Origin of the sequence: Nocardia sp. NPDC051321 (assembly GCF_044455225.1) — a bacterium.
Taxonomy (GTDB): domain Bacteria; phylum Actinomycetota; class Actinomycetes; order Mycobacteriales; family Mycobacteriaceae; genus Nocardia.
The window spans coordinates 567,153-623,250 of the sequence record NZ_JBITEM010000001.1 but is presented as its reverse complement, the minus strand read 5'-3'; the positions used below and the strand labels follow the sequence as shown (position 1 = coordinate 623,250).

Below are 56,098 nucleotides of genomic sequence, written 5' to 3'. Positions count from 1 at the left end.
AAATATTTATCGCTGCCGTATTCGATCTGTTGTCAGCGGAGCGCCGCTAATCAGCTCCACCACTGGGTCCAGAGCAATAATCCGGCGGCAACAAAAACAACCGCAGATCCGGATAAAGCGGCAAAACCCCGACGTTTGTCCGAATAAATCTGTGCCGCAACGGCAATCACCGCCGACGCCACGTGCCAGGCCACCGATTCGCTACCCGGGCCGGGGAAGTCCCGCCGCGCCGCGATCACGGCGGTGCCGATGACGACGAGCAGCAGCGCGACGGTGCCCGCGGCGACCGCCCCGCTGACTCCGCGCACCACTTTCACGAGGAGATCACCGGCACGCCGGTCGCCTTGCCCGCCAGCACCTCGAATTGCGCCGGGTCGGTGGTGAACTGGCCGAGGTGGATGGTCTTGTTCGCACCGTGATAGTCCGAGGAGCCGGTGGTGAGCAGGCCGAGTTCAGCGGCCAGGTCGGCAAGCACGGCGCGATCCTCGGCCGAGTGGTCCGGATGGTCGAGCTCGAGTCCGCCGAGGCCGAGGGTGGCCAGCTCACGGATGTCGTCCAGGGCGAGCAGCCTGCCCCGCTTGCGAGCCCGCGCGTGCGCGACCACGCTCACCCCGCCCGCGGTGGCGATCATCTCGACCGCGCGGCGCAACGGCGTGTCGGCCTTTTCGGCGTAGTACGGGCCGTGCGGCGCGAGTAATTCCTCGAACGCGGCGTCGACACTCGGCACCACGCCCGCAGCGACCAGGGCCCTGGCCAAATGCGGACGACCCGCGGACGGCCCGGCCGAGGCGAGCACGGCATCGGGATCGATCGGCAAGCCGTCGGCCACCATGCGGTCGGCCATGGCACGCACCCGCTGGATCCGTTCGGCGCGCAGCCGCTCGCGTTCGTCGGCGAAACTGCGATCGGTCGGGTCGAACAGATAGGCCAGCAGATGCACCGGCACCGGCCAGCCGTCCTCGCCGAGGCCGATGCACGACATCTCCATGCCACGGACCAGCGTCAACCCCTTCGGCAGCGCGTCGACCGCCGCGGACCAGCCGGACGTGGTGTCGTGGTCGGTGATCGCGACGACGTCCAAGCCTGCGGCGGCCGCGTTCCGGACCAGTTCGGCCGGGCTGTCGGTTCCGTCGGACGCGGTGGAATGGGTATGCAAGTCGATGCGCACGCCCTCAGTCTTACAGTGCGCGACCGGCCAGTGCGATCGGCGGCGTTCGCGAGTTCATGCCCGGTGACACTTCGCTAGAGCTTCCCGGCCTCGCAGCGAGCGCAAGCCGGGGACCGCACGCGCAGGGGACGTAGCATCGCGATGTGCCATCGATTCCGCCGCTACCGTCGTTCCGCGGCGCGGGCCGGCCGGCCCGCGCCCTGCCGCGGATCCCGATCCCGACCGCGCGGGCGATTGTCGACTGCGGCGTCTATGTCGAGGGACGGCGGCTGCCGGGCCGATTCACCCACCAGGACGCGTTGGCCGAGGTGCACAACCGCGGCGCCGGGTTCGTCTGGGTCGGCCTGCACGATCCCGACGAGGCCCAAATGGCCGATATCGCGCAGACATTCGGGCTGCACGCGCTCGCGGCCGAAGACGCCGTCACCGCGCATCAACGCCCCAAGCTGGAACGCTACGACGACACCCTGGTGCTGGTGATGCGCACGGTCGCCTACGTCGAGCACGAACTGCACAGCATCAGCGAGATCGTGGAGACCGGCGAGATCATGGTTTTCACGGCGCCCGACTTCGTGGTGTCGGTCCGCCACGGCGAGCACTCCGAGCTCGCCTCGCTTCGCAAGGAGCTGGAGGCCGACCCGGCGCAGCTGATGTTCGGCACCGGTGCGGTGCTGCACGCGATCGCCGACCATGTGGTGGATTCGTATATCGAAGTGGCACAGTCGGTCGAGCTCGATATCGATGCGATGGAGGAAGAGGTCTTCACCCCGCGCAGCCAAGTCGCGATCGAGTCGATCTATCAGCTCAAACGCGAAGTCGTCGAACTCCGCCGGGCGGTGAACCCACTCGCGATTCCGCTCCAGCTGCTCGGCCACAAGCCGGATATCCCGCTGCCCAAGGAGATTCGGCGTTACATGCGGGATGTGGCCGACCATCACGCCGGGGTCGCCGAGCGCATCAGCGACTTCGACGAGGCGCTGAGCGCGCTGATCAGCGCCGCGCTCGCCAAGGTCGGCGTGCAGCAGAACACCGACATGCGCAAGATCTCGGCGTGGGTCGCCATCGCCGCGGTGCCGACGATGATCGCGGGCATCTACGGGATGAACTTCACGCACATGCCCGGATTGGCAGCGCCGTCGGGGTTTTGGCTGGTGATCGTGGTCACGCTGGCCATCTGCGTCGGGCTGTACGCCAACTTCCACCGCAACAACTGGCTCTAGCCCGAATTACAAACTGGCGGCGCCTCGTTCGGGGTCGCGCACGTCGATGCCCGCCTCGGCCCACGCGTCCCGCAACGCCTGCGCCCCGCGCACCCGCACCCATGCCGCCTCGGTGGCGGTCACCGGCGTCACCGCGAAGTAGTGCACCGGCTCGGCGGGCGCGGGCAGCACCACCTCGGGAATCCCGCTGTCCCCCAACAAAACCGCGGAGAATGGCGCGCCCTGCCACATCGGCTCACCCAGGTCCATCAGCGCATCCGCTTGCAGCACAACGCCTTCCACCGCGGGCGCGGCGGCGAGCACGCCGAGCGTCTTGGCCAGCCCCGAGCTCGCGCCCGCCGTGCCACGCAGCGTGAGCACCAGCTCGGCCCGCGGCCCCTGCACCGGATCGGCAAGCAGCGCAGTGGGATCGCCCATCGGATGCCGGGAACCGCCCACCGTCGCGTAGTGCACCAGCTCGCCGTCCACGATCCGCAGGATCTCGATCGGCTCCAACCCGAGGAACGTCACCGACGCCGAATCGACGCCGGTCGCCTGCACACCGAAATGGTCGAGCACACCGGCGCGGACCGTCGACACCACCTCCATGCGTCAGATGGCCAGCCGCGCAAGCATGTCCCGCGCCTGTTCCGCGGACTTCGGGTCGCACAGCACGTCGTAACGCCCGGCCACCAGCTGCATGGTGGACGCGAAGTCGCGCTGCCCCTTGGTCGCCGCGTACGGGATCGAGGTGGAGATGACGCCGAAGATGACGCCGCCGACCAGGCCCACCAGCAGCGGACCGAGCGCACCGCTGGTGGTGAACAGGCTCAGCAGCAAGCCGAGGAACAGGCCGAGCCAGGCGCCGCTCACCACACCGCCGCCGATGACCTTGCCCCACGTCAGCCGGTAGAGGACCCGCTCGACCTGCATGAGGTCGACGCCGACGATGGTCACGTCCTGCACCGGGAACTGCCCGTCGGCCAGGTAGTCGACGGCCTTCTGCGCCTCGGCGTAGGTGGGATAGGAACCGACCGGCCAGCCGGACGGCGGCGTCGGCAGGGCCTGCCGAGCGCGATTCGAGTTCCCCAAGGGATTCGTCATGTCTCTATTCTGCTATTTCGGCCGGTTTTCCGGGGGCGTGAAACGCGTGGTTCGCGTCATTGCCGCGGCCCGGCCCTTTTCCGCGATCACCTGAGCCATTTTCGCACTGGCCTCATCGATCATTTCGTCGCCGAGCATGACCGCACCGCGGGCGCCGCCCTCGGCCGAGGTGTGGAAGGCGTACGCGTCCAGGATCAGCTCGGCCCGATCGTAGTCGGACTGACGCGGGCTGAATATCTCGTTGGCGGCCTCGATCTGGCCGGGATGCAGCACCCACTTGCCGTCGAAACCGAGCGCGGCGGTGCGCCCGGCGGCCCGCCGGAAACCGTCCACGTCGCGAATCTGCAGGTACGGTCCGTCGATCGCCTGCAGGCCGTGCGCGCGAGCGGTGAGCAGGATGGTCATCAGGATGTGGTGATAAGCATCACCGGTGTCGTAGCCCTCCGGCTGTTCGCCGACCACCAGGGTGCGCATGTTGATGCTGGCCATGAAGTCCGCGGGGCCGAACACCAGCGCCTGCACGCGCGGGCTCGCGGTGGCGATCTCGTCGATGTTGCGCAGTCCCAACGCGTTTTCCAGCTGCGGCTCGATGCCGATCCGGCCGACCTCGAGTCCGGTCGCCTTCTCCAACTGGGTGAGCAGCAGATCCAGCGCGCGCACCTGACCCGCGTCGGTCACCTTCGGCAGCAGGATGGCGTCCAGCGCGTTGCCCGCGCCCTCGACGATGGTGATCACGTCCGTGTAGGTCCACTGGGTGGTCCAGTCGTTGACGCGGACCACCCGCAATTGTGATCCCCAGTCGGAATCGTTGAGCGCCGCCACGATATTCGCTCGCGCCTCGGCCTTGGCGGGCGGTGCGACAGCGTCCTCCAGGTCGAGAAACACCTCGTCGACGGGCAGGCCCTTGGCCTTTTCGATCATTTTGATATTGCTGCCGGGACAGGCGAGCACCGAGCGGCGCGGCTTCAAGATCACTCCCATCGATCGTGGCGTGGTACTGACACCCGCCCGCGAACCTCTAGCCTGGCAAGCATGGCAGCTACCAGGGTGTACGTCGCCAGGCTGGCCGGCCTGGTGGTGTTGGGACCGGACGGCGAGTCTATCGGCCGGGTCCGTGATGTCGTCGTGGCCATCCGGTACGACCGACAACAGCCCCGCATTCACGGCCTCGTCGTCGAATTACCCACGCGGCGGCGCATTTTCGTGCCCATCCTGCGGGTCACCGCGATCGAGCCCGGCGTGGTGACGCTGAACACCGGGACGGTGAGCCTGCGCCGATTCACCCAGCGACCCGGCGAGATGCTCGCACTGGCGCAGATCGTGGATTCCTCGGTGCGCGTGGAGGATCCGGACCTGCCCGACCTCGTCGGCGTGGATGTCGTCGTGGTCGATCTCGGCATGGAACAGGCCCGCACCAGGGATTGGCGGGTGACCAGGGTCGCGGTGCGCGGACACCGCCGGATCGGGCGCCGCCGCACCGTGCACGTGGTGGATTGGATCCATGTCACCGGGCTGACCCCGACCGACATCGACCGGCCTGGCCAGGAGGTCACCCAGCTGCTCGAGCAGTACGAGGGATTGCGCGCCGCCGACGTCGCGCACCTGCTGCGCGAGCTGCCGGAGAAACGCCGCCTGGAGGTGGCGGTCGCGCTCGACGACGAGCGGCTCGCCGATGTGGTGCAGGAGCTGCCCGACGACGAGCAGGTCGATCTGCTCGGTCATCTGGAGGTGCGGCGCGCCGCCGACGTGCTGGAGGCGATGGATCCCGACGACGCCGCCGACCTGCTCGGCGAGCTGCCGGTGGGCGAGGCCGAATCGCTGCTCGCGCTGATGGATCCGGAGGAGTCCGAACCGGTCCGCAGGCTGCTCGAGCATTCCCCGTACAGCGCGGGCGGCCTGATGACGCCGAAGCCGGTGATCCTCACGCCGTCCACCACGGTCGCCGAGGCGCTGGCCCGGGTGCGCAACCCCGATCTGACGCCTGCGCTGGCCTCCATGGTGTTCGTGGTCCGGCCGCCGACCTCGACCCCCACCGGCCGGTATCTCGGCTCGGTGCACATTCAGCGGCTGCTGCGGGAACCGCCGGCCAATCTGGTCGGCGGCATCCTCGACGCGGGTCTGGCCCCGCTGCGTGCCGACGTCCCGCTGGCCGCCGTGACCCGCTATTTCGCGACGTACAACCTGGTCTGCGGCCCGGTGGTCGATGAGGAGAACCATCTGCTCGGCGCGGTCAGCGTCGACGACGTGCTCGACCATTTGCTACCCGATGACTGGCGCGATCAGGAAGAGCTACACGAAGGGATAGCTGGGCATGATTGACAAAGTCGGCGGCGCGCGGCAGCGGCTGGAGACGCCGGTCGAGTCCCGGTTCCGCATCGATTGGGACGCGGACGCGCTCGCGCGCAGCAGCGAACGCGTCGCCCGATTCCTCGGCACCGGCCGCTACCTGGCCATACAGACGATCATCGTCATCGTTTGGATCGCGTTGAATGTCGGCGTCATCGCGTTGCGCTGGGATCCATATCCGTTCATTCTGTTGAATCTGGCGTTCTCTACCCAGGCCGCCTACGCCGCGCCATTGATCCTGCTCGCGCAGAACCGGCAGGACAACCGCGACCGGGTCGCGCTGGAGGAGGACCGGATGCGGGCCGCCCAGACCAAGGCGGACACCGAGTTTCTCGCCCGCGAACTCGCAGCACTGCGGATCGCGGTCGGCGAAGTCGCGACTCGCGACTATTTGCGCAGGGAATTGGAGGAGATGAAGGAGATACTCGATCGGATCGAGGGCGCGGGCACCAGCACGCCGCAACGCAAGAAGAGTTCCGGCCGAAAGCAGGCGCCAGCCCCGGTTTCACCGGCTGTAGCTGACGATTGACCGGAAATACCGAACAACTACCTGACTGGTGGGTAACCTGGACAGCGTTGTCCCGAGCGGCGCCGGGAAGGGGATGTCCCAGATAGCCGCTCACACGACGTAGAGGATTGGTGTGGCTGAATGCGTATATCTGCTCCGATAACCGTCTCGGCCCTGGTCGTAGCCGGTCTGGTCGCCTCCGGCTCAGCCTCTGATCCCTCCTCCCCGGCCGGCGCGCCCACCGCACCGGAAGCTTTGCTGGCCGCCTCGACGAATGCCGCCGGGTCCGCGGCCGGCTCGGGTAAGTCGAGCGAGACCGGACTGTCTAAGACAGTTGGTCTCCTTCCGGTCACCCAGGAATCTCCCCGCAAACTCCGGGCAATGACACCGTCCGACGGCTCGGCGCCGTTCGCCGGACGGGTGCCGCTGCAGGAGATCTCGCTCCCCCTGATCGGCGGCGCGCTCGGTATCCCGGAGGTCGTGCTCGCGGCGTATCGCAACGCCGAACTCGCGCTGGAATCCTCCACGCCCGACTGCGGGTTGTCCTGGAGTCTGCTGGCCGGCATCGGCCGGATCGAATCGGGCCACGCGGGCGGCGGCCGCACCGACGCCGCGGGCACCACGGTCTCGCCGATCTACGGCCCCGCGCTCGACGGCACGCTGCCCGGTAACGAAATCATCAAGGAGGCCAGCGGCGGTTACGTCCGCGCGGTCGGCCCGATGCAATTCCTGCCCGGCACCTGGGCCCATTACGCCGCGGACGGTAACGGCGATGGTGTCGCCGACCCGAACAATGTCTTCGATGCCGCGCTCGCCGCGGGCAAGTACCTGTGCTCGGGCGGGCTGAACCTGCGCGATCAAGGCCAGGAACTCCAGGCGGTGCTGCGCTACAACAACTCGGCCGCCTACGCGGCCAACGTGCTCAGCTGGGCGGCGGCCTACCGCACCGGCGGCGCGCCGACCCAGGTGACCATCTCGCCCGACCTGATCCCGCCGGGCAGCGCGCCCGCCCAGGTGCCCGACATGACGGCGGTGACCTACACCAGCAACACGCCGACCACGACGGCCCCGACGACGCCGCAGACCAGCACGACCACACCGACGCCGACCGAGGTGATGATCACCATCCCCGGTCTGCCGCCGATCCCGTGCGGCATCTTCTGCCCGCCACCGCCCAAGCCGCTCAATCCCTGTGAGCCCGCGGTGATTCCGGCCCCGATGCCGCAGCCCGGCGAGCCGGTCGCGCCCGCGATCGTGCCGGGGGCACCAGCACAGACCTTCGGCGCCGGAGCGGCCGCGCCGAAGGATCCCGCGCACCCCGAGCAGGATGCCGCGCCGGTCGCACCCGTCGCGCCGGTCTGTACGCCGCCGGATGCCGCCCAGCAGCAGGCGCAGCCACAACAAGCGCCCGCACCCGGGCAGCAGGCCGTACAGACGCCGGAAGCGGCACCGGAAGCCCCGCCGACGGTTTCCGTCGAGCCTGCCGCCCCGACCGTGGACGCGGCGCCGACCCAGCAGCCGGGCATCACGTTGCCGTTCGGCATCGTGATTCCGCTGCCGCCCGCCCCCCAGGGCTGACGCCACACTCGAAGCAGGTCACGAAGTAGTAACAAAAAGGTCTCGGATGCGGTAGTCTCCTCTTCGTCAGATCACGAAGGGCTCACATCGAGCCGTTGGAGGGTCACCGCACAGTGGGGCGTCACCGAAAACAACCAGCTGTCACCGTTAAACGCAGCTCGGTTATCGCATTGACCGGTTTGGTTCCCGCTGGACTGATGGCGTGCACCGCCGCGTCCAATGTGGGAAATGGGAGTGCCGCGGCAGCGGTGGAACAGCACCTTCCGGGGGACGATCAGGACGCACAGGGTGCCAAGCCCGCGACACTGATGACAGATCCTGGCGCAACAACCGAATTCGTAGCCAACAAGATGGCCAAGCCGAGCGGTCCGCCGGTGGTGAAAAGCGTTGCGCTGGCCGATGGCAGGCAGCTCGCGGCACTGCCCGCCGGACCGATGGGTGTTCCCGGCATCGCGGTCGCGGCCTATGAGAACGCCGAACGCATCCTCGCCGAGGAGAACCCGGGCTGTGCCATGCCGTGGTCGATGCTCGCCGGGATCGGCCGCGTCGAGTCCACGCACGCGTACGGCAAGGCCGACGCCGACGGCAACCCGCTCACCGCGGTCTACGGCCCGGTGCTCGACGGAAGCCTGTACGGCAACAACGTCGTTCGGGACACCGACGGCGGCGAGCTGGACGGCCTGGCCGGTTACGACCGCGCCATCGGCCCGATGCAGTTCCTGCCGCAGACCTGGAAGCGGTATGCCGCCGACGGCAACGGTGACGGCATCGCCGATCCACAGAACCTCTTCGACGCGGCACTGACCGCCGGAAAGTACCTGTGCGACGGCGGTTTGAACATGCGCGACCTGGCCCAGCAGTCCAAGGCGATCCTGCGCTACAACAACTCGATGGCCTACGTCGCCAATGTCATGGCCTGGGAAACCTCCTACGCCAATGGCGTGGCACCACGGGCCGGGGACCTGCCCAGAATTTGACACGCCTAAAATTCCTGCCATGCCAGTAGTTACGGAATCGGATGTGCGGGGCGCGCTCGCGAAGGTCGACGATCCGGAGATCCGCAAGCCGATCACCGAACTCGGCATGGTGAAGAGCATCGCGATCAACCCGGACAGCAATGTCCACATCGAGATCTACCTGACCACGGCGGGCTGCCCGCTGCGCACCGAGATCATCCAGCGGGTCACCAAGGCCGTCGCCGACGTGTCCGGCGTCGGCGCGGTCACCGTCGACCTCGACGTGATGAACGACGAGCAGCGCACCAACCTGCGCAAGCAGCTGCGCGGCGACTCCGCCGACCCGGTCATCCCGTTCGCCCAGCCCGGCTCGATGACCCGCGTGTACGCGGTCGCGTCCGGTAAGGGCGGCGTCGGAAAGTCCAGCGTCACAGTCAACCTCGCCGCCGCCATGGCCGCGCGCGGGCTCTCGGTCGGCATCCTGGACGCCGACATCTACGGTCACTCGATTCCGCGCATGCTCGGCACCGACGCCCGGCCGACCCAGGTCGAGAAGATGATCATGCCGCCGCAGGCGCACGGCGTGAAGATGATCTCCATCGCGCAGTTCACCAAGGGCAATACGCCGGTGGTGTGGCGCGGCCCGATGCTGCACCGGGCGCTGCAGCAGTTCCTCGCCGACGTGTTCTGGGGCGACTTGGACGTGCTGCTGCTCGACCTGCCGCCGGGCACCGGCGACATCGCCATCTCGATCGCCCAGCTGATCCCCGGCGCCGAGATCCTCGTCGTCACCACTCCGCAGATCGCCGCCGCCGAGGTGGCCGAGCGCGCGGGCGCGATCGCGCTGCAGACCAGACAGCGGATCGCGGGCGTGGTGGAGAACATGTCCTGGCTCGACCTGCCCGACGGCAGCCGGATGGAGCTCTACGGTTCCGGCGGCGGTCAGGTGGTCGCCGATCGCCTGACCCGTGCCGTCGGCGCCGACGTACCGCTGCTCGGACAGGTGCCGATCGAACAGGCCGTGCGGGAAGCGGGCGACGAAGGCACGCCGATCGTGCTGAGCGCCCCCGACTCCGCCGCGGGCAAGGCGCTGCTCGACATCGCCGACAAGCTGGCCGTCCGGCGCCGCGGGCTGGCGGGCATGTCGTTGAACATCGACACCACGCGGCGCTAGTCCGCAGCTGCGCGTATTCCCGGTGAACGCCGAGTCCGATTTCCGCGCGGACTGTGCGGGCCGGCTGTCGGTGGGTGGCAATATGCTCGTTCCATGCTCACGTTGCTGTTGTACGTGCTGATCGTCGGTCTCGTTGCCGCGGTGCTGTTCCTGCTCGCCAGTGCGGTGTTCGGGCGGGCCGAGGAACTCGGGCCGCTGCCGGAGGGCACCACCGCGACCGTGCTGCCCGCCGAGGGGATCTCCGGCGCCGATGTCCGGTCGCTGCGGTTCCAGCAGGTGGTGCGCGGTTACAAGGCCTCGGAGGTGGACTGGTCGCTGGCCAGGCTCGCCGCCAGGATCGACGAGTTGCAGCACCAATTGGCGGAGGCGCAGGCCGCGCGGTGGCAGACGCCGGTCGCACCGGAACCGCAGTGAGCCCGGCCGCGCTGGTCCGCGCCGAGGACGACGGCCGGATCCGTTGCTCTTGGCCGCTGGAGTCCCAGCTGTACCGCGACTATCACGACTTCGAGTGGGGCAAGCCGCTACACGGCGACGACGCCCTGTTCGAGCGACTGTGTCTCGAGGCCTTCCAGTCGGGGCTGTCGTGGATCACCATCCTGCGCAAGCGACCCGCGTTCCGTGCCGCGTTTGCCGAGTTCTCCATCGAGCGCGTCGCCGAGTTCGGCGAGGCCGACACGGCGCGTCTGCTCGCCGACCCGGGCATCGTGCGCAACCGGCTGAAAATCGACGCGGCGATCAGCAACGCCCGGGTCGCACGCGAACTCGATATCGGACTGGACACGCTGCTCTGGTCGTTCGCGCCCGCCCAACGGCCGCGCCCGAAAACCGGTGCCGACGTGCCCGCCAGCACACCCGAATCCGTAGCTCTGGCAAAAGAATTGAAGCGGCGCGGGTTCCGCTTCGTCGGGCCGACCACAGCCTACGCACTGATGCAGGCGACCGGGATGGTAGACGATCACCTGGCCGATTGCTGGGTCGGTAGCGACGTGTCCAACACAGTCCGACCGGTCACTTTTTGAACTCAGGTATCCGTCCACATCCGCGATAGGGAAGAATGGGACAGGTGTAGCTCGCCAAATGCCGGCGAGCTCGCTGGTTGGTGACAACTGGAGTTCCAAGAAAGTGCGCAGCATATCGCGCAGATCTGGAGGGAGCAGAGGATGGCGGCCATGAAGCCCCGTACCGGGGACGGTCCCCTCGAGGCAACCAAGGAAGGGCGTGGAATCGTCATGCGGGTTCCACTCGAGGGTGGCGGGCGTTTGGTCGTCGAACTCACGCCGGACGAGGCCGCGGCGCTCGGCGACGAACTGAAGAGTGTCACCAGCTGATACCTCAGCGCTGGCCGCTGTGGCCGGTCTGCTGGCTTGCCCGGAATGCGCGCTCGAACTCGAGCCGTGTGATCGGGTACTGCGCTGTGCACACGGGCACAGTTTCGACATAGCCAAGCAGGGCTATGTCAGCCTGCTGACCGGCGCGTCCACCAAAATGACCGGTGACACCGCGGCCATGCTGGACGCGCGCGCCACCTTTCAAGGTGGGCGACATTTCGCACCGATCGCCGCGGCGCTAGCAGCAGCGGTCGGGCCGGACAAGCATGCGTCCGGCACCATACTGGAGGTGGGCGCGGGCACCGGCTACTACTTGGCCGGTGCGCTCGACGCCGCCCCTTCGACTTTGGGCATCGCGCTGGACGTGGCCAAACCGGCCGCCAAACGCTGCGCCCGCGCACATCCACGGGCCGCATCGGTACTAGCCGACGCCTGGCGCGGCCTACCCGTCCGCGACGGCACCCAACGCGCCGTCCTTTCCGTGTTCGCACCACGCAACCCCGCCGAGGTCGCCCGCGCGCTGACCGACCACGGCAGTTTCATCGTCACCACCCCCACCAACCGACACCTGCACGAGCTGATCGGCCCACTCGGCATGGTGACCGTCGACCCGGACAAGGATCGCAGGCTCGACACAGCCATGTCCGGCCACTTCACCGCGGCAGATCGCACCCTGATCGAGTACCCGATGAAACTCACGAGAGCCGACGTGGCGAACATCGTCCGCATGGGCCCCTCCGCCCACCACACACTCGCCGAAGACCCCCGCCTCGCAACCCTCGCCGACACCACCGAGGTCACCGCTTCAGTCCTGGTATCGACCTACGTGAAAGCAGTCGCTAACCGATCGACGTGAGTCAAAAGGTCGCTTTACAAGATCTTTTGGCGACCATTTGACTCACGTCGATGGGTGCTCTCGGCCGCGGTAGGTGAGGTCAGGACTTGCGGACCTGTTCGTAGACGCCGACGGTCTGTGCGGCGATTTGTGACCAATCGAATTCGGCGATCGCCCGGGCCCGCCCCGCCGCGCCGAACTCGGCGGCCAGCGCAGGATCACCGGCGACCTCGTTGATGGCCGCGGCCAACGCTCGCTCGTACTCCTCGGGCGCACTCGGGTCGTAGTGCACCAGCCGCCCGGTGCCGCCGTCGACGACCACCTCCGGGATGCCACCGACATCCGAGGCGACCACCGCGGTCGCGCACGCCATCGCCTCCAGATTCACGATGCCGAGCGGCTCGTACACCGACGGGCAGACGAATACCGTGGCCGCGGCCAGGATCTGCCGGATCTGCTCGGTGGGCAGCATCTCGCGCACCCAGAACACGTTGCCCCGGCTGCGCTGCAGTTCCGCCACCGCGGCGGCCGTCTCCGCCTCCAGTTCCTTGGTGTCCGGCGCGCCCGCGCACAGCACCAGTTGGATCTCCGGATCGAACTCGCGGGCCGCGGCCAGCAGATGCCCGACGCCCTTCTGCCGGGTGATCCGCCCGACGAACGCCACCATCGGCCGGTCCGTCCGCACCCCGAGCACGGCGAGCACCGGTCGCGCGCCCGCCGCCACCGGCCCCGGGTACCACATGCCCGCGTCGATGCCGTTGTGCACCACGTGCACCCGGTCCGGGTCGACCGCGGGATAGGCGTCGAGCACGTCGTGGCGCATGCCCTCGCTCACCGCGATGATCGCGTCCGCGTGCTCCACCGCGTTGCGTTCCGACCACGAGGACAGCCGATAGCCGCCGCCGAGCTGTTCGGCCTTCCACGGCCGTCGTGGCTCCAGCGAATGCGCGGTGAGTACGTGTGGGATGCCGTAGAGCGTGGCCGCGAGGTGCCCGGCCAGGCCGGTATACCAGGTGTGTGAGTGCACGACGTCCACCTGCCCGGCGGCGTCGGCCATGCGCAGCTGCGCGGACATCATCTGCAATGCGGCGTTGGCGGCGTAGAGCTGCGGATCGGGTTGGTGCACTACGGCATCGGTACGCGCGACACCCATGCAATGCACGGTGACCTCGCACAGTCGTCGAAGCTGCGCAGTCAACTGCGTCACATGCACCCCGGCCCCGCCGTATACCTCCGGTGGGTACTCGCGGGTCAGCATCGCGACCCGAAGGCGGTCCTGCGCGCCGGAATCCGCCGTCGAGCGCCCGGTGTCCGTGCCGAAACTCACCAGGTTCAAAGTAGACGTTCACCTCCGCTGGGGCCACTCGCGCGCCGGTTACCCGGTAGTTTGGCAGGTGTGAGGAGCCAGCCGCACGTACTCGGGATCGTGCTCGCCGGTGGCGAGGGCAAGCGACTCTTTCCACTCACGGCGGATCGTGCCAAACCAGCGGTGCCATTCGGCGGCGCGTATCGACTGATCGATTTCGTCCTCAGCAACCTGGTCAACGCGGGTTTCCTGCGCTTGTGCGTGCTCACCCAGTACAAGTCGCACTCGCTGGATCGGCACATCTCGCAGACCTGGCGGCTGTCCGGTTTCGGGGGCGAATACATCACGCCGGTGCCCGCGCAGCAGCGGCTCGGGCCGCGTTGGTACACCGGCAGCGCCGACGCGATCATGCAGTCGCTGAACCTGATCTATGACGAAGACCCCGACTACATCGTGGTTTTCGGCGCCGACCACGTGTACCGGATGGATCCGGAACAGATGGTCAACCACCACATCGAGTCCGGCGCGGGCGTCACCGTCGCGGGCATCCGGGTGCCGCGCAGCGAGGCCAGCGCGTTCGGCTGCATCGACTCCGACGAATCCGGCCTGATCACCCAGTTCCTGGAGAAGCCCGCGCATCCGCCCGGCACGCCCGACGATCCCAATGTCACTTTTGCGTCAATGGGCAACTATGTCTTCACCACCAAGGTGCTGGTGGATTCGATCAAGGCCGACGCCGACAACTCCGACTCCGATCACGACATGGGCGGCGACATCATCCCGGCGCTGGTCACCGCGGGCCAGGCCGGCGTCTACGACTTCGCCGACAACGAGGTGCCCGGCGCCACCGAACGCGACCGAGGCTACTGGCGCGACGTCGGCACCATCGACGCCTTCTACGACGCGCACATGGACTTGGTCTCCGTGCACCCCGTCTTCAACCTGTACAACCGGCACTGGCCGATTCGCGGCGCCGCCGAGAACCTGCCGCCCGCGAAGTTCGCTCAGGGCGGGCTTGCCCAGGAGTGCATCGTCGGGGCGGGCAGCATCCTTTCGGCCGCCACGGTCCGCAATTCGGTGCTCAGTTCCAATGTGGTGATCGACGACGGCGCGACCGTCGAGGGCAGTGTGCTGATGCCTGGTGTCCGGATCGGCCGCGGCGCGGTGGTGCGCCGGGCCATCCTGGACAAGAACGTGGTGGTCGGCGAGGGCGAGATCATCGGTGTCGACCTTGAGCGCGATCGCGAGCGGTTCGCCGTCAGTAATGGCGGCGTCGTCACCGTCGGCAAGGGTGTTTGGGTGTAGCGAAATATTGGACAGCGGGGCCGCCCGGCCCGGAAGATAGCACCTATGGTCAGGCGCGCACGGTCCGATCCCGCACTGAATCAGGTTCGCGCGCTGGCCGCTTCGCTCGAGGTGCCGCGACCGTGGCGGTTGCGGACCTTCGTCGATCATGTCGCGACCTTGCTCGGCAAGCCGATCACCTTGCTCCCGCAACCCGATCTGACGGCCGAGGGTTTTCCGTGCGGGGTGGTCATCGAACGCCCGGACAGTTTCGTCGTCGCCTTTGATGCCGCGAGCTCCGGCTATCACACCGACCACATCGTGCTGCACGAGATCGCGCACCTGCTGCTGGACCACGCGGGCTATGTGTCCCCGACGTCTCGCCATCGAACGCTGCGGCAGTTGTTCGCCGAAATCGACACCGACGTGGTGCTTCGCGTGCTGGCCCGCACCGACTACGACGACATCCTGGAGAGCCAGGCGGAACTGTTCGCGTCCTTGGTGATGTCCGAAACCGATGCGCCCCGTCCGGGTTCCATACTCGGCCGGGCAATCTTCCAACGGTAGCGGCGCGCGCTGATGCTACCGAGCGCCGTGACGCTGCCGATCACGCTGGCGTCCTGGCTGTTGCTGATCATCCGGCTGCTGCGGTTCCGCACCACCCTGGTCGACCGTCGAATCAACATGATGCTCGCCTTGCTGACCGAGATCCTGACCACGCACGAACCGACGCTGCGCCACCAGCTCAGCGCACTCACCGGCGGGCACCTGAGCCCGGGACTGATCTACCAGTTCGGCGCCATCGGGTTCATGCTGACCGCCGCGGCGAGCCTGTTGCTCGCGGCGGCGATGCTCGGCCGGACGCCGTCGGCCACCGCCGTCTATGGGCTGGCGGGCGCGTCCTGTGTGGTGGCGCTGCTCTGTAGCGGACCGGCGCAGGGGTCGAGCCCGGAGACGATGTATCAGCAACCGGGGTGGGGACAGTTCGGCTTCTGGTTAGCGCTGGCGCCGATGTCGTATTGGATGGTCTTCTACAGCGGCCGGGTGTGCGTGGCCGAGATGCGCAAGCAGCACGATCACCGCGAACGCACCTTGCACGCCCTGTTTCTCGGGGCCGCGTGCACCGTGTTCCTGATGTTCAGCCTGACGCTGGTCAGCACGGGCCTGCGGTCGTTCGGGCACGAGAGTTGGCTGACGCGTGCGCAAATCGTCATCGACGGCAACGCCGTGTTCGGCCAGGTGCTGCCGTTGCTCGGCATCGGCGCGGTCTCCGTCGTGTCCTGGTTCTTGGACCGGGCCGGGCTCGATTCCTGGTCGCGTCGCCGAAAGCGGCTGCTGCCGTTGTGGTTCGACCTCACCGCGGCCTGTCCCGAGATCGTTCATCGCATCTCGACGCCGGTCGCCGCGCACCGGAGCCGGTATTTCCTGCACCGCACCGTCATCGAGATCCGCGATAGCGTGCTCATTTTGGCCAGGTACGCCACGCCGACGCCGGCGCACCTGTGCGCGGAGATCGGCAAGGTCCGAGCCGGGCCCGAACGCGAAGCACTCGATCTCGCGGTCCGCCTCGTGCGCGCCTGCGCCGCTAAGACCCGTGGCGACGTACCGGCGGGCACCTGCGCGCTGCGGCACTGCGCCGGTGCCAATCTGGTGGAAGAAGCCACCCAGCTCGCCGCTGTCGCGGCACAGTGGTCGCGCGCTCGCGCCCTCGTCGACGACGAGACGATCAGAGCGGCGGCGCGGGCGTAGCCGGGCAGAACGGCGCGCAGGGGCCCGGCGTGCGTGGCACAGTCGACCGCGACGGCTGGCCGAAATCGGCGGTGCTTACCAGGTACACCACCAGCATCGCGGCCATCAGGACCAGGGCGAAGGCGACCAGCGCCCCGCCCCAGTGGATCTGCGGGCGCCCGTCGTCATCGTTGTTGTTGCTGTTGTTCAAGATGTAGTAGATCACTCGGCTCGCACCTCTCCGCATACCCCCGCCCGGGGCAGCACCGATCTGGTATCGGATGTGCTCTGAGCAGCATGCGCCTCGAATCGCCGCACTGTTGCTGTATTCGGCGACTCGGCCGAAACGGCGCTGGGACCGGCCCACCCCGCCAGGGTCGGTCGCCAGCGTTCCGGCAAGCCTTCGTGCGCGCTCGTGCTCGGCCCCCCACTGCGAACGCGACCTGTCGAAGGCGAACCGACCATCGTACATCCATTGCGGGGCTTCATATTCCGTGACGTATCACCAACGGACCGCGCAATGTCCGGCACAACAAGCGAATTGGCGAGTCTCCGGCGCGCGCCGAAACTACTGACCGGGCGCGGGCGGCGCGGGCGGCGCCGTGCAGAACGGTTCGCACGACCCGTGCGTCGGCGTGACTTTCGCTGGGCCGGTATCGAAATCGGCGTTACTCACCACCACCATCGCGATCACCGCGGCGGCAATGATCAAGCCGAAGAAGAGCAGCGCGGGCCGCAGCCAACTCGATCGAGTTTCGAAGATGGTGTGGCCGATGTGGCCGATTTCGAACAGTTCGTGCCCACGCATTGCGGTACCTCCGCACCCTGAATACCCGGTGCAGGATAAGGAAACCGCGATGTCGGTACGGATTTGGCGGGGCGTGCGCCGCGACTAACCACGCGAGGCGCAGAGCAAACCGTCGCCGACCGGAATCAGCACGCTGGTGAGTTCCGGATCCTCGGCGATCGCGCGGGTGGCCGCGCGCACCGCCTGGGTCGCCGGATCACGTTGCGCCGCATCGGGTACCCGCCCGCCGAGCAACGCGTTGTGCAACAGAATCGCGCCACCCGCACGCAGCAGGCGCACCGCCTGGGTGACGTATTGCGGGTGCTCGAGCGGTGCGGCATCGATGAACACCAGGTCGTAGGCGCCGTCGGCGAGGCGGGGTAGCACGTCCAGCGCGCGGCCGTTGATCAGCCGGGTGCGCGCAGGCGGAATCTCCGCGGCACGGAAAGCCTCCTTGGCAGCGCGCTGGTGCTCCGGCTCGGAATCGATGGTGGTCAGCGTGCCGTCCTCGCGCATGCCGTCGAGCAGCCACAACCCGCTGATCCCGGCACCGGTACCGACCTCGACCACGGCTTTGGCGTCGAGCAGCTGCGCGTACATGCTGAGCAGCGCCCCCACCGACGGTGGCACCGGCACCGCGCCGAGTTCGGTGGACCGTTCGCGCGCGCTGACGAGGATCTCGTCTTCTACGACGGATTCCTCCACGTAGGCGAGATTTCGCTCCAAATTCGATGCCACGCCTATGAGGTTAATGCTGGGCAGCGGGTATCGGCGTGCTGAAGTCCACGCGCCGCTGAGCAATCTCCCCGCCAGTTTTCTCAGGTGTCCCTCAGCATCTCCATATCCAGGCCATATCAGGACAGTAAAGAGTAGGGGCAACGCAAGACCAACAGACCGCCTCGACACGGGACACGGGAACAACAACGGACAGGTTGTCGGTTGTATCCCTACGTAACGGTTTCCGGTCCGAAAGAGATTTCGGATCGAAGCTATGTTCCGAGTTTACGGTCCCTAGTAGGAGGTAGCCCCATCCACATGGTCGATGCGGCGCGTGAGCACGCCACCCTGCCAGAGCAGATTCTGCCGATCGAGTCCGACGCCGCTGAAGAGGCCATGGATCTCACCGGTACCGCTGCCTTCGATGCCACCGGTGACCGGGCGGCCATGCCGTCATGGGACGACCTGGTTCGCGAACACGCCGACCGTGTCTACCGCTTGGCCTACCGTCTTTCCGGCGACGCCCAGGATGCCGAGGATCTGACGCAAGACACCTTCATCCGGGTTTTCCGTTCGCTGTCCAGCTACCAGCCGGGCACCTTCGAGGGCTGGTTGCACCGCATCACCACGAACCTGTTTCTCGACATGGTCCGTCGCCGCAACCGCATCCGGATGGAAGCGCTGCCCGAGGATTACGACCGGGTCCCGTCCGAAGGCCCCGACCCGGAGCAGGCTTATCACGACGCTCGCCTCGACCCGGATCTGCAGCGCGCGCTCGATTCGCTCGCGCCCGAATTCCGCGCCGCGGTGGTGCTGTGTGACATCGAGGGCCTTTCCTACGAGGAGATCGGCGCTACGCTCGGCGTGAAACTCGGCACCGTGCGCAGCCGGATTCATCGCGGGCGGCAGGCACTGCGCGACTACCTTGCGCATAATGGAAGTGAGCAGCGGCTCGCTGCTGAAGCAAGTATCGGGTGAGCTGGACGAAGCCGGCATCGCCCTACGGTTCGAATGATGTCGGTTGGAAGGGTGAGCACCGAATGAGTGGCGACTCCAGCACGCCCGGTCGTCGTCCGCCTCGATTCCGTCCCACCGAGCATCTGGCCAGCGAGGCGATCGCGGCCTATGTGGACGGCGAGTTGCGGATGAACGCCTATCTGCGTGCCGCCCAACATCTTTCTCTGTGCCCGGAATGCGCGGCCGAGGTCGACGCACAGCAGCAGGCGCGTATCGCGCTGCGCCAGTCGGGCCCCATCTCGATTCCGCACGGGCTGCACGACAGCCTGACCCGAATTCCGCTCGCCGATCTTCCCGGCGCCGCGTCGAGTCAAACTTCGGGCAGCAACGGGACTCCGCGCAACGAGGCAGTTTTCGGCTTTCTGACCGATTCATTTGCCGCGACTCGGTGGACTACGTGGTGGCGCAAGTAGAGTTTGCCGGGTGACGACGGAATCGACGAATACCGGATCGGCCGAGACCCCGGATCGCGTCCAGGGCGGGCCCACGGATTCGGTAGCCGACAGGGGAAATCTGAGGCCGCCGGACGCACCCGTATTGGGCCCGCGACCGGTATATCGCCCCCATGTCGACAACCACACCGCGCACGCTTTCCGCAGGCCCGCAGGTCAGCGGGGTTCGTTTGCCGAGCCGCTCCCCCGTGGCGCACAGCCGGTGGCGGGGCAGGACATGCAGAACCGTCCGCCGGACACCGTGCTCGCCGAGGCATTCGGGCGCCCGGAAGGTTCCACCGAACTCCTGCAGCGCGACCCTGACGCGGCCAACGGCGCCGAGACCGTCGCCGGGCCCGTCGATCCGTGGCGTGATCCGGACTCCGCTGCCAGGCTCGGCGCCCCCGCGGTGCCGACCCCGAAGGCCCAACCGCTGCCGCAGGCCCGGCGCCTCAGCGCGCGCGAGGTCCTGTTCGGCTCGCGAGTAGCCCCCAAGGCGCTTGCCCTGCTCGCTCTCGTCGCGCTCGCCATCGGCGTGCTCGGCGGCCTGGTCGGCAGGCTGACCGCCGAACAGGCCTCCGATCTGACCTCGCGCAAGGCGACGCTGGAGCAGAGCGCGGGCGGCGAGCAGCCGCACAGTCAGATCGCCAAGGTCGCCAACGCGGTCCTGCCTTCCGTCGTGTCGATCAGCGTCATTGTCGGCGACAACGGTGCCACCGGCTCCGGCGTGGTGATCGACGGCCTCGGCTATATCGCCACGAACAATCACGTGGTCTCGATGGCCGCGCAGGACAAGACCAACAAGGCCGCCATCAAGGTCACCTTCTCCGACGGCAGCAAGGTGCCCGCGCATATCGTCGGCCGCGACCCGAAGTCCGACCTGGCCGTGCTCAAGGTCGATGTGAAGAACCTCACCGTCGCCAACCTCGGCAAGTCCAATGACGTCCAGGTCGGTGACGAGGTGCTGGCCATCGGCTCCCCGCTCGGCCTGAGCAGGACGGTCACCTCCGGCATCGTCAGCGCGCAGCACCGCCCGGTGAAACTGCAGGGCGAGGGCAGCGACACGAACGCGGTGATCGACGCGGTGCAGACCGACGCCTCGATCAACCCGGGTAACTCCGGTGGCGCGCTGGTGGACATGGAGGGCCGGGTCATCGGCATCAATACCGCCATCCGCAGCGAGACCGGCGGCTCGGTCGGCCTCGGCTTCGCCATCCCGGTGGACCGGGTGACCGAGGTGGCGCAGATCCTGATCAGGGACGGCGCGATCCACCACCCGACCATGGGTCTCAGCCTGCGCAGCAAGACGGTGGCGAATGAGCAGATGACCGGAGCCGAGGTCGCCGACGTCACGCAGGGCGGTCCGGCGGCCAAGGCCGGGATCGTGGAGAAGGACGTCATCGTGAAGGTCGGCGACCGCGAGGTGACCGGTCCGGACGAGCTCGTTGTCGCGGTGCAGTCGCGCAAGATCGGCGACACGGTGAACGTGGTGTTGATCCGGGACGGCAGGCAGGTGGACGTGCCCGTCACCCTGGAATCCGACTGAGTTCCTTGTCCAATCGCCGGGTAACCTGATTACGTGTTCAGCAATATCGGCTGGAGCGAGATGATGATCTTGCTCGTCGCCGCCCTTGTGATCCTCGGACCGGAGCGACTGCCCGGCGCGGTTCGCTGGACCACGCGCAGCCTGCGTCAGGTGCGCGACTACGCCAGCGGCGCGACCTCGCAGCTGCGCGACGAGCTCGGTCCGGAGTTCGAGGACCTGCGCAAGCCGCTGGCCGACCTGAACGAACTGCGCGGTATGTCCCCGCGCTCGATGGTGACCAAACACCTTCTCAACGGCGACGATTCGATCTTCCGCAACATGGAGGACGCGCTGCCGGACAAGAAGGACCTCTACGGCACCGGCGGCGCGATGCCGGATTATCCGATGCCGAAGCTGGAAAAGCCGTTAGAGCGCAACGAACGTCCACCGATCGACACCGACGCGACCTGACCGCACCGCGGTTTCGTCAAAGCTGGCGCAAACGCGTCACGAGAAGGGTGCAGTGTCAAGAGTTCTAGACCCTTTGGCGTGTCCAGCTGTCTAGACTTCCCACATGTCGGCCGATGACGTGGCGCGCGTTTTCGCGATCGAGGACAAGGTCGAGCGACTCAAAGCGGCCACCGATGGTGTGGCTGCGGCCCAGCAGACCATCAACGAGCTCACCAGGATTCGCCGTGCGGTGATCCGGGAGCTACACGCCGAGGGCTGGACCTTCGCCAGAATCGGTGCGGCAGCCGGACTTTCCCGTGCGCGCATCCATCAGGTGAGCACCCAGGGTCCGGCGCCGGAGGGTCTGTTCTTCGGGCACGGGACGCTCACGGTGCTGGTGCCGGAGGTGCGGGCGGGCCGGGTGATCGGCGCACCGGATCCCGCGGCGCCGCACCGGCTGGTCGAGCTGCTCCGCGAGCTCGGCTTCACCGCCTCGGTCGAACACTTCCTACCCGGGCGACCGGTCGACCTGAACCGGGACGGCCTGGTCGTGCTCGGCGGGCCGGAACTCTCGCCGAGCGTGCGTCAGCTGATCGCCGCCGACCCGCGGCTGCGGCGCGCGGTGGCCAGGGCGGGCGACGCCAGGCGCGGCATCGAGGACCGGGCCGCGCGCCGGGTCTATCGGCCCGGCGGACCCGACCCACACGACATCGCCTACCTGGCTCGACTGCCGCGTCCGGATGGGCGCGGCTCGGTGCTGATGATCGACGGCATGCACCCGCCGGGCTCGCTGGGTGCCATCCGATTGCTCGCCACCCGGCTGGCCACCCTGCACGAACGCGCGGGCACCCACCTGTTCTCGGTGCTGGTGGCCTGCAGGTTCGACCGGGCGACCGGCGAACCTCTAGAGGCCGAGCTACTCACCCCGGTTTATCGGCACGACCCCGAAAACCGTTTGCCCGCACCGGGTATCCGTCGCTGACCAGCGCACCCCGCCGACGCTCGGCGCGCGGTCTGCGATGCGGTTCGTGACCAAATTGTGTCACGGGTCACTCCCCTCTTCCGCTCGGGAAATCTTGGTGCAATGCTTGAATAGCTAGACGTTAACTATGCGTGATAGGTGAGCACCGATGAGTGTTGAACTTTCGACGGCGGCCGGTTCCGCGCCCACTGTCCGGACGGTGCGGCCGCAGCAGGCCGAGTCCGCGACTGTCGATGCGGCGGACCCGATCATCACGACCCACCGGGTCACCTACAGCGACCGGCTGAAGTTGTTCATCGGCGCGGGCGAGACCATCGACAACTTCCTGCGCCCGCTGCGCAGGCTGGACGGCCACCACCGCTATTCGGTGCAGCTGACCCGCCTGCCAGCACCCATGCGTTCCGCCGACATCAGCCCCGCGATCAGCTCCGCCCCCGGGCAGAACTATCTGCGCTGCACCGGCTCGGCGGACGCGCTGGTGCTCGAGCTTCGCACCGTCGTCGACGGGGTAGCGCAGCGCTGCACCGTCGGCCGCGCCGCCGACCACAACGGTGAGCCCGGCATCTGTGTGCAGGTTCCGGAAAGCATGTCCGCGCCGTGGATCTTTCCGGACGAGGTATTCACGGCCGAAGACGCGGCCGAGGTCTTCGCCGGTTATTTCCGCACCGGCACGGTCCCACCCGGTCTCGCGCTCCGCGAGACCGATTGATGCGTGACCTGAGGAGGCAGTGATGAATCTGCTCGTCACAGTCGGCGGCGCCGTACTGGCGCTCGGCCTGCTCATCCTGATCGTCACGGTGCTGCGACGACCGTCCAGGTCGCCTGAGCAGTTGACCGTCGCCGCGCTGAAGGCGCGACTCGCCGAGGAGCAGGCCCCGGCCGAGGAGGCGGCGGAGCGGCTGGTCGCGCCGGAGTTGGAGCACGCGTCCGCGCAACAGGCCAAGGAGTCCTGACCCGCGCGGCACGGCCGAATAGCTTTCGAGTAGCTAGGCTCGAGGTAACCGGTCTACTCCGGTGTGCCCGCTCGAGAGAGGAACCGTGCCTATGCGCGCAATGCTCGAGCAATTGATAACGCTGGCCGAGCACGGTCCCGTTGCCTTGGCGCGGGTGGTGGATACGACCGGTCCCGGGCCGCGCGAACCGGGTGCCGCGATGATCGTCACTCCGTCGGGTGAGGTGTTCGGATCGCTGTCGGGTGGTTGCGTGGAGGCCGCGGTCGTCGAGTCGGCGCGTCAGGTGCTGACCACCGGTCACGCAGTGACCGACCGGTTCGGGTATGCCGACGGTGACGGCCTCGCGGTGGGGCTGACCTGCGGCGGCGAGATCGAGGTTTTTGTCGAACAGGTGGGGCCGGATCACCTCGCGATGTTGGCCGAGTTGCGGCAGCAGATCGCCGATGGCTCGCCCGTCGCGCTGGCTACCAGGCTGGATACCACCGCGGAGTGGCAGCTGTTGCGGACCGACTCGACGGCGGCGTGGCACGACGTCGATCGCGACGCCGTCGCACTGCTCACCGCGGGCCGCAGTGGCGTGGTCGGTGCCGACGAATGCGAGGCCGACGCCTCCCCGCGCCCCCGGGTTTTCGTGCAGGTCTTCGGTGTCCCCGCGCGGATGATCCTGGCGGGTGCCAATGACTTCGTGCGCGCGCTGAGCCGCACCGGTCGCCAACTCGGGTATCGAGTCACCGTCGTGGATGCCCGCGAAACCTTCGCCACCCCCGCGCGTTTCCCCGCCGCGCATGAGGTCGTGGTGGATTGGCCGCATCGATACCTGCGCACCGAGTACGAGACGGGCCGCATAGACCGCCGCACCGTGGTCTGCGTGCTCACGCACGACACCAAATTCGACGTACCGACCATCGCGGCGGCACTGGACATCGACGACATCGCCTTCGTCGGCGCCCTCGGTTCCCGCCGTACCCACGCCGAGCGCACCGAACGCCTGCGTGCCGCGGGCGTCACCGAAAGCAAGCTGGCCCGGTTGAAAAGCCCACTGGGCCTTGACCTCAACGCACGCACCCCCGACGAGACCGCGATCTCCATCGCCGCCCAGATCCTCGCCGAGCGCGGCAACGCCTCCGGCCGCCCCCTCGACCGCATCAACGGCCCAATCCATTATTCCTAGGCGCATTCGGACGGACGCTGACGGCCGGCAGCGGGCGAAGTAGCCCGCTCCCAGGGATTACCCCGGCGCATACGAAATCAGTTGATGCGTAGGGACGATCACAACAAATGTTCGATGCGCAGCGGGATGTCGCGGAACCGGCGGCCGGTGGCGTGATGCACGGCGTTGACGATGGCCGCGGCGGCACCGATCATGCCGAGTTCACCGATTCCCTTGACGCCCAACGGGTTCACCACGGCGTCATCGACCGGCACGAAGGAGATGTCGACCTCGGGAGCGTCCGCGTTGACCGGTAGCAGATACTCCAGCAGCGACGCATTGGCCCAGCGGCCGTCTCGGATGTCGGGCAGTGAGCCCTCCATAAGTGCTTGGGACAGGCCCCAATTCAGGCCACCGAGTACCTGACTGCGTGCCAGCTTGGCATTGAGCACCCGGCCGGGTGCGAAGGCGCCGACCATCCGGCGCACCCGGATCACGCCCAGCTCCGGATCGACGGCGACCTCCGCGAACTGTGCGCCGAAGCTCATCTTCCCGTACGGCGCCGGGGTGGTGGCGGGCCGCCAGCTGCCGGTCGTCTCGATATCCGAAAGATGGTTCCGCTCCAGCACATCCGCGTAGGCGTCGCACACCGACGGATCGTCGGTCAGCCGCAGCACACCCTCGACGCCTTCGATCTCGTCGGGCGTGCGGCCGCGCAGCGGTGAGTCGATATCGGCGACCGCGATCTCGATCAGCTGCGCGAGCAACTGGGAGCAGGTGACGTGCACGGCGGAGCTGACGGCGCTCGCGCCGATCGAGCCGACGGTGGCCGCGACGTTCGGGTAGTCGGTATTGCCGATCTCGAAGCGGATGCGGTCGAACGGCATGCCCATGGCATCGCAGGCGACCTGCGACATGGCGGTCGCGACACCCGTGCCGAACTCCTGGGTCCCGGCCTGCACGACGAGCGAGCCGTCCGAACGTAACCGGGCGTGGGCTCGCTGCGGTTGGCCCGGTTCGTACACCGGGTAGCCCGCCGTGCCGACGCCCCAGCCGACGAGCCAGTTCCCGTCGGTATGCGATCCGGGGAGCTGGTTACGAGCGTCCCAGCCGAAGCGCTCGGCCGCCAGCCGCAGGCATTCGGGGTAACCGTCTGAGCTCCATGGGTTTCCGCTCTCCGGGTCGACGGCGGCATGATTGCGCAGCCGAAGTTCCACCGGGTCCGCGCCGAGTTGTTCGGCTAGCTCATCGATGGCGCATTCCAGGGCGACCATGCCGGAGGCCTCGCCGGGCCCGCGCATGAATGTCGGCGTCATCGTGTTGCCTTTGATCAGCCGATACTGACCCTCCCAGTGCGGAATCCCGTAGGCCTTGCTCGCCACCTCCAGCGACGGCTCCGCCCAGTCGTCGAAATGCGAAGTGACCGAGAGCTTGTGGTGACGCAGTCCGGTGAACCGGCCCTCGGCGTCGCAGACCAGGGTGACGCGCTGCTCCTGCTCTTCCCGTAATCCGGTGCCGTAGAACATCTGCTCGCGATTCAGGATCACCCGGATCGGCCTGCCCAGCTCCCGCGCGATCAGCGGGGCGAGCGTCACGTGCGGCCACATCATGGCTTTGCCGCCGAACCCGCCGCCGACATAATCGGTGACGACGCGCACCTTGCTCGGTGAGATGCCGAGGTGCGCCGCGATGGTCAGCTGGCTGGCCACGATGCCCTGGGTGGCGTCGTAGACGGTGACCGAATCCCCGTTCCACATCGCGGCGGTGACCGAGCATTCGATGGGATTGTGGTGGTTGGCGGCGAAGCGGAACGTCGCGTCTACGGTGTGCGCGGCGGCCTGGCTCGCACTCGCGAAGTCGCCGCGCGACTGGGACGCGGGGATCTGGCCCGCGAAGATGCTGTCCGGCAGGTACTGCTCGTCGCGTCCGTCGTCAAGGCGCACCAGCGCGGGCCGCGCGTCATAGGTGGCCTCGACCAGCCGGGCGGCCTGCTGCGCGACCTCGAAGGTGTCCGCGACAACGACGGCGATCGGCTGACCGAAGTAGTGAATGGTGTTGTCCTGCATGGGAAAGAAGCTCTGCCCCGGCGCGGGTTGACCGAACATGGACGGCAACAGCGGCACCGGCGCGACGCGCGGCAGATCCGCATGGGTCAGTACCGCGACCGCACCCGCACGCAGCGCGCGGCTGACATCGATGGATCGCACTGTGCCGTTGCCGATCTCGGCGCCGACGATGACACCGTAGGCGGCGTTCGGCATCGGGATCTCGGCGGTGTAGCGGGCGGCGCCGGTGACCTTGGCGTGCCCATCGATGCGATCGAGGCCCTGCCCGACCAGTTTGGGGACGGTGGGTGTGCTCATTTCCGGCCTCCCCGCTGCGCGATCTGCTCGGTGACGATCCCCAGGGTGCGAACTATGGTCCGTTGTGCCAGTTCGATTTTGAACTCGTTCATCGGGTGACCGTCGGCGGCGGCGAGCTCGGTGGCGGCGGCCGCCGCGAAGTTCTCCTTGGTCGCGGGCTTGCCGACCAGCAGCGCCTCGGCCATCTTGGCGCGCCACGGCTTGGTCGCCACGCCGCCGAGACCGATCCGCACATCCCGGATCTCACCGTCCACCAGATCCAGCGCCACCGCCGCGGAAGCCGCGGCGAACTCATAGGATTCGCGGTCGCGCACCTTCAGATAGTGCGAGTTCACCGCGAACGGCAACGGTGGCACGTCGATGCCGACGATGAGCTCGTCGGCGGTGATCGGATGTTCGAGATGCGGTGTGTCACCGGGCAACAGGAAGAAGTCGTCGAAGGCGATGGCCCTGGTGCCGCGCGGTCCCTGCACGTGCACCACGGCGTCGAGTGCGGTCAGCGGAATGGCCATGTCGGAGGGGTGCATGGCGAAACAGTGCTCGCTGGTGCCCAATACAGCGTTGCCACGATGCAGTCCCTCGTGCGCGCCGCACCCGCTGCCCGGCGCGCGCTTGTTGCAGGCGAACGCGACGTCGCGGAACTGCGGACAGCGCACCCGCTGCATCAGGTTGCCGCCCATCGAGGCCATGTTGCGGATCTGCGCGGACGCACCCTTCCACAGGGCGATGGACAGGAAGGGAAAGCGTTCGACGACACCGGGATCGGCGGCCACCTCGCCCATCCGGGCCATCGCGCCGATGCGCAGGCCGCCGTCCGGGCGATGCTCCAGGTCGGTGAGCGGCAGCCGGTTGATATCGACGACGTTGTCCGGTTCCATCGCGCCGATCCGCAACATGTCCACCAAAGTGGTGCCGCCGGCGAGGAATACGGTATTCGGGCGGGCGGTGACGGCGGCGAGCGCCTGATCCACCGTCTCGGCGCGGGCAAACGCGATGGGCTTCATCGGGTCTCACCCATCTCGTCGCGCGCGCTCTTTATCGCGTCCCTGATGTTCTGGTAGGCGGCGCAGCGGCAGATGTTGCCGCTCATCCATTCGGCGATCTCCTCGTCGCTGTCGGTGTGCCCCTCTTCGATGCACTTGATCGCCGACATGATCTGTCCCGGTGTGCAATACCCGCACTGGAAGCCGTCGCAGCTGATGAACGCGCGCTGCACCGGGTGCAGCTGCTCCCCCTCCGCGACGCCCTCGATGGTGGTGATCTCGCGCCCTTCGACGCTCAATGCCAAGGTGAGGCAGGACAATTCGCGCTTACCGTCGACCCACACCGTGCAGGCACCGCACGCGCCCTGATCGCAACCTTTCTTGGTGCCGGTGAGTCGTAGGTATTCGCGGAGGGCGTCGAGCAGGCTGACCCGGGGTTCCAGCGCCACCGGGAAAACGTGGCCGTTCACCCGTAGCGTCGCCAGCGTGTAGTCGGGACCGGCAAACTCTGGTTGCCTCGTGTCCTGCTTGGGTAGCTCACCAATAGTCATCGACGTATCTCCTGCTCATTAGCGCGCGTTGGGGGCGGCGTCGTGCAGTACAGAATGCGAACGTAAGACCGAACAACACTCTAGCGTCCAGTCAGCAAACACGCTCGTCAAACAGCGAGCATGCGTTGTCAGCCCATGGTTTTCGAGAAAAGCAACGAACCCGGGTGCCACCGGCACCCGGGTTCGCGCGTCGAGATATCGGTCAGGCAGCCGCCCACTCGGGGCGCAGCGTGATCATCGGCGGGCGATCGGCCAGCGACACCTCGGTGCTTTGCGCGCTGAAGGCATCGCCGATCAGCGGGAATTGGGTCAGCGCCGCCCCGGAGTCCTGCACGCCACTGCGGCCGAGCACGGTGCCGAGGATCTGCCTGCTCATCACGCCGAGATCGGCCAGCGGACGATTGCGGTGGGTGCGTACCCCCAGGTTCACCTGCCCGATCGCGGACAGGCCGAGCTGGTCGAAGGTATCGAGCAGCAACCCGATCTCCACGCCGTAGCCCGGCGCGAACGGGACCGAGGTGAGCAACTCGCGAGTGCCCGCGTACTCACCGCCCAGCGGTTGCAGCACCTGAGAAAGCTCGGGACGCAGCGCGGCGAGCAGCGGGCGGGCGACGAGTTCGGTGACCCGGCCGCCGCCGTGCGCGTCCACCGCGCCGCCCTGCCGCAGTGGCCTGCGGTAGTAGGCCTTGACCAGGTGCATCGCCTCGACGGTGAGCAGCGGGCCGAGCAGTTTCGGCACGAATTCCGGATCCGGGTCGATGAGGTCGGAGTCGACGAAGGCGATCAGATCACCACTGGCGACGGCCAGCGAGCGCCACAGCACCTCGCCCTTGCCCGGCACCGGGTCCAACTCGGGCACCGCCTGTTCACGGCTGATCACCTCGGCACCCGCGGCACGGGCCCGTTCGGCGGTGGCGTCGGTCGAGCCGGAATCGAGCACGATCAGCTCGTCGACCAGGGTGCCGAGCAGCGGCATGATGCTGGCCACCACGTCGGCGACGGTGTCTTGTTCGTTCAGCGCGGGCAGCACCACCGAAACGGTGCGGCCGTCCTTGGCGGCGACGAGTTCGTCGACCGACCAGAAGGGGCTGTCCCAGGTATTTGTCGTCGCCCACGCGGGGCGGTCTTCGCGGCTGTGGGGGTGGTGAAATTTCATACCAAACCTCGCAGGGTGCGTGCTGGGGGCCGGATGCCTTGGATCGCGGCGATCATGTCCACCACTCGCCGGGTCGCGGCGACCTCGTGGACGCGGAAGAGCCGGGCGCCGGCGGCTGCCGACCAAGCTGTCGCTGCCAATGTGCCCTCCAACCGTTCGGAAAGATCGACACCTAGAGTCTCCCCGATGAAATCCTTGTTGCTGAGTGCCATCAGGACTGGCCACCCGGTATTTACAAGAACGTCCACTCCGCGCAACAACTCGAGCCCGTGATAAGTGTTCTTGCCGAAATCATGGGTCGGATCGATCACAATCGAATCCTCGCGCACACCCGCCGCGGCCGCGTTTTCGGCCGCGCGCACCAGGGTATCGGTCACTTCGGCCACGATGTCGGCGTAGCGGACCCGATGCGGGCGGGTGCGCGGGATCGCACCGCCGGTGTGGCTGCACACGATTCCTACGCCGTGTTCGGCGGCCACCTCGACCAGGCCCGGGTCGGCGCCGGACCAGGTGTCGTTGATCAGGTCCGCGCCCGCCCGCACCGCGGCCAGCGCCACCTCGGCACGCCAGGTGTCGATGCTGATCAATAGCTCCGGGTATTTCGCGCGAATGGCCGCAACGAACGGGATTACCCGGCGCGATTCCTCGGCGGCATCGACCAGCGAGCCCGGACCCGCCTTCACGCCGCCGATATCGACCAGATCCGCGCCCTCGTCCACCGCACGGGCAACGGCCGCCATGGCCGCCTCGTCGGTAAAGGTGGCCCCTTTGTCATAGAACGAATCGGGGGTGCGATTCACGATCGCCATCACCAGCGCCCGATCGGTCGCCACCGGCTTGCCGCACAACGTAGGAAGCGGCGTTGCGGTGGTACTGAACATCCTCTGACTGTAGCTAGCTGTTCCGCCACCCCGGGTATTCAGGCCAGACTCAGGTGCGACAACGGTCTCGCCGGCGTCCGGCGGCACGAGAGCACTGGAGTCGGCCCGTACCCGGTGAGTTACCCATGTACTCACGTGATCAGCTGTGGCGGCTGTACCAAACTCAGTTTTTCGGAGCGCGACCTGCCGCTACTTCGGCGGGATAGTCGTCGTAGGCGGGGACGTAGCCTTCGGAGCGGCCTGCCAGGACGTACAGGTTGCCGTCGCCATCCGGCGCGTACCCCTGCTTGCGCAGTTCGACCTTGCGGCTCTTGAAGGTGGACGTCTGCTCCAGCTCCTTGACCACGCGGATGAACAGCGGAACGGCGTAGCCGGGCAGCTGCTGGTAGACCTCGTCGGCGAGCGCCTTGCCGTCGAACTCGATATCCGGACTCAGCGTCACCGCGGCCATGCCCGCCTTACCGTCGGCGCCCGGCACATCTACGCCGTAGACGACCGCCTCGGCGAGCGCGTGCGATCGCGTCAGCGCGCCCTCGACCTCGGTGGTCGCGACGTTCTCGCCCTTCCAGCGGAAGGTATCGCCGAGCCGGTCCACGAACGCGATGTGATGCCAGCCCTGGTTGCGCACGAGATCGCCGGTGTCGAACCAGATGTCGCCCTGCTCGAAGCCGTCCCGGACCAGCTTCGCCTCCGAGGCGTCCTTGTCGGTATAGCCGTCGAACGGTGAGCGGTCGGTCACCTTGGACAGCAGCAGCCCGACACCGCCGGTGCCGACCCGGTGCAGCCGGCCATCCTTGTCCCGCTTGACTTTTCCGGTCTCGTCGTCGTATTCGACCACCGCGTACGGCAGCGGCCCGAAGCCCGCGGTGCGGTCGACGCTGAACGCGTTGATGAAGGCGATGTTGGCTTCGCTGGCGCTGTAGAACTCGACGATCCGATTGATGCCGAATCGCTTCTTGAACTCGTCCCACAGTTCCGGACGCAGGCCGTTGCCGACGGCGAGCCGGACCTTGTGCTGCCGGTCGGTCGGCTTCGCAGGCTGGTTCAGCAGGTAGCGGCACAGTTCACCGATGTAGATGAATCCCGTTGCCTCCTCACGGATCACCTCGTCCCAGAACCTGGAGACCGAGAACTGCCTGCCGAGCGCGAAGGTGGCGCCGGAGCCGATCACCGCCGACAGTGCGACGGTCATCGCGTTGTTGTGGTACAGCGGCAGGCAGCAATACAGAGTGTCGTTGCCGCGCAGGCGGATTCCGAGTCCGGCGATGCCTGCCAAGCTCTTGGTCCAGCGCAGGTGCGTCATCACGCTGGCCTTGGGCAGACCCGTCGTGCCGGAGGTGAAGATGAGGAAAGCGCGTTCCTTCGCGGTGATTTCCGCGCACACCGGCGGGTCGGTGGCATCCGCGCCCTGCGCGGCGGCCTGCAAATCGTTGGCGGACAACACATTCGCGAGCGGCTCGGCCAGCGAGTCCAGCGCTTCCTGACATTCCTCGCCGACCACGTTGAGCACGCTGTTCAGCAGGCCGAAGCTGTGCGTGAGCACCCGATCGCGCTGGTGATGATTGAGCAGGCCGACGGTGGCGCCGAGTTTCACCGAAGCCAGTGCGGTGAACAGGGTTTCGGGCCGATTCGTCATCAGCACGCCGACCACATCGCCGCGCCGCACGCCGCGCGCGGCCAGCACCGAGGCGTAGCGGTTCACCTCGGCATTGGCCGCACCGTAGGTGTAGGCGGTGCCTTCGAAGCGCAGGAACGGCCGGTCCGGATGGCGATGTGCGGCGCGCTGAAAGTACAGCCCGGCTGAGGATTTGTCGTCCGGCTTGATCGCCATGCCTGCCACGTTGCGCAGCATGCTCGGTACCTCGAGTGCCATCGCTGGCAGGTTTTTGGCCAGGCTGAATAAGCTCACCGTCGAGCGGCCGTCAAAACTCACTGTGTAGCTCTCCTCATCAGGAAAATATGTTGCTCACGCCTCCAGCGCTGCGAAGGCGGACGAAAGATCAGTGACCACGGTGATGCGGTCCATGGCGGATCGGGGCACGAACTTACGGTCGTAGAGTTCGTCGAGCCACTGCAAAAGACCTCGGTAGAAGCCATTCGGGTCCAACAACACCACCGGCTTATTGTGCTGTCCCAGATAGCCTCCGGTCCAGGTTTCGAAGAACTCCTCGAGGGTGCCGATGCCGCCGGGCAGGGTGAGGAAGGCGTCGGCGCGGTCCTCCATGATCTGTTTGCGCTGCCGCATGGTGTCGGTGACGACCAGTTCGTCGGCATCGACGTCGGCGACCTCACGGTGCACCAGATGCTTCGGGATGACGCCGATGGTGTGCGCGCCCCCGGTCCGTGCCGCGGTCGCCACCTCGCCCATCATCGAGACGTTGCCGCCGCCGGACACCAATTGCCAACCGCGCCGGGCGATCTCGGTGCCGACCTGACCGGCCAGCTCGAGGTAGGTGGTGTCGGCGGTGCTTGCCGAACAGTAGACACAGACGGCGTAAGGGTGCTCGTTCACCACTGGTCCTCCGTGCCGAGCGCGTCGTCGGCGCCGTTGCCCTCCGCGCTGGCGAGAATGATCTGCACGACCTCCTCCACGCTGTCGGTGACGTGGATCAGGCCGAGGTCGCCGGGCGAGATCTTGCCGGAGCCGCCGAGCGAATCACGCAGCCAATCGACCAGGCCGGACCAATATCTGCTGCCGAACAGGATGATCGGGAAGCGGGTGATCTTGCGGGTCTGCACCAGGGTGAGCGCCTCGAACAGCTCGTCAAGGGTGCCGAAGCCGCCGGGCAGGCAGATGAACGCCTCCGAATACTTCACGAACATCGTCTTGCGGACGAAGAAGTAGCGGAAGTTGATGCCGAGATCGACCCAGTCGTTGAGGCTCTGCTCGAACGGCAGCTCGATGCCGAGGCCGATCGAGTAGCCGCCCGCCTCGCACGCGCCGCGGTTGGCGGCCTCCATCGCACCGGGGCCGCCGCCGGTGATCACCGCGAAACCGGCCTTGGCCAGCGCCGCGCCGATCGCTAGGCCCGCCTGGTACTCGGGATGGTCCTGACCCGTGCGCGCCGACCCGAAAACGGTGACCGCGCGTGGCACCTCGGCGAGCGCGCCGAAACCCTCGACGAACTCGGCTTGGATGCGCAGCACCCGCCACGGGTCGGTATGTACCCAATCGGTGTCGCCGCGCCTGTCCAGCAAATTCCGGTCGGCAGTGCCGGTCCCATCCTTGCGGTCCCGGCGGAGCATGATCGGCCCGCGAAACTTGGCTGTCGACTTCTGCGTGTTGGCAACCTCGCGGTCAGCGGCGTCGGTGGACATGCGACCACGCTAGCTCATCCGCTCGCCGCGTATTCAGGCCAGATTTACGGGCCACACCAGCGACGTTGGCGACCGGCGGTTATGTGGCGGCTGGGTTGGCCCGTGCCCGATGAGTTACCCGGGTGTTCACGAAACCAGTCCAGGACCTACGCGGTCGAGCCGGTCAAGTAGTTGCGCAGCATTGCGGTGACGGCGGTGATCTGGTCGACGGGGACGTGCTCGTCGCGCTTGTGGGCCAGGTTGGGGTCGCCGGGGCCGAAGTTCACGGCGGGGATGCCGCGGGCGGCGAAGCGGGCGACATCGGTCCAACCGTATTTGGCGCGCACTCCGCCGCCGCCGTGGCTGTTCACCGAGGCGACCAGGTCCTTGGCGGCCGGGGCGGTCAGGCCGGGCAGCGCGCCGGGCGCGGAGTCGGTCACCTCGAAGGACAGCTCGAGGTCCGCGAACACCTCGCGGACGTGCTCGATGGCTTGGTCGACCGTGCGGTCCGGGGCGAAGCGGAAGTTCACGTCCACCTCGGCCGCGTCGGGCACCACGTTGCCAGCCACCCCGCCCGCCGCCCGCACCGCGGACAGTCCCTCGCGATAAACGCAGCCGTCGATGTCTACCTCGCGCGCCCGATAGTCGGCCAGCCGCTGCAGGATCGGGGCCAGGCGGTGAATCGCGTTGTCGCCCAACCAGGCTCGCGCCGAATGCGCGCGCGTTCCGGCGGTGGACAGCCGAACGCGCAGCGTCCCTTGGCAACCCGCCTCGATCCAGCCGCCGGACGGTTCGCCGAGCACCGCCAGATCGCCCGCCAGCCACTCCGGCAGCTCGCGTTCGATAGTTCCGAGCCCGTTGAACTCCGCCGCGATCTCCTCGCAGTCATAGAAGATCAGCGTCAGGTCGTGCACCGGTTCGGCCAGCGTCGCGGCCAGGTGCAGGAACACCGCGTCGCCGGACTTCATATCCACCGACCCGCATCCGTAGAACACCCGCTCCCCGGCCTCGTTCTCGGTGAAATGGCCAGGCACGTTGTCGGCGATCGGCACGGTATCTAAATGCCCCGCCAGCACCACCCGGCTCGGCAACCCCCGATTCGTCCGCGCCAGCACCACATTCCCGTGCCGCACCACCTCGAACCCGCTCGTCTGCTCCCGCAGCGCCCGCTCGACGAGATCGGTGATCGCCAGCTCGTCGCGCGAAACACTCGGAATATCGACAAGGGCGGCAGTCAACGTAATCGGGTCAGCACGCAGGTCAAGGGTCACGCCCCCACCCTACGACCGCCCCCGAAGCCCCGCGCACACATCCGCCCGCCGCGCACGAAGCAGCCGCCGATTCCGTGCGCGTGACGCGAATCAGTGCGCCGCACTCCTCCACGCAGCTGTCATTCAGTCCGCTGGCAACCTACGCGCACCACAGCACGAGCAGTGTTGAGCGCGGCCGCGCATGCCTTGGCCAGCCGCGCACAACACAGCCAGCGACTCCGTGCGCATGACGCGAATCAGTGCGCGGCACATCCGTACGCCGTGTGGTGTGGCACATCGGCGGAGCAGGCTCACCGCTGGTGGCGATGGGTCGGTAGTCTCTTTTGACGTGAGTGAGCGAAGCGAGCGAACCATCAACACAGCGCGCCCAATGCGCACGACGGAGCCGAGCGTTAGCGAGGCGGAGTCGTGAGCATTCAGGGAGCAGCAGCAGTCGGTATTGCCAATGTGACCGCGGACGGGACCGTCCTGGACACCTGGTACCCGAGTCCGGAGCTCGGCGAGTTCGCCGAGACGGGGACCAAGCGGCTGGATGACGCACCTGCGGAGTTCGCGGCGCTGCTCGGCTTCGATGAGGCGCGTGGGGTCGATGTGGTCGCGGTGCGCACCACGATCGCCGACTTGTCCGCCGCCCCGGTCGACGCGCACGACGTGTACCTGCGGCTGCATCTGCTCTCGCATCGGCTGGTCCGCCCGCACGGGGTGAGCCTGGACGGCCAGTTCGGGCTGCTCAGCAATGTGGTGTGGACCAATCACGGCCCGGCGGCGGTGGAGGGCTTCGAGGCCACCCGCGTCAAGCTGCGCGCCCGCGGCCCGGTGACCGTGTACAGCGTCGACAAGTTCCCGAGGATGGTCGACTACGTCATCCCCTCCGGCGTGCGCATCGGCGACGCCGACCGGGTCCGCCTCGGCGCGCACCTCGCCTCCGGCACCACGGTCATGCACGAGGGCTTCGTGAACTTCAACGCGGGCACCCTTGGCAACTCCATGGTCGAGGGCCGCATCTCGGCCGGCGTGGTGGTCGGCGACGGCTCCGACGTCGGCGGCGGCGCCTCCATCATGGGCACCCTCTCCGGCGGCGGCACCACCATCATCTCCATCGGCGAGCGCTCGCTGCTCGGCGCCAACGCGGGCGTCGGCATCCCTCTCGGCGACGACTGTGTCGTAGAAGCGGGCCTCTACCTGACCGCGGGCACCAAGGTCAGCACCCCCGACGGCACCGTCGCCAAGGCCTCCGAATTCAGCGGCCAGAACAACCTCCTGTTCCGCCGCAACTCCCTCTCCGGAGCGGTAGAGGTGGTGCCCCGCAAGGGAACCGGCATCGAACTCAACGCCGCCCTGCACGCCAACGACTAACCAGCCGCCGCACACGTTCCACCCCGCCGCACACAAATCGCGATTCGTGCGCGGCGGTGCTAACACGTTGCTCAGGTGAGGCGCTTCTTTTGGACCTTGCCCATGGCGTTGCGTGGGAGCGAGTCGACGACGCGGATCTCGCGGGGGCGTTTGTGGGTCGAGAGTTGTTCGGCTACATGGTTGATCAGGTCTTGTTCGATGGAAGTCGGTGCGGGGCCGCGTAATACGACGAAGGCGACGATGCGTTGGCCCAGGTCGGGGTCGGGGAGGCCGACTACCGCGGTTTCGGCGACGGCGGGATGGCCGAGGAGGGCGGTTTCTACTTCGCCCGCGCCGATGCGGTAGCCGCCGGATTTGATGAGGTCTACCGATTCGCGGCCGACGATGCGATGGAAGCCCTCGGGGTCGATGGCGGCGACGTCGCCGGTTTTGAACCAGCCGTCCTCGGTCCAGCTCTCGGCGGTGGCGTCGGGACGATTGAGGTAACCGTCGAAGAGCATCGGGCCGGAAACCTGGAGACCGCCGATGCTTTCGCCGTCGTGCGCGACGTCGGCACCCGATTCGTCGCGCAGCCGGGTCTGTACGCCGCGCACCGGGGTGCCGACCCAGCCGGGGCGGCGCTCACCGTCGGCGCGGGTGGACAGGGTGATCATGGTTTCGCTCATGCCGTAACGCTCGATCGGCGCGTGGCCGGTGAGCTCGCGCAACCGCTCGAAGACCGGTACGGGCAGTGGCGCACTGCCCGACACGAGCAGCCGCGCATCGGCCAATTGCTTTGCGGCGTCCGGATCTTCGACGACCCGCGACCACACGGTGGGCACCCCGAAATACAGCGTGCCGTGGGCGGCGGCGTACGCCTGCGGGGTCGGCTTGCCGGTGTGCACCAGCGGGCTGCCCACTCGCAGCGGACCGAGCAGCCCGAGGATAAGGCCGTGCACGTGGAACAGCGGAAGCCCGTGCACCAGAACATCGTTCGCGGTCCAAGCCCACGCGTCGGCGAGCGCGTCCAAACCGGCGGCGATCGCGCCGCGGCTGAGCACAACACCTTTCGGCAAGCCGGTCGTTCCGGACGTGTAGAGCACGAAAGCGGTTGCGGCAGCGTCGGGTTCGGGATAGGTATGCCACGATCTCGCGTGCACCCGCACCGGCACCACCGGCAGCTTGCTGCCCGCAGGCGCCTCGCCGAGCCAGGCCTGCGCTCCGGAATCGGCCAGCATGTGTGCCAGCTCAGCGGTCCCCGAATCAGGCGGCACCGGCACAACCGTCACCCCGGCGATCAGGCACCCGACCACCGCGAGCACCGAGTGCACCGTCGGCTTTGCCAGCACCGCGACTCGCTCGGCCCTGGAAACGCGCTCGGCGACCGAGGTCGCGGCCCCGAGCAGGTCACTGCGCGAGAGCGTCACCCCGTCGATGGTGACGGCATCCGGAATATCCGCACCGCCGGCGACGGCGAGCGGATTCAGGGAACTGAGCAGCAGCGGCGTACCGAACGACATGTGCCCAAACCTACTTCGCCCGGCCCACCGCGCCCCCGACACCTCGGCCGATCACGGGTGAATGAACCTTCGATGTGACCGTTGACACACGCGATGAGGTGATGAGACAGTTCACGCATAGCCTTCTCAATGAGACAGGGGTCAACGATGACCAGGCCACTTCACGCACCGACGCACGAGACCGAACTGCCGGACGATATCGACATCACCCGGTTCATCGACGGCATCGCAGGCCTGCTCGGCGGCACCGCGAACGTCATCATGCAGCTCAGCACCCGCCCGGTCGGCTACGGCGTGCTGGAGAGCACCGTCGACAGCGGAAAGGTCACGCTGCACCCGGTCAAACGGTTACGCACCACGGTCACCTACCTCGCCGTCGCCATGCTCGGCACGGACGCCGAGCGCGCCGACTACCGCGACGCCGTGAACCGCTCGCATCGCCCGGTGCGTTCGACCGCGTCGAGTCCGGTGCGCTACAACGCCTTCGACCCCAACCTCCAATTATGGGTAGCCGCTTGCCTTTACTGGGGTGCGAAGGACCTGTACGAGCGCATGCACGGCCCGATGGACGAGCCGAGCGCCGACGCCTTCTACCGCTACAGCGCCCGCTTCGGCACCACCCTGCAGGTGCGCCAGGACATGTGGCCCGCCGATCGACAGGCCTTCGCCGCGTACTGGGACACCCATCTCGCCGCCACCACGATCGACCCACCGATCCGCGACTACTTCAACGACCTGATCGATCTGAAGATGCTGCCCCGGCCGGTCCAGCTCGTCTTCGCCCGCCCGCACCGCTTCGTCGTCGCGGGCCTGCTCCCCGCACACCTGCGCGACCAGATGGGCTTCACCTGGACCGCACGCGACGACCGCGCCCTCGGCCGCATCCTGCGCACCATCGGCACCACCCAGACCTGGCTGCCCCGCCAGGCACGCCTGTTCCCGGTCAACGCCTACCTGCTCGACCTGCGCCTGCGGCGCCGCCTCGGCCTGCGACTCGTCTGACTGGGCAATTGATCAGCAACTGCGTGTCGCGGGCACCTGTTCGGCGCTGAGCGGTGTTATCTCGAAGTGCACCCAGGGGGCCGAGCCAGGAGGAAACGATGGGCTATCGGACTGTTGCCACTGCGGCCGCCGCCGCGGCAACCTACTGCGCACTCCTCTCGCCGACCGCAGGCGCCGAACCACCCGACCCCGCGGTGGTTCCGCCACGCACCGCGATCTCCATCCGCTCCACCCTCGGCGCGCACTGGAGCACCGCGAACGAACACGAGTCGCGTACCAGCCTGTCGCTGACGAAGCTCTACCTCGCCGACTACGCGTTGCGGCACGGTGACGGCTCCCGCGCGGACCGCGACCTCGCCGAACGCATGATCCGCTACTCCGACGACGGTGCGGCAACCACGATGGAGTCCAAATATCCGCAGGCACTCAAATCCGTTGCGGCGGAATACCAGCTGACCGACACGCACTCCGCGGGCGGTTGGGGCGCCGCTTACACCAGCACCGCGGACCTGACCGATTTCCTGGACACCAAGCTGCGCACCGACCCCAACTCCCCGATCCTGGAATGGATGGCCGCCGCGGGCGAGAACGCCACCGACGGCACCGAACAGGATTGGGGCACCGCACGGGTGCCGTTCGTGCTCGGAACCAAGTGGGGCTGGTCGGATTTCGGTGAACCCGACGTCGCCTCGGCTTCCTACGGCCCCGGCTTCGTGGTGGCGGCGCACACGCACGGCACCGCGACCGAGCAGACCCTCGACATCCTCGGGGCGTTGCCGCTGGCCACCCTCGAACTCTTCGCGGGCCGCTGACGCCCGGTCATGGCACCCGGAACGACACCACGATGTGGTCGCGCGCGAACTGCCGGATCGCCACGTCGTCGCCGAGCGGGATGACGGTCTGCGGCGTCAACGCCAGCGATAACGCGGTGCGCGCGATCATCTCCGCGAGCGGCGCCGGGTCGTAGGCGGGCAGCTTGCCCTCCTGCTGCAGCCGGGCGATGAACTCGGCCACGTAGTCCCGGCCGAGCTCGAGCACCGGTGCGCCCTTGATGGTGAGATACGGCAGCACCAGTTCGGGCTCGGTCGCCAGCAGCCGGTGCACGAGCTTGTTGTCCCGCAGCCCGGTGATGAACGCGGCGAACAGCTCGACAATCTGTTCCTCCGCGCCCGCGTCGTGATCGACCTGCCGCTGCAGGGCGGCGTCGACCCCCTCGACGAACTCCCGGGTCTGCCGCAACCCGACCGCCTCGATCAGCTCGGATTTGCTTGCGAAGCGCCGATACAGCGTGGCCAGGGACAACCCGCAGCGCCGGGCTACCTCGACCATGCTGGTTCGCTTGATACCGAAGTCAAGGAAGGCGAGCAGGGCGGCGTCGAGTACGCGCGCCTGATTGCCGTCCTCGGGACCGGTGCTCCGCACCAACGACAGCAGTCTGGTCAGCCTCGCCATACGTGCCACCCTATCCGCGTCTCCGAAACGATGACACAAGAAGCATTGCAGCGCATCATTGACATGATCAACGAGACGATGAGAAGGTGATGCGAAAACCTTCTCACTGTTCGCTTGTCCGGGCCGTACCGGATACAGAAAGTCGAGGTCAATGATGACCACCCCGCTGCGCATCACCGCACCCGAGCAGGATCCGCGTCGAGCCGAACCGCTTACGCCGGAATCGGTCGAGCCGTACATGGACGGCATCGCGGCCTTCCTCGGCGGCACCGCCAACGTCATCATGCAGCTGAGCCTGCGCCCGGTGGGCCGCGGCGTGCTGGAGAGCAGCGTGGACAGCGGCAAGGTCACCCTGCACCCGGCCAAGCGGCTGCGCACCACGCTCACCTACATCGCCGTCGCCATGATGGGCTCCGACGAGGAACGCGCGGCCTACCGCGAGGCGGTCAACCACTCGCACCGCCCGGTCCGCTCCGGACCGCAGAGCCCGGTGAAATACAACGCCTTCGATCCGAAACTGCAACTGTGGGTGGCAGCCACCATCTACTGGGGCATCGACGACCTCTACACCCGCATGCACGGCCCGCTGGATCCGGCGACCGCCGAGGCGCTCTACCAGTACAGCGCGCGACTCGGCACCACCTTGCAGATGCGACCGGAACTGTGGCCCGCCGACCGCGCGGCGTTCTTTCCCTGGTGGGAGCAGAACCTGGCGCAGCACCGGATCGAACCCGCCCTGCGCGAGTACTTCGACGGCCTCATCGACCTCGAAATGCTGCCGCGGCCAATCCAATTCACCTTCGCCAAGCTGCAGCGGTTCATCGTGACCGGGCTGCTGCCCCAGCACGTACGCGACGAGATGCGAATGACCTGGACCGACCGCGACCAGCGCCGATTCGACCAGCTGCTGCGCGGCATCTCCGTCGTGCACACCCGGCTGCCGAAGCAGGCACGGCTGTTTCCGTTGAACATCTACCTGTTCGACCTGCGCAGGCGGCTGCGGCTGGGAAGACCGCTGGTGTAGGGACTTTCAGGATTTGCTGACCAGTGCGCGGAGGAAGAACGTGAGATTGGCGGGCCGTTCCGCCAGTCGCCTGGTGAGATAGCCGTACCACTGGCTGCCGTAGGGCACGTAGACCCGCACCGCCCTACCTGCCGCGGCCAGCCGCAGTTGCTCGGCCGCACGGATGCCGTACAGCATCTGGTACTCGAATCGCTCAGGGCCACGGCCACTTTCCGCCGCAAGATCCTCGGCATCGGCGATCGGCACCGGGTCGTGCGAAGCCACCATGGGATAGCCGTCACCGAGCATCAGCACCTCGAGGCACCGCAGATAGGAGTAGGTCACCTCGGACGCATGTTGGAAGGCGACCGTGTGCGGCTCGCGATAAGCGCCCTTGCACAACCGGATTCGCGAATCCGGCCCGGACAGCGCGCGGCAGTCCGCCTCGGTGCGGCGCAGGTATGCCTGTAGAACAGCACCGAGCCAAGGGAATTCACCGCGCAGCTCGCGCACCGTGGCCAGCGTGGCATCGGTGGTGGTGTGGTCTTCGGCGTCGACGGTCACCCAGACGTCGGCCTGGGCCGCCTTGCTGCACAGGATGCGCAGGTTCTCGGTGGCGATCGCGGGTCCGTCCAGCGGCAAGGCCTGGCCGAGTGCGGACAGCTTCACCGACACCTCGACGGGTGGGGCGTCGATGCCGGGCAGTTCCGGACGGTCCAGTGCGGCCAAGTCGTTGATCAGCGAAAGGTATTCGGCCACGGTGGCATCGGCCTGGCTCCGGTCGGCGGTGTTCTCGCCGAGGAAGTCCACGCTGACCATCCGCCCACTGTTCAGCAGTGTCTGTGCGACCTCGATGAGGTCGCCCCTGACCTCCCCGGCCACGAACCGCCGCACGATATCGGCGGTGACCGGAATGCCGGTGAGCGCACGCTTCAGCAGCGGCGAGTCCGCCGCCGCGAGGATGAGGGGACGCAGCGGATTCACCGGGTCACTCGCCCATGTGCGGGTAGCGGTGATCGGTTGGTGGCACGAAGGTTTCCTTGATCGTGCGCGCCGAGACCCAGCGCAGCAGATTGAGCGGGGACCCCGCCTTGTCGTCGGTACCGGACGCGCGAGCGCCGCCGAACGGCTGCTGGGCGACCACCGCACCGGTCGGCTTGTCGTTGACGTAGAAGTTGCCCGCCGCGAATCGCAGTGCCGCGCCTGCCTGTTCGATCGCCCGGCGATCCTGCGCGAACACCGCCCCGGTCAGCGCATACGGTGCCGCCGAGTCGACCTCGGCCAATATCGCCTGGTACGAGCCGGGTTCGGCATCGTCATAGACGTGCACCGACAGAATCGGGCCGAAATACTCGGTGGCAAAGGACTCGTCGTGCGGATCGTCAGACAGCAACACCGTCGGCCGCACGAAGAAGCCCTCGCTGTCGTCATAGGTGCCGCCGACCGGAATGGTGAGCCCGGCATCCCTGGCGCGCCGAATCGCGGCGGCGTTCTTGTCGAAGGCACGCTGATCGATCAGCGCACCACCGAAATTGGACAGGTCGGTCACGTCGCCGTAGGTCAGCTCCGCGGTGTGGTGCAAGAATTCGTCGCCCATCTTGCGCCACACGGAACGCGCGATGTACGCACGCGAGGCCGCCGAACACTTCTGTCCCTGATACTCGTAGGCGCCCCGAATCAGCGCGGCCCGCAACGCATCCGGGTCGGCCGACGGGTGCGCGACGATGAAGTCCTTACCGCCCGTCTCGCCAACCAACCGCGGATAACCGTGATACCGGCCGATATTCGCGCCGACCTGCTGCCACAGGTGCTGAAAAGTCTTGGTGGATCCGGTGAAGTGAATCCCGGCCAGCCGCGGATCGGCCAGCGCCACCTCGGACAGGTCGGCACCGTCACCGGTCACCATATTGATCACGCCCGGCGGCAGCCCCGCCGCCTCCAGCAACCGCATCGTGTAGAACGCCGAAAGCGTCTGCGTCGGCGACGGCTTCCACACCACCGTGTTGCCCATCAGTGCGGGCGCGGTCGGCAGATTCCCGGCGATAGCGGTGAAGTTGAACGGCGTGATCGCGTAGACGAACCCTTCCAGCGGCCGATAGTCGAGCCGGTTCCACACCCCCGCACTCGACTCCGGCTGCTGCGCCATGATGTCCCGCGCGAACGCCACATTGAACCGCCAGAAGTCGATCAGCTCGCATGGCGCGTCGATCTCAGCCTGCTGTGCCGACTTCGACTGCCCGAGCATGGTCGCCGCGGCCACCGTCTCCCGCCACGGCCCGGTCAGCAGGTCAGCGGCCCGCAAGAACACCGAGGCCCGCTCGTCGAACGGCAACGTCCGCCATCCCGGCGCCGCGGCCATCGCCGCGTCGATCGCCCCCTGCGCCTCGGAATGCGTGGTATCGGTATATGTCCCCAGCACCTGGCTGTGCCGATGCGGCGCGACGATACTGTGCCGCTCCCCGATCCCCGGCCGATGTTTACCGCCGATAACCAGCGGCACCTCGACGGTGTCCGCGGCGATCTCGGCCAGCTTGGCAACCAGCAGCTCCCGCTCGCGACTGCCCGGTGCGTACGAGTGCACCGGCTCGTTGCTGGGAGTAGGAACAACCGTGACAGCGTCCATAGTTCAGGCTAACGCCAGCAGGCGCCGCACGCCTTTGCCCACCGTACGCGCGTGTCGGCACGCTCAACTCCCGGCGGAGGTCTACGCCGTCAATCGTGCGGCGGCCTCGGCGATGCGTTCGTCGGTGGCGGTGAGCGCGATGCGGACGTGTTCGGTGCCGGTGGGACCGTAGAAGTCGCCGGGAGCGGCGAGGATGCCGCGGTCGGCGAGCCAGTCAAGGGTGGTGCGGCACGATTCGCCGCGAGTCGACCAGAGGTAGAGACCCGCTTCGGAGTGGTCGATGCGGAAACCGGCCTGCTCCAAGGCTTTTCGCAGTACGTCGCGGCGGGCCCGGTAGCGCTCGCGCTGTTGCGCCTCGTGCGTGTCGTCGCTGAGCGCGGCGGTCATCGCGGCCTGGATGGGGAACGGCACCATCATGCCGGCGTGCTTGCGCACCTCGAGCAGCTCGGCGACCAGGGCGGGGTCGCCCGCGACGAAGCCCGCGCGGTAGCTGGCCAGGTTGGAGGTCTTCGAAAGCGAGTGCACGGCAAGGAGGTTCGTGTGGTCGCCGTCGCTGACCTCGGGGTCGAGGATCGAGGGGGCGCGCCCCGCCCAGGTGAGGCCGAGGTAGCACTCGTCGGAGGCGATGACCACGTCGCGTTCGCGGGCGAATTCGACGACCTTGCGCAGGTGGTCGACGCCGAGCACGCGCCCGGTCGGGTTCGACGGGGAGTTCACGAACATCAGGGCGGGTGTGCGCGGGCCGAGCTGGGTGAGCCCGTCGGCGCGCGCGACCTGCGCTCCCGCGAGCAACGCACCGACCTCGTAGGTCGGGTAGGCCACCTCGGGAATGACGACCAGGTCGTCCGCGCCGAGGCCGAGCAGCCTGGGCAGTCCCGCGATCAATTCCTTGGTGCCGATCGCGGGCAGCACCGCCGCCGGGTCGAGTCCGGTGATCCCGTAGCGCCGCTTGAGCGCGTCGACCGCGGCAGCGCGCAGCTCGGGCGTGCCGTGTGTGGCCGGGTAGCCGGGCACGGCCGACGCCGAACTCAGGGCCGCGCGGATGAGCGGATCGACCGGGTCCACCGGGGTACCGACGGACAGATCGACGATCCCGCCGGGATGCGTCGCCGCCTTCGCCTTCACCGAAGCGATGGTGTCCCAGGGAAAATCGGGGAGCAGACTGCTGACCCGGCCACGGACGGACACGGCAGAGCTACTCGCTCGCCATCGGGGGCAGTTCCTTGATGAACGGCGGGTCGTAGTCGACCTGACCGACCTTCGTGGCACCACCCGGCGAGCCGAGCTCGTTGAAGAAGTCGATGTTGGCGTTCACGTAGCCGCTCCACTGGTCCGGGGTGTCGTCTTCGTAGAAGATCGCCTCCACCGGGCACACCGGTTCACATGCACCACAGTCCACGCACTCGTCGGGATGGATGTACAGCATGCGACCACCCTCGTAGATACAGTCAACGGGGCATTCCTCGATGCATGCCTTGTCCTTCACGTCAACGCACGGTTCAGCGATGATGTACGGCACTGCCGTTCTCCTAGTCTGTCCTCACCTTGCGGGGATAGTCCGCCCAGCGAAACCCTATCCGGACACCCCACGCTACTCCGGGTCAGCCTTGCCTAACTTCAGATGTTCCGCACGCCACTATCGAGGTGCGGAACTATCGCCGAACCGGCCCCGCCTTCCGTCATCGGCTGACCTATGCCGGAAGCCTACGCCGTTACCCGACCGTGAGTGGTAGCGCCGAAACCTTGTGCCTCGGAACGCCGTACGTGGTGGTCCGTTCGCGGGCCGGACGGCCGATGCCCGCGGCGATGTCCACCAGCTCCGCGACGGTCTTGGCCGAGCCGTGCTGCGATCCGGCCATCCGGGAGATGGTCTCCTCCATCAGCGTGCCGCCCACGTCGTTGGCGCCGCTGGTGAGCATCACCCTGGTGCCGACGGTGCCGAGCTTCACCCAGCTGGTCTGGATGTTGTCGATCCGCCCGTGCAGCATGATCCGCGACAGCGCGTGCGCGGCCCGATTGTCCCGGTTCGTCGGACCAGGTCGCGCGGCGCCCGCCAGGTAGAGCGGCGCGCTCTGGTGCACGAACGGCAGCAGCACGAATTCGGTGAAACCGCCTGTCTCGTCCTGGATTCCGCGCAGCACGCGCAGGTGTCCGACCCAGTGCTTCGGGTTGTCCACGTGCCCGTACATCATGGTCGAGCTGGAGCGAAGGCCGATCTGATGCGCGGTGGTGATCACCTCGATCCACGCCGAGGTGGGCAGTTTGCCCTTGGTGAGCACCCAGCGCACCTCGTCGTCGAGGATCTCGGCGGCGGTGCCGGGGATGGTGTCCAGGCCCGCCTCTTTCAGCGCGACCAGCCAGTCCCGAATGCTCTGCCCGCCGCGCGAGGCGCCGTTGACGATCTCCATCGGGCTGAAGGCATGCACGTGCATGGACGGCACCCGCTGTTTCACCGCCCGCACGATGTCGGCGTAGCCGGTGACCGGCAGGTCCGGGTCGATGCCGCCCTGCATGCAGACCTCGGTGGCACCGTCGACGTGCGCCTCCCATGCCCGGTCGGCGACCTCGTCCATGCTCAGCGTGAACGCGTCGGCGTCGCCCTTGCGCTGGGCGAACGCGCAGAAGCGGCAGCCGGTGTAGCAGATGTTGGTGAAGTTGATATTCCGGTTCACCACGTAGGTGACGTCGTCACCGACGGTGTCGCGGCGCAGCTGATCGGCCAGCGCGGCCACGGCATCCAGGTTCGCGCCGTCGGCGGTGGCCAACGCCAGGTATTCGGCGTCGGAGAGGGCGGCCGGGTCGCGCTCGGCGGCCTTCAGCGCGGCGAGCACCTCGGAATCGAGGCGTTCCGGCGCGACGACCGCGAGATCGCGGGCCTGTTCGCGGATGGTGTCCCAATCACCGAAGGCGCCGACCACATCCTGGCCGATCGCGGAGTCGCTGCGGCTTTCGGTGTTGCGCCCCTCGGTGTCGATGGCGGTGTTGAGGTCGACGCGTCCGGCGGATTCCCAGGACTGGTCCGGTTCCTGCCAGGGCAGGCCGACCGGCATCGCGTCCGGGTTCGCCAAGCCGGTGACCGGATCGCTGAGCGCGGCGACGTGCACGCCGATCCGCGGGTCGATCCACGGGCTGCCCGCACGCACATACTTCGGGTGCGCGGAGGTCCGCTCGACCAGCTGGTATCCGGCCGCCTCGGTGATCTCGCGCAGCGTGTCCAGATTCGGCCATGGCCGTTCCGGGTTCACATGATCCACCGTCACCGGCGACACGCCACCCCAGTCATCGATGCCCGCATCGACCAGCGCCAGGCAGTCCTCGAGCGACACCAGGTTCGGCGGCGCCTGCACCGGCACGTCCGGGCCGAGCAGCAGCCTGGTCACCGCGATGGTGGCCAGGAACTCCTCGATACCCGCGTCGGGGACATCGCGCATGGCGGTGTCGTCCTTGGCCCGGAAGTTCTGGATGATCACTTCCTGGATGTGCCCGAAAGCCTTGTGCTGCTTACGAATCGCCATGATCGACTCGGCACGTTCGGCCAGCGTCTCGCCGATGCCGACCAGCAGGCCGGTGGTGTAGGGCACCGACAGCCTGCCCGCGTCGGTGATCGCGCGCAGCCGGACCGCGGGATCCTTGTCCGGGCTGCCGTAGTGGCAGGCGCCCTTCTCGGTGAACAGGCGGGTCGCGGTGGTCTCCAGCATCATGCCCATCGACTGCGCGACCGGCTTGAGCCGGGAGATCTCCTCCCACGACATCACACCGGGATTCAGGTGCGGCAGCAGGCCGGTCTCCTCCAGCACCATGATCGAGACGGCGCGCAGGTAGTCCAGGGTGGAGTCGTAGCCGCGCTCGTCGAGCCACTGCGCGGCCTCGGGCCAGCGATCCTCGGGACGGTCGCCGAGCGTGAACAGGGCTTCCTTGCAGCCGAGCGCGGCACCGCGGCGGGCGATGTCGAGCACCTCGTCGGGTTCAAGGAACATGCCCTTGCCCTCGGCGCGCAGCTTGCCTGGCACCGTCACGAAGGTGCAGTAGTGGCATTTGTCACGACAGAGCCGGGTCAGCGGGATGAAGACGTTGCGCGAGTAGCTGATGGTCTTCGGCCGTCCGGCCGATTCCAGCCCCGCGTCGCGCACTCTGGCGGCGCTGCGACTCAGATCTTTCAGGTCGTCGCCGGTCGCGTGCAGCAGTACCGCGGCCTCGTCCACATTCAGCGTGACACCGTCACGGGCTCGTCGCAGCGCCCGGCGCATGGCCGATGCGGCAGGGGGTGCAGCAGGAATGCTCGGGTTCGGCAGTTCACTCACGTCCTCGATCATGCGCTAACCATCCGGACCTGTCTCCTTCCGATGCTGATGAGTGAGCGTAGCGACCAAACCCACCAGGCTAGGGACGCTGCGACCACCACGGAACCCTGTGACAGCGAGGCACCATGTGAGCGTTGACAACTGCGCGAAGCTCGGGGCTATTCCATCGGCGCCCGCCGAAATTCCGCGACTCGCAGTCGGAGTTGCGCCGCGCCGCACCCGATCGGCAGCCCCGACGGCCGAAGTTCATGGAACCATGGCAGGCATGTCGCAGCCGCGCACGATCATGGCCGATCCGGCCTGGCGCCCCAGTCCGAAGGCAAAACTCTTGTGGACGATTCAGGCCGCCCTGGTCTGGGTGGTTCCGTTCGCGGCGCAGCTCGTCTGGGCAGTGCTCGACTCCGGCAATCGCGGGTGGCAGCTGACGGTGTTCCTGGTGACGCTGGTGCTGGCCGGGCTGAATATCGGCGTGGTGCCGTGGTGGCGCTACGCGGTGCACCGGTGGGAGGTCACCGAGGAGGCCGTGTACACCAGGGTCGGCTGGCTCACCCAGGAGAGCCGGGTGGCGCCGATCTCGCGGGTGCAGACCGTCGACACCGAACGCGGGCCGTTGGCGCGGCTGCTCGGACTGGCCACCGTGACGGTGACTACCGCGTCGTCCGCGGGCGCGGTGCAGATCTCCGAGCTCGACCTCCCGGTGGCCGAGGAGACGGTGACCAGGCTGACTCGGATCGCCGCGCAGCATCGGGGCGACGCGACATGACCTCGGCGCAGGCCGTCGCGCCGGAGACCGATCAGCCGTGGTCGCGGCTGGACAAGCGAATGTTGTTGGTACATCCGGTCACCGAGGTGGTGAAGTTCATTCCGGTGCTGATCGGGTCGGTGATCCTCGGCACCAGCAGCGGTAATCATGGGTGGAGCATCATCCCGCTGGCATTGATCGTCGGGTTCGCGCTCACCCGCTGGTTCACCACCACGTATCGGGTCGGCCCCACCCATGTCGAGTTGCGTACCGGGCTGATACAGCGCAAGAAGCTCGCGGTGCCGCGGTCCCGGATCCGGTCGGTGGACATCGAGGCGGATCTGCTGCACCGGCTACTCGGGCTCGCGGTGCTCGCCATCGGCACCGGGCAGCACGCGGATTCGGGTGAGAAGTTCAAATTGGACGCCCTCGACGCGCGTTTGGTGCCCGAGTTGCGGACCGCACTGCTCGCCCACACCGGCGGTGCGGCGCAAGACGTTGCCGGACAGCCTGTTTCGCTGGACAAGCCGACCGAACCCGAGCGCAAGGACGCCGCACCAGAACGCGAGATCGCACACTGGAATCCGGCGTGGGTTCGTTACGCCCCACTGTCTTTGACGGGCTTCGCGATCATCGCGCCGATCGTCGGCCTTGCGTTCCAGTACGGCGTCGGCCAGGTGCTGTTCCGCTCGGACGCGGTGCAGCGGGTGGAAAACGGCGGCGCGGCACTGATCGCCATCGGCACCGCCGTGTTGCTCGTGGTGATCGTGCTCATCGTCAGCCTCGCCGCCTGCGCGCGTTATCTGGCAACGTATTTCGGCTTGCGCGTCATCGACGACGGCCGCACGCTGCACCTGCGCCACGGCCTGTTCACCACTCGCCAGATCACCCTGGATCTGGCCCGCTTCCGCGGCGCGACGGTGAACGAGCCGCTGCTGCTGCGGCTGGCCGGTGCCGCCGAGCTCGAGGCCATCATGGTCGGCGCGAGCCCGCGCCAGAAGATCCTTCCGCAGGCGCCGCGCACCGCCATCGAGCACACGCTGAGCCACCTGCTCGCTCCGAACAAGTTCCACGACAAGGCGATTGCCCCGCCCGCCGCGGGTCCGACGCCCGGCAGCGCAGCGCTGGTCGCGCACGGTCCGATCGCCCGCCGCAGGCGGCACACCCGCACGCTGGCGCCCATTGCCGTGGCCGCGCTCGTCATGCTGGCCTTTGCCGTTGCGGGCGTGGACTTTTCGCCGTGGTGGTGGCTGCTTCCCGTGCTGTTGGTCCCGGTCGCGATCGCGCTGGCCGAAGACCGCTATCGCGGCCTCGGCCATACCGTGCTGCCCGAAACCGCCACCAGCCCACGCTGGTTGATCACCCGATCCGGCTCACTCGGCCGCGATCGCGACTGCCTGGAAGCGCCCGGCGTGATCGGCTGGACCGTGCGGCAGTCGTTCTTCCAGCGCCGGGCCGGCGTAGCCACCGTGGTCGCGGCATCCGCCGCGGGTAAGAAGCGGTACCACGTGCTCGATATTCCGCTCGATGAAGCATGGGCCCTCATCGACGCGGTGACACCGGGCCAGCTCGGCAGTCGCTAGCGCCTGCTGAACAGCCCGGAATTGACGCGAATGTAGATGTACACCAGCGGCGGCACCAGGCCGCAGAACAGCAAAAGCACAGTGCGCCAGTCACTTGCGAGCATGATGTCCCCGCCGGGGCCGGTGCTCGCACAGATCAGGAACCCGAAAGTCCAAGCGGCCAAAGGCAAGAACATCGCTGCCACGCGCGGCGATACGGCGCGGACACCGAGCACCAGCAGGATATTCACCACACCGGCCAGCACACCCGACAACGGGAACGCGGTACTGCCGAAGTAGGTCGGCAGGTACAGCACTTCCATGGCCAGCGTGATGAAGGCATCGATCACCAGAATCGCGAGGATCAGCGGTGCCAACCAGGGCGCCACCGGGGCGGGCGACTCCCGGTAGCTCACGGGTTCGACGGCCGCCCTCACGGCACCGGGGGAAAGCCGAGCAGGGTCAGCAGGTGACTCTGCATGTCGACGAACCCGTACAGCACCGACAGGTACAGGTCGTGTTGCGCCTGCCAGTTCGGCTTCATGCTCTCCACGAACGCGGCGATCGCGTCCTGGACCGACCAGTTGTACATGGCAGCGAGTCTATTCCGCCGCTACGGCGACCGGGCGCCGCATGATCACTTCTCGCCGTCGACCGGGATGTTGGCGACCACCGGGAACTCGCCGGTGTAGCCCATCCGCTCCTCGGCGATGGACAGCACCCGCTTGCGGGCCACCAGCCAGCCGACGATGAGCATCGGAATGATCAGCACCAGCGAGGCGACGGTCCAGGTGCCCACCGGATAGTCGAAGCCGGTCAGCACCACCACGAAGAACAAGAACACCAGCGTGAGCAGTCCGGTATAGGGCGCGCCGAACATCCGGAACGACGGCCGCTCCGCCTTGCCCTGTTTGGACCAGCGCCACAGCTGCAGCTGGCACAGCACGATGGTGGCCCAGGAGGCGACGATGCCGAGCGAGGCGAGGTTCAGCACGATCTCGAAGGCCCGGTCCGGCACCACGCCGTTGAGCGCGATGCCGACCAGTGCGATCAGGCTGGTCAGCAGGATGCCGCCGTACGGAACGCCATTGCGCCCCATCACGCCGGTGAACTTCGGCGCGCTGCCGTTCATCGACATGGAACGCAGGATGCGCCCGGTCGAGTACAGCCCGGCATTGAGGCTGGAGAACGCGGCGGTGAGCACAACGAGGTTCATCACGCTGCCGATGCCGGGCACCCCGAGCATGGTGAAGAAGGTGACGAACGGGCTCTCCTTGGCGGTGTACGCCGTGTACGGCAGCAGCAGGCCGAGCAGCACCAGCGAACCGACGTAGAAGATCGCGATGCGGGCGATCACCGAGTTGATCGCGCGCGGCATGATCTTGGCCGGATTCTCCGTCTCGCCCGCCGCCGTGCCGACCAATTCGACCGCGGCGTACGCGAACACGACGCCGGAGACCACGACGACCAGCGGAAGCACACCGGTCGGGAACAGCCCGCCGCTGTCGGCGATCACGCTCGGCCCGGTCGGGTTGCCCTGCACGGTGAATCGGCCGATCAGGAAGATGGTGCCGACGATCAGGAAGGCGCTCAGCGCGAACACCTTCACCAGCGCGGCCCAGAACTCCATCTCGCCGAACCACTTCACCGAGATCAGGTTGATGCTGAGCACCAGTACCAGCGCGATGAGCGCGAGCAGCCACTGCGGGATGCTGCTGAACCCGGACCAGTAGTGGAAGTACTGGGCGATCGCGGTGGTGTCGGCGATGCCGGTCATCGACCAGTTGAGGAAGTACATCCACCCGGCGACGAACGCGGCCTTCTCGCCGAAGAATTCGCGCGCGTAGGACACGAACGACCCGGACGACGGCCGGTGCAGCACGAGTTCACCGAGCGCGCGCAGGATGAGGAAAGCGAAGAACCCACAGACGCCGTAGACCAGGAACAGACCCGGTCCCGCGTTGGCGAGCCTGCCGCCCGCACCGAGGAACAGTCCGGTGCCGATGGCGCCGCCGATGGCGATCATCTGCAATTGCCGCGGTTTGAGACTCTTGTGATAGCCCTCGTCCTCGAGGCTGAGGTGAGCCTTGTCGCCGACCGCCGTCATGAACCGCTTCGCCTCCACATCGATGTATTCGAGATCACGGGAACGGTACCCGGCGAAAGTTTTCGATGGAACAGCAACCCTCAAGCTACGAATATCCGCAGCTCAGGGCACATTCGAAGAATACGCCGGAATGCGACAGGAACTACGGAAGGCTAGCCGCCCGATCGATAGAAGTTCGTCAATCGAGGCCCGCGAGAAGATCATGTTCGCGGCCATCCGAACCGACCGGTCCCCTCCGACCGCGCACAAGGACGAAACACTCCTCCGGCAGTACCGGCTGAGCAACATTGTTCGACAGCGCGAATTCGCGCCCGGACGGCGCCAGCGTGAGCTGGGTGGCATGGGCGCGCAAAGCGGCGCGTTTGGCGACGAGGGCGTCGGACACGTCGATGGTGGTGGTCACCGTGTGGCTCGGCACGCTCGCGAGTTCGCCCTCGGCGGGCAACCGCCAGCCCTGCGGCAACCGGCCTGGCAGCCCGTCGACCGTGCGCTTGGCCAGCGCCGTCGTGTGCTGGCGCAGCGTGTCGGCGTCGGTGACGGTCCAGTAGAACTTCGGCGTGTCCCAGCCCCGCTCGGCGGCGGAAGGTACTGCGGCCGTGGCGATCTGGTGTGCTCGAAGGTGGTCGGGGTGGCCGTAGCCGCCATTCGGGTCATAGCTGATCAGCACGCGCGGCCGCAGTTCAAGGATCACCTCGGTCAACGCGTCGACCGCCGCATCGCCGGACCGCGCGAACACCCGCGGTTTCTCCGCCGCCGGGGTGCCCGCCATGCCGGAGTCGCGCCAATGGCCCGCGCCGCCGAGGAAGCGCGGGGGCGCGGCATCGAGAGCCTGCAATGCCCTGGTCAGTTCGAGAATGCGATAGCCACCGAGTTGATCGGCACGGTCGGCGGTGAGCTGGGCCCACTCGTCGCCGATGACCTCGCCTTCCTCACCGAGCGTGCAGGTCACCACGGTCACCGGCACACCGCGGCGGCGGTAGTGCGCGATGGTGCCGCCGGTGGTGATGGATTCATCGTCCGGGTGGGCGTGCACCAGCAGTATGCCGCCGGTCATTGGATCTTTCGCCACTGTCCGGCGTCGCCGAAGATACCGACCTGGATGCTGCCGCTGAGCGACGCACCGTCCACCCGGGGACCCGCGGCGGCGACCACGTTGTCCTGCACGATCGGCAACACCGTGGCCAGCTCCCACAGCTTCGGCTCGGCCTCGGCGAGCACTCGGCCCGTGTCGACGCCGCGCAACGCCTCATCGATCGGCCCCTGCAGCGTGGAGTCGCACACCCCGGACAGGTTGGCGGGTGCGCGGCGCGCCGGATCCGAACTCGGCTGCGCGGCACCGGTGGCGCCCGCGCCGGGTTCCGGTGGCGGGCAACCGTATCGGGAGGCGAGCACGGTGGCCGGGTCGGAGCCCGCCCGCTCCCAGCCGACGATCGCGTCGATCGTGCCCTCGATGAGCTCGCGCCCATAGAGCTGATCCGCGGAAACACTACGAACCGTGGCATCGATTCCGGCACTGCGCAATTGGTCGGCGGCGGTATTGGCGACCGCGATGGCGGTGGCGTCGCCCTCCACCGCGCCGATCCGAATCGTCAGGGATTTACCGTTTTTCGCGACCGGCCGCGGTGTCGGCGCGGGCGAGGTCGGCGAGTTGACCGGCGGCGGTTCCGGCGCACGGCCATACCCCGCCTCGGCGAGCAACGCGAAGGACTCCTCGGCGGGTGGCCGGGGTGGCGAGGTCGGCGCGTAGCCGGGATCGGACGGCGAAAGTATCTGCGCGCGAGCCGGTTCCACCCAGCCGCCGGTCTGCGCGCCGACCGTCGCCAGCAGCGCGGGATCGAGCAGCGCGAGCACCGCGCGGCGGACTCGGATATCGCTCACCGGCCCGCTCCGGCCGTTGAGCGCAAGCTGCAGCACCCGTGACTGCGGCATGATCGCGGTGCGCACCGACGGAATGGCGGCCAACTGCGCCTGCGTCGCGACACCACCGTGCACCAGCGTCATCTGGGCATCGTTGGTGCGCAACGACTCCGCCAACTCCGCGGGAGTGCCACCGCGCCGCAACTGGATCTCGTCCGGTGCGGCGGGCGTGCCCCAGAAGCGGGCATTGCGCTCGAGCAGGATTTCCTCGCGACCACGGTCGATGTTCTTGATCGCGAATTGTGCGCCGGACACCCGGATGCTCTTCACCCAGCCGTCCTGGAACCCGCCGGGCGAATCCTTCATCAAGTGGGAGGGCAGCAGGTTGGTGAACATCTGGCGCCACGCGGGGAAGGGTTCGCGCATCTTCACGGTCACGACCTTGCCGCCCCCCGCGGAGCCGATGTCGGTGATCAACCGGTAACCGGCCGAGTCGACCACTCCCGGCTGCGAAATCATCTGCTGCCAGAGGAATTGGAAGTCCTCGGCGGCGATCGGCGCACCGTCGGACCAGTTCGCCTCGTTGCGCAGCGTGTAGGTAATGGTGAACGGATCCTGTGGGGTGGCGGCCTCGGGCGCGGTGGTGTCGGCCGTGGCGATCAGGGAGGTGTCCGCCACCCAGTCGGTGGCGCCGGGCGCCACCGAGCTCGGCACCGGCCGGAACGGGCTCGGCAGCACCATCGAACTCAACGCGGCGGTAGCCGGCGACTGGTCCGCGCGCAGATGCGGATTGAAGCCGATGCCGATGGTGTCGATCGCGACGACCACGGTGCTCTTGCCCGGCTTGGCGGGCAAGGTCTTCGGGCTGTCGGTGGTCTCGATCGGCGGCGGCGGATTCGCCGTACACCCGGCGAACACCGTCAACGACGCCGCAACGATCAAGCCGAGCACCCGCCAGGTAGCACGCCGATTCGACCGCGGGCTCACGCTGCGCACGCTACCGCGTCGACCGACGACGGCAGCACCGCCGAGGGCGACAACGTCGGCCGCTCCATGCCATTCCCTGCGCCCACTTTCACGGTTGCGGACTCTACCGCACCCACCTGACGGAATCCTGCCCATACTGAGGGGGTGGCAGCGCCGCAAAGCGCGCCGAGACGACGCTCGTCAATTGCGTGAACGGAACACTCGGGCAACCGGTCGGCATTCCCGTCTAAAAGGCCTCTCGGCGTTCGGATCGGTGTCCGCGCTTTGACCAGAACGCTTGCCTATCAGCAACATTCGCCACCGACGCCGCCCCGCCTGATTAGTGCGGGAATCCGGCGCACATCTGCATTCATGCACTATTCACCCGAGCCGACGCCCGAAATCCCCGGTAATTCGAACCCCGGCCTGCGGCGACATGAATTTCGATAGCAAACGGGATTCCAGCGCGAACGCCGGAATCCCGTTGCGGTCGAAACGATCAGAGGGCGGCGCGGTCCCGTGCCTTGCGGCGGGACAGTTCGCGACCACGCTCGGTGGCGCCGAGGATGACCTTGCGCACCCGGACGACCTCGGGCGTGA

The 56,098-nt window shown here is 67.5% G+C and carries 58 protein-coding genes (1 of these 58 running past the window's edge); 27 read left to right on the top strand and 31 right to left on the bottom strand.

From position 1 onward, the window contains the following. Positions 1–50: 50 nt before the first annotated feature. Positions 51–317, bottom strand: coding sequence for a hypothetical protein (locus ACIA8C_RS02965; RefSeq protein ID WP_397130536.1), 267 nt, complete (start codon positions 315–317; stop codon positions 51–53). Continuing rightward, a complete protein-coding gene (locus ACIA8C_RS02960; protein WP_397130535.1) occupies positions 314–1,168 on the bottom strand; it encodes a PHP domain-containing protein in 855 nt (284 codons plus the stop codon). Before ACIA8C_RS02960 ends, ACIA8C_RS02965 begins: the two co-directional genes overlap by 4 nt. A gap of 143 nt (positions 1,169–1,311) precedes the next feature. Between ACIA8C_RS02960 and ACIA8C_RS02955 the strand changes: the two genes are divergently transcribed. Next, positions 1,312–2,388: a magnesium and cobalt transport protein CorA gene (locus tag ACIA8C_RS02955; protein ID WP_397130534.1), complete on the top strand. Its 1,077-nt coding sequence runs from the start codon at positions 1,312–1,314 to the stop codon at positions 2,386–2,388. Between the two features lie 6 nt (positions 2,389–2,394). On the opposite strand, the gene ACIA8C_RS02950 is transcribed toward ACIA8C_RS02955, so the two are convergent. The 3 genes from ACIA8C_RS02950 to ACIA8C_RS02940 are packed head-to-tail and all read right to left on the bottom strand — an operon-like array spanning position 2,395 to position 4,452. Next, positions 2,395–2,976, bottom strand: a complete 582-nt coding sequence (locus ACIA8C_RS02950; protein WP_397130533.1) for a suppressor of fused domain protein — start codon at positions 2,974–2,976, stop codon at positions 2,395–2,397. Positions 2,977–2,979: 3 nt separating this feature from the next. Continuing rightward, positions 2,980–3,471 (bottom strand): general stress protein, encoded by a 492-nt coding sequence (locus tag ACIA8C_RS02945; RefSeq protein WP_396994006.1) that lies wholly within the window; start codon positions 3,469–3,471, stop codon positions 2,980–2,982. A gap of 12 nt (positions 3,472–3,483) precedes the next feature. Further along, positions 3,484–4,452, bottom strand: a complete 969-nt coding sequence (locus tag ACIA8C_RS02940; RefSeq protein WP_397130532.1) for an HpcH/HpaI aldolase/citrate lyase family protein — start codon at positions 4,450–4,452, stop codon at positions 3,484–3,486. Positions 4,453–4,503: 51 nt separating this feature from the next. Here ACIA8C_RS02940 and ACIA8C_RS02935 point away from each other — a divergent pair, with 51 nt between their 5' ends. The 9 genes from ACIA8C_RS02935 (at position 4,504) to ACIA8C_RS02895 (ending at position 12,217) form a co-directional block, all read left to right on the top strand. Continuing rightward, entirely contained in the window at positions 4,504–5,790 is a 1,287-nt protein-coding gene (locus tag ACIA8C_RS02935; protein ID WP_396994008.1) for a magnesium transporter MgtE N-terminal domain-containing protein, read from the top strand. Beyond that, on the top strand, positions 5,783–6,346 hold the full coding sequence (locus tag ACIA8C_RS02930; RefSeq protein ID WP_396994009.1) for a DUF1003 domain-containing protein: 564 nt from the start codon (positions 5,783–5,785) through the stop codon (positions 6,344–6,346). Before ACIA8C_RS02935 ends, ACIA8C_RS02930 begins: the two co-directional genes overlap by 8 nt. A gap of 360 nt (positions 6,347–6,706) precedes the next feature. Next, a complete protein-coding gene (locus tag ACIA8C_RS02925) occupies positions 6,707–7,903 on the top strand; it encodes a lytic murein transglycosylase (protein WP_397130531.1) in 1,197 nt (398 codons plus the stop codon). Positions 7,904–8,016: 113 nt separating this feature from the next. Beyond that, positions 8,017–8,880 (top strand): lytic transglycosylase domain-containing protein, encoded by an 864-nt coding sequence (locus ACIA8C_RS02920; RefSeq protein ID WP_396994011.1) that lies wholly within the window; start codon positions 8,017–8,019, stop codon positions 8,878–8,880. Between the two features lie 19 nt (positions 8,881–8,899). Beyond that, positions 8,900–10,033 (top strand): Mrp/NBP35 family ATP-binding protein, encoded by a 1,134-nt coding sequence (locus ACIA8C_RS02915; RefSeq protein ID WP_396994012.1) that lies wholly within the window; start codon positions 8,900–8,902, stop codon positions 10,031–10,033. Positions 10,034–10,126: 93 nt separating this feature from the next. Then, positions 10,127–10,447, top strand: coding sequence for a DivIVA domain-containing protein (locus ACIA8C_RS02910; RefSeq protein ID WP_396994013.1), 321 nt, complete (start codon positions 10,127–10,129; stop codon positions 10,445–10,447). An 11-nt stretch (positions 10,448–10,458) separates the two neighbouring features. Then, the gene (locus ACIA8C_RS02905) at positions 10,459–11,052 is read left to right on the top strand and encodes a DNA-3-methyladenine glycosylase I (protein ID WP_397130746.1); all 594 of its coding nucleotides are present in this window, start codon (positions 10,459–10,461) and stop codon (positions 11,050–11,052) included. A gap of 141 nt (positions 11,053–11,193) precedes the next feature. Next, positions 11,194–11,361, top strand: coding sequence for a DUF3117 domain-containing protein (locus tag ACIA8C_RS02900; RefSeq protein WP_011211259.1), 168 nt, complete (start codon positions 11,194–11,196; stop codon positions 11,359–11,361). Next, positions 11,348–12,217, top strand: coding sequence for a putative RNA methyltransferase (locus ACIA8C_RS02895; RefSeq protein ID WP_397130530.1), 870 nt, complete (start codon positions 11,348–11,350; stop codon positions 12,215–12,217). Before ACIA8C_RS02900 ends, ACIA8C_RS02895 begins: the two co-directional genes overlap by 14 nt. A 79-nt stretch (positions 12,218–12,296) precedes the next feature. On the opposite strand, the gene glgA is transcribed toward ACIA8C_RS02895, so the two are convergent. Continuing rightward, positions 12,297–13,454: a glycogen synthase gene (gene glgA, locus ACIA8C_RS02890; protein ID WP_397130745.1), complete on the bottom strand. Its 1,158-nt coding sequence runs from the start codon at positions 13,452–13,454 to the stop codon at positions 12,297–12,299. A gap of 138 nt (positions 13,455–13,592) precedes the next feature. On the opposite strand from glgA, the gene glgC reads away from it, so the two are divergent. From glgC to ACIA8C_RS02875, 3 genes are read left to right on the top strand one after another with little or no spacing between them, the layout of a single operon-like run. After that, the gene (gene glgC, locus ACIA8C_RS02885; RefSeq protein WP_396994015.1) at positions 13,593–14,807 is read left to right on the top strand and encodes a glucose-1-phosphate adenylyltransferase; all 1,215 of its coding nucleotides are present in this window, start codon (positions 13,593–13,595) and stop codon (positions 14,805–14,807) included. 45 nt (positions 14,808–14,852) lie between these two features. Further along, positions 14,853–15,353 carry a hypothetical protein gene (locus tag ACIA8C_RS02880; RefSeq protein ID WP_397130529.1) on the top strand — a complete coding sequence of 167 codons (501 nt, stop codon included), beginning with the start codon at positions 14,853–14,855 and terminating at the stop codon, positions 15,351–15,353. Between the two features lie 27 nt (positions 15,354–15,380). Continuing rightward, complete coding sequence (locus ACIA8C_RS02875; protein ID WP_397130528.1) at positions 15,381–16,535, top strand: DUF6545 domain-containing protein; 1,155 nt, start codon at positions 15,381–15,383, stop codon at positions 16,533–16,535. On the opposite strand, the gene ACIA8C_RS02870 is transcribed toward ACIA8C_RS02875, so the two are convergent. The 3 genes from ACIA8C_RS02870 to ACIA8C_RS02860 form a co-directional block, all read right to left on the bottom strand. Next, complete coding sequence (locus ACIA8C_RS02870; RefSeq protein ID WP_397130527.1) at positions 16,513–16,740, bottom strand: hypothetical protein; 228 nt, start codon at positions 16,738–16,740, stop codon at positions 16,513–16,515. The two genes, ACIA8C_RS02875 and ACIA8C_RS02870, sit on opposite strands and share 23 nt — an antisense overlap. A gap of 342 nt (positions 16,741–17,082) precedes the next feature. Beyond that, the gene (locus ACIA8C_RS02865; protein WP_397130526.1) at positions 17,083–17,322 is read right to left on the bottom strand and encodes a hypothetical protein; all 240 of its coding nucleotides are present in this window, start codon (positions 17,320–17,322) and stop codon (positions 17,083–17,085) included. An 84-nt stretch (positions 17,323–17,406) separates the two neighbouring features. Next, positions 17,407–18,039, bottom strand: a complete 633-nt coding sequence (locus ACIA8C_RS02860; RefSeq protein ID WP_379280751.1) for an O-methyltransferase — start codon at positions 18,037–18,039, stop codon at positions 17,407–17,409. Positions 18,040–18,336: 297 nt separating this feature from the next. Here ACIA8C_RS02860 and sigE point away from each other — a divergent pair, with 297 nt between their 5' ends. The 8 genes from sigE (at position 18,337) to ACIA8C_RS02820 (ending at position 24,547) form a co-directional block, all read left to right on the top strand. Further along, positions 18,337–18,996 carry an RNA polymerase sigma factor SigE gene (gene sigE / locus ACIA8C_RS02855; RefSeq protein ID WP_397130525.1) on the top strand — a complete coding sequence of 220 codons (660 nt, stop codon included), beginning with the start codon at positions 18,337–18,339 and terminating at the stop codon, positions 18,994–18,996. 62 nt (positions 18,997–19,058) lie between these two features. After that, positions 19,059–19,448: a hypothetical protein gene (locus tag ACIA8C_RS02850; RefSeq protein ID WP_397130524.1), complete on the top strand. Its 390-nt coding sequence runs from the start codon at positions 19,059–19,061 to the stop codon at positions 19,446–19,448. 10 nt (positions 19,449–19,458) lie between these two features. Continuing rightward, positions 19,459–21,012, top strand: a complete 1,554-nt coding sequence (locus ACIA8C_RS02845) for a trypsin-like peptidase domain-containing protein (protein ID WP_397130523.1) — start codon at positions 19,459–19,461, stop codon at positions 21,010–21,012. 33 nt (positions 21,013–21,045) lie between these two features. Further along, a complete protein-coding gene (gene tatB / locus ACIA8C_RS02840; RefSeq protein ID WP_357381040.1) occupies positions 21,046–21,462 on the top strand; it encodes a Sec-independent protein translocase protein TatB in 417 nt (138 codons plus the stop codon). A 103-nt stretch (positions 21,463–21,565) separates the two neighbouring features. Further along, on the top strand, positions 21,566–22,423 hold the full coding sequence (locus tag ACIA8C_RS02835; RefSeq protein ID WP_396994024.1) for a hypothetical protein: 858 nt from the start codon (positions 21,566–21,568) through the stop codon (positions 22,421–22,423). Between the two features lie 148 nt (positions 22,424–22,571). Then, the gene (locus tag ACIA8C_RS02830; protein ID WP_396994025.1) at positions 22,572–23,132 is read left to right on the top strand and encodes a hypothetical protein; all 561 of its coding nucleotides are present in this window, start codon (positions 22,572–22,574) and stop codon (positions 23,130–23,132) included. A gap of 22 nt (positions 23,133–23,154) precedes the next feature. After that, complete coding sequence (locus ACIA8C_RS02825) at positions 23,155–23,376, top strand: hypothetical protein (protein ID WP_397130522.1); 222 nt, start codon at positions 23,155–23,157, stop codon at positions 23,374–23,376. Positions 23,377–23,467: 91 nt separating this feature from the next. After that, complete coding sequence (locus ACIA8C_RS02820; protein ID WP_397130521.1) at positions 23,468–24,547, top strand: XdhC family protein; 1,080 nt, start codon at positions 23,468–23,470, stop codon at positions 24,545–24,547. 98 nt (positions 24,548–24,645) lie between these two features. Here ACIA8C_RS02820 and ACIA8C_RS02815 read toward each other — a convergent pair whose 3' ends face one another. From ACIA8C_RS02815 to dapE, 9 genes are all read right to left on the bottom strand, one after another. After that, positions 24,646–26,889, bottom strand: coding sequence for a xanthine dehydrogenase family protein molybdopterin-binding subunit (locus tag ACIA8C_RS02815; RefSeq protein ID WP_397130520.1), 2,244 nt, complete (start codon positions 26,887–26,889; stop codon positions 24,646–24,648). Beyond that, positions 26,886–27,893 (bottom strand): FAD binding domain-containing protein, encoded by a 1,008-nt coding sequence (locus ACIA8C_RS02810; protein ID WP_397130519.1) that lies wholly within the window; start codon positions 27,891–27,893, stop codon positions 26,886–26,888. The genes ACIA8C_RS02815 and ACIA8C_RS02810 overlap by 4 nt, the downstream gene beginning before the upstream one ends. Beyond that, positions 27,890–28,423, bottom strand: coding sequence for a (2Fe-2S)-binding protein (locus ACIA8C_RS02805; RefSeq protein ID WP_397130518.1), 534 nt, complete (start codon positions 28,421–28,423; stop codon positions 27,890–27,892). The genes ACIA8C_RS02810 and ACIA8C_RS02805 overlap by 4 nt, the downstream gene beginning before the upstream one ends. A gap of 202 nt (positions 28,424–28,625) precedes the next feature. Next, positions 28,626–29,579, bottom strand: a complete 954-nt coding sequence (locus ACIA8C_RS02800; RefSeq protein ID WP_397130517.1) for a glucosyl-3-phosphoglycerate synthase — start codon at positions 29,577–29,579, stop codon at positions 28,626–28,628. Further along, the gene (gene folP / locus ACIA8C_RS02795) at positions 29,576–30,460 is read right to left on the bottom strand and encodes a dihydropteroate synthase (RefSeq protein ID WP_397130516.1); all 885 of its coding nucleotides are present in this window, start codon (positions 30,458–30,460) and stop codon (positions 29,576–29,578) included. Before folP ends, ACIA8C_RS02800 begins: the two co-directional genes overlap by 4 nt. 163 nt (positions 30,461–30,623) lie before the next feature. Continuing rightward, the gene (locus tag ACIA8C_RS02790) at positions 30,624–32,393 is read right to left on the bottom strand and encodes a long-chain-acyl-CoA synthetase (RefSeq protein ID WP_397130515.1); all 1,770 of its coding nucleotides are present in this window, start codon (positions 32,391–32,393) and stop codon (positions 30,624–30,626) included. A gap of 33 nt (positions 32,394–32,426) precedes the next feature. Further along, the gene (locus tag ACIA8C_RS02785) at positions 32,427–32,975 is read right to left on the bottom strand and encodes a TIGR00730 family Rossman fold protein (RefSeq protein ID WP_397130514.1); all 549 of its coding nucleotides are present in this window, start codon (positions 32,973–32,975) and stop codon (positions 32,427–32,429) included. Continuing rightward, a complete protein-coding gene (locus tag ACIA8C_RS02780; protein WP_397130513.1) occupies positions 32,969–33,778 on the bottom strand; it encodes a TIGR00730 family Rossman fold protein in 810 nt (269 codons plus the stop codon). Before ACIA8C_RS02780 ends, ACIA8C_RS02785 begins: the two co-directional genes overlap by 7 nt. A gap of 146 nt (positions 33,779–33,924) precedes the next feature. Then, positions 33,925–35,028 carry a succinyl-diaminopimelate desuccinylase gene (gene dapE / locus ACIA8C_RS02775; RefSeq protein ID WP_397130512.1) on the bottom strand — a complete coding sequence of 368 codons (1,104 nt, stop codon included), beginning with the start codon at positions 35,026–35,028 and terminating at the stop codon, positions 33,925–33,927. A 408-nt stretch (positions 35,029–35,436) separates the two neighbouring features. Between dapE and dapD the strand changes: the two genes are divergently transcribed. Continuing rightward, positions 35,437–36,384 carry a 2,3,4,5-tetrahydropyridine-2,6-dicarboxylate N-succinyltransferase gene (gene dapD, locus ACIA8C_RS02770; protein WP_397130511.1) on the top strand — a complete coding sequence of 316 codons (948 nt, stop codon included), beginning with the start codon at positions 35,437–35,439 and terminating at the stop codon, positions 36,382–36,384. A gap of 71 nt (positions 36,385–36,455) precedes the next feature. Here the strand turns inward: dapD and ACIA8C_RS02765 are convergent, their stop codons facing one another. Further along, the gene (locus ACIA8C_RS02765; protein WP_397130510.1) at positions 36,456–37,883 is read right to left on the bottom strand and encodes an acyl-CoA synthetase; all 1,428 of its coding nucleotides are present in this window, start codon (positions 37,881–37,883) and stop codon (positions 36,456–36,458) included. Between the two features lie 147 nt (positions 37,884–38,030). On the opposite strand from ACIA8C_RS02765, the gene ACIA8C_RS02760 reads away from it, so the two are divergent. Both ACIA8C_RS02760 and ACIA8C_RS02755 read left to right on the top strand, forming a co-directional pair. Continuing rightward, positions 38,031–38,885, top strand: a complete 855-nt coding sequence (locus ACIA8C_RS02760) for an oxygenase MpaB family protein (protein ID WP_397130509.1) — start codon at positions 38,031–38,033, stop codon at positions 38,883–38,885. Between the two features lie 98 nt (positions 38,886–38,983). Continuing rightward, positions 38,984–39,697 (top strand): hypothetical protein, encoded by a 714-nt coding sequence (locus tag ACIA8C_RS02755; RefSeq protein ID WP_397130508.1) that lies wholly within the window; start codon positions 38,984–38,986, stop codon positions 39,695–39,697. Positions 39,698–39,704: 7 nt separating this feature from the next. On the opposite strand, the gene ACIA8C_RS02750 is transcribed toward ACIA8C_RS02755, so the two are convergent. Next, complete coding sequence (locus ACIA8C_RS02750) at positions 39,705–40,337, bottom strand: TetR/AcrR family transcriptional regulator (RefSeq protein WP_397130507.1); 633 nt, start codon at positions 40,335–40,337, stop codon at positions 39,705–39,707. Between the two features lie 154 nt (positions 40,338–40,491). Between ACIA8C_RS02750 and ACIA8C_RS02745 the strand changes: the two genes are divergently transcribed. Continuing rightward, positions 40,492–41,361: an oxygenase MpaB family protein gene (locus ACIA8C_RS02745; protein WP_397130744.1), complete on the top strand. Its 870-nt coding sequence runs from the start codon at positions 40,492–40,494 to the stop codon at positions 41,359–41,361. A 6-nt stretch (positions 41,362–41,367) separates the two neighbouring features. Here ACIA8C_RS02745 and ACIA8C_RS02740 read toward each other — a convergent pair whose 3' ends face one another. The 5 genes from ACIA8C_RS02740 to ACIA8C_RS02720 form a co-directional block, all read right to left on the bottom strand. Next, positions 41,368–42,324, bottom strand: a complete 957-nt coding sequence (locus ACIA8C_RS02740; RefSeq protein ID WP_397130506.1) for a proline dehydrogenase family protein — start codon at positions 42,322–42,324, stop codon at positions 41,368–41,370. Positions 42,325–42,328: 4 nt separating this feature from the next. Continuing rightward, positions 42,329–43,963, bottom strand: a complete 1,635-nt coding sequence (gene pruA, locus ACIA8C_RS02735) for an L-glutamate gamma-semialdehyde dehydrogenase (protein ID WP_397130505.1) — start codon at positions 43,961–43,963, stop codon at positions 42,329–42,331. Positions 43,964–44,044: 81 nt separating this feature from the next. Then, entirely contained in the window at positions 44,045–45,151 is a 1,107-nt protein-coding gene (gene dapC, locus ACIA8C_RS02730; RefSeq protein WP_397130504.1) for a succinyldiaminopimelate transaminase, read from the bottom strand. Between the two features lie 7 nt (positions 45,152–45,158). Further along, complete coding sequence (gene fdxA / locus ACIA8C_RS02725) at positions 45,159–45,482, bottom strand: ferredoxin (protein WP_357381081.1); 324 nt, start codon at positions 45,480–45,482, stop codon at positions 45,159–45,161. A gap of 193 nt (positions 45,483–45,675) precedes the next feature. After that, a complete protein-coding gene (locus ACIA8C_RS02720) occupies positions 45,676–48,276 on the bottom strand; it encodes a bifunctional FO biosynthesis protein CofGH (protein WP_397130503.1) in 2,601 nt (866 codons plus the stop codon). Between the two features lie 253 nt (positions 48,277–48,529). Between ACIA8C_RS02720 and ACIA8C_RS02715 the strand changes: the two genes are divergently transcribed. Continuing rightward, positions 48,530–49,027, top strand: coding sequence for a PH domain-containing protein (locus ACIA8C_RS02715; protein ID WP_396994048.1), 498 nt, complete (start codon positions 48,530–48,532; stop codon positions 49,025–49,027). Continuing rightward, complete coding sequence (locus tag ACIA8C_RS02710; protein ID WP_397130502.1) at positions 49,024–50,589, top strand: PH domain-containing protein; 1,566 nt, start codon at positions 49,024–49,026, stop codon at positions 50,587–50,589. The genes ACIA8C_RS02715 and ACIA8C_RS02710 overlap by 4 nt, the downstream gene beginning before the upstream one ends. Here ACIA8C_RS02710 and ACIA8C_RS02705 read toward each other — a convergent pair. From ACIA8C_RS02705 to typA, 6 genes are all read right to left on the bottom strand, one after another. After that, entirely contained in the window at positions 50,586–50,984 is a 399-nt protein-coding gene (locus ACIA8C_RS02705) for a hypothetical protein (protein ID WP_397130501.1), read from the bottom strand. The two genes, ACIA8C_RS02710 and ACIA8C_RS02705, sit on opposite strands and share 4 nt — an antisense overlap. Positions 50,985–51,001: 17 nt before the next feature. Then, the gene (locus ACIA8C_RS02700) at positions 51,002–51,160 is read right to left on the bottom strand and encodes a hypothetical protein (RefSeq protein WP_396994051.1); all 159 of its coding nucleotides are present in this window, start codon (positions 51,158–51,160) and stop codon (positions 51,002–51,004) included. 45 nt (positions 51,161–51,205) lie between these two features. Continuing rightward, positions 51,206–52,675 carry an amino acid permease gene (locus ACIA8C_RS02695; RefSeq protein ID WP_397130743.1) on the bottom strand — a complete coding sequence of 490 codons (1,470 nt, stop codon included), beginning with the start codon at positions 52,673–52,675 and terminating at the stop codon, positions 51,206–51,208. A 178-nt stretch (positions 52,676–52,853) separates the two neighbouring features. Further along, entirely contained in the window at positions 52,854–53,729 is an 876-nt protein-coding gene (gene mshB / locus ACIA8C_RS02690; RefSeq protein WP_397130500.1) for an N-acetyl-1-D-myo-inositol-2-amino-2-deoxy-alpha-D-glucopyranoside deacetylase, read from the bottom strand. Continuing rightward, a complete protein-coding gene (locus ACIA8C_RS02685; protein WP_397130499.1) occupies positions 53,726–55,519 on the bottom strand; it encodes an ABC transporter family substrate-binding protein in 1,794 nt (597 codons plus the stop codon). The genes mshB and ACIA8C_RS02685 overlap by 4 nt, the downstream gene beginning before the upstream one ends. Before the next feature lie 478 nt (positions 55,520–55,997). Next, positions 55,998–56,098, bottom strand: partial view of a translational GTPase TypA gene (typA, locus tag ACIA8C_RS02680; protein ID WP_397130498.1) — the 3' portion only. Its footprint extends 1,798 nt past the window's final position; 101 of the gene's 1,899 nt are visible here — the last part of the coding sequence; its start codon lies off the right edge, out of view; the stop codon is at positions 55,998–56,000.

Excerpts from the sequence above, each read along its gene's own strand:
- ACIA8C_RS02750 (WP_397130507.1), bottom strand. The coding sequence starts at position 40,337 with ATGGCGAGGCTGACCAGACTGCTGTCGTTGGTGCGGAGCACCGGTCCC.
- mshB (WP_397130500.1), bottom strand. The coding sequence starts at position 53,729 with ATGACCGGCGGCATACTGCTGGTGCACGCCCACCCGGACGATGAATCC.
- ACIA8C_RS02745 (WP_397130744.1), top strand. The coding sequence starts at position 40,492 with ATGACCACCCCGCTGCGCATCACCGCACCCGAGCAGGATCCGCGTCGA.
- glgA (WP_397130745.1), bottom strand. The coding sequence starts at position 13,454 with ATGCTGACCCGCGAGTACCCACCGGAGGTATACGGCGGGGCCGGGGTG.
- ACIA8C_RS02765 (WP_397130510.1), bottom strand. The coding sequence starts at position 37,883 with ATGTCGTTCGGTACGCCGCTGCTGCTCAGTTCCCTGAATCCGCTCGCC.
- ACIA8C_RS02880 (WP_397130529.1), top strand. The coding sequence starts at position 14,853 with ATGGTCAGGCGCGCACGGTCCGATCCCGCACTGAATCAGGTTCGCGCG.
- ACIA8C_RS02715 (WP_396994048.1), top strand. The coding sequence starts at position 48,530 with ATGTCGCAGCCGCGCACGATCATGGCCGATCCGGCCTGGCGCCCCAGT.
- ACIA8C_RS02850 (WP_397130524.1), top strand. The coding sequence starts at position 19,059 with ATGAGTGGCGACTCCAGCACGCCCGGTCGTCGTCCGCCTCGATTCCGT.
- pruA (WP_397130505.1), bottom strand. The coding sequence starts at position 43,963 with ATGGACGCTGTCACGGTTGTTCCTACTCCCAGCAACGAGCCGGTGCAC.
- ACIA8C_RS02760 (WP_397130509.1), top strand. The coding sequence starts at position 38,031 with ATGACCAGGCCACTTCACGCACCGACGCACGAGACCGAACTGCCGGAC.
- ACIA8C_RS02910 (WP_396994013.1), top strand. The coding sequence starts at position 10,127 with ATGCTCACGTTGCTGTTGTACGTGCTGATCGTCGGTCTCGTTGCCGCG.
- ACIA8C_RS02830 (WP_396994025.1), top strand. The coding sequence starts at position 22,572 with ATGAGTGTTGAACTTTCGACGGCGGCCGGTTCCGCGCCCACTGTCCGG.
- ACIA8C_RS02695 (WP_397130743.1), bottom strand. The coding sequence starts at position 52,675 with ATGACGGCGGTCGGCGACAAGGCTCACCTCAGCCTCGAGGACGAGGGC.
- ACIA8C_RS02800 (WP_397130517.1), bottom strand. The coding sequence starts at position 29,579 with ATGAAATTTCACCACCCCCACAGCCGCGAAGACCGCCCCGCGTGGGCG.
- ACIA8C_RS02900 (WP_011211259.1), top strand. The coding sequence starts at position 11,194 with ATGGCGGCCATGAAGCCCCGTACCGGGGACGGTCCCCTCGAGGCAACC.
- ACIA8C_RS02815 (WP_397130520.1), bottom strand. The coding sequence starts at position 26,889 with ATGAGCACACCCACCGTCCCCAAACTGGTCGGGCAGGGCCTCGATCGC.
- ACIA8C_RS02820 (WP_397130521.1), top strand. The coding sequence starts at position 23,468 with ATGCGCGCAATGCTCGAGCAATTGATAACGCTGGCCGAGCACGGTCCC.
- ACIA8C_RS02755 (WP_397130508.1), top strand. The coding sequence starts at position 38,984 with ATGGGCTATCGGACTGTTGCCACTGCGGCCGCCGCCGCGGCAACCTAC.
- ACIA8C_RS02710 (WP_397130502.1), top strand. The coding sequence starts at position 49,024 with ATGACCTCGGCGCAGGCCGTCGCGCCGGAGACCGATCAGCCGTGGTCG.
- ACIA8C_RS02930 (WP_396994009.1), top strand. The coding sequence starts at position 5,783 with ATGATTGACAAAGTCGGCGGCGCGCGGCAGCGGCTGGAGACGCCGGTC.
- ACIA8C_RS02950 (WP_397130533.1), bottom strand. The coding sequence starts at position 2,976 with ATGGAGGTGGTGTCGACGGTCCGCGCCGGTGTGCTCGACCATTTCGGT.
- ACIA8C_RS02780 (WP_397130513.1), bottom strand. The coding sequence starts at position 33,778 with ATGTCCACCGACGCCGCTGACCGCGAGGTTGCCAACACGCAGAAGTCG.
- folP (WP_397130516.1), bottom strand. The coding sequence starts at position 30,460 with ATGTTCAGTACCACCGCAACGCCGCTTCCTACGTTGTGCGGCAAGCCG.
- ACIA8C_RS02935 (WP_396994008.1), top strand. The coding sequence starts at position 4,504 with ATGGCAGCTACCAGGGTGTACGTCGCCAGGCTGGCCGGCCTGGTGGTG.
- ACIA8C_RS02825 (WP_397130522.1), top strand. The coding sequence starts at position 23,155 with ATGAATCTGCTCGTCACAGTCGGCGGCGCCGTACTGGCGCTCGGCCTG.
- ACIA8C_RS02865 (WP_397130526.1), bottom strand. The coding sequence starts at position 17,322 with ATGCGTGGGCACGAACTGTTCGAAATCGGCCACATCGGCCACACCATC.
- ACIA8C_RS02945 (WP_396994006.1), bottom strand. The coding sequence starts at position 3,471 with ATGACGAATCCCTTGGGGAACTCGAATCGCGCTCGGCAGGCCCTGCCG.
- ACIA8C_RS02925 (WP_397130531.1), top strand. The coding sequence starts at position 6,707 with ATGACACCGTCCGACGGCTCGGCGCCGTTCGCCGGACGGGTGCCGCTG.
- ACIA8C_RS02720 (WP_397130503.1), bottom strand. The coding sequence starts at position 48,276 with ATGATCGAGGACGTGAGTGAACTGCCGAACCCGAGCATTCCTGCTGCA.
- ACIA8C_RS02805 (WP_397130518.1), bottom strand. The coding sequence starts at position 28,423 with ATGACTATTGGTGAGCTACCCAAGCAGGACACGAGGCAACCAGAGTTT.
- ACIA8C_RS02835 (WP_396994024.1), top strand. The coding sequence starts at position 21,566 with ATGTCGGCCGATGACGTGGCGCGCGTTTTCGCGATCGAGGACAAGGTC.
- ACIA8C_RS02810 (WP_397130519.1), bottom strand. The coding sequence starts at position 27,893 with ATGAAGCCCATCGCGTTTGCCCGCGCCGAGACGGTGGATCAGGCGCTC.
- ACIA8C_RS02940 (WP_397130532.1), bottom strand. The coding sequence starts at position 4,452 with ATGGGAGTGATCTTGAAGCCGCGCCGCTCGGTGCTCGCCTGTCCCGGC.
- ACIA8C_RS02915 (WP_396994012.1), top strand. The coding sequence starts at position 8,900 with ATGCCAGTAGTTACGGAATCGGATGTGCGGGGCGCGCTCGCGAAGGTC.
- sigE (WP_397130525.1), top strand. The coding sequence starts at position 18,337 with ATGGTCGATGCGGCGCGTGAGCACGCCACCCTGCCAGAGCAGATTCTG.
- ACIA8C_RS02700 (WP_396994051.1), bottom strand. The coding sequence starts at position 51,160 with ATGTACAACTGGTCGGTCCAGGACGCGATCGCCGCGTTCGTGGAGAGC.